General features: G+C 41.6%; 50 protein-coding genes (2 of these 50 running past the window's edge). 29 read left to right on the top strand and 21 right to left on the bottom strand.

Going from position 1 to position 57,671, the window contains the following annotated elements; genetic code table 11:
* Both J2X69_RS14260 and J2X69_RS14255 read right to left on the bottom strand, forming a co-directional pair.
* A protein-coding gene (locus J2X69_RS14260) for an FAD-dependent protein (protein ID WP_310104480.1) crosses the window boundary here: on the bottom strand, positions 1-779 show its 5' end (the start). 805 nt of this gene lie to the left of the window's left edge; 779 of the gene's 1,584 nt are visible here — the first part of the coding sequence; it begins with the start codon at positions 777-779; its stop codon lies off the left edge, out of view.
* Between the two features lie 107 nt (positions 780-886).
* Positions 887-1,588: a sugar transferase gene (locus J2X69_RS14255; protein WP_310104477.1), complete on the bottom strand. Its 702-nt coding sequence runs from the start codon at positions 1,586-1,588 to the stop codon at positions 887-889.
* Positions 1,589-1,954: 366 nt separating this feature from the next.
* Between J2X69_RS14255 and J2X69_RS14250 the strand changes: the two genes are divergently transcribed.
* From J2X69_RS14250 to J2X69_RS14240, 3 genes are all read left to right on the top strand, one after another.
* Entirely contained in the window at positions 1,955-3,094 is a 1,140-nt protein-coding gene (locus J2X69_RS14250; RefSeq protein WP_310104475.1) for a DegT/DnrJ/EryC1/StrS family aminotransferase, read from the top strand.
* A gap of 27 nt (positions 3,095-3,121) precedes the next feature.
* Complete coding sequence (locus J2X69_RS14245) at positions 3,122-3,709, top strand: sugar transferase (RefSeq protein WP_310104472.1); 588 nt, start codon at positions 3,122-3,124, stop codon at positions 3,707-3,709.
* A gap of 381 nt (positions 3,710-4,090) precedes the next feature.
* Positions 4,091-6,001 (top strand): nucleoside-diphosphate sugar epimerase/dehydratase, encoded by a 1,911-nt coding sequence (locus J2X69_RS14240; RefSeq protein WP_310104470.1) that lies wholly within the window; start codon positions 4,091-4,093, stop codon positions 5,999-6,001.
* A gap of 20 nt (positions 6,002-6,021) precedes the next feature.
* Here J2X69_RS14240 and J2X69_RS14235 read toward each other — a convergent pair whose 3' ends face one another.
* Positions 6,022-7,131, bottom strand: coding sequence for an ATP-binding protein (locus J2X69_RS14235; RefSeq protein WP_310104467.1), 1,110 nt, complete (start codon positions 7,129-7,131; stop codon positions 6,022-6,024).
* A gap of 385 nt (positions 7,132-7,516) precedes the next feature.
* On the opposite strand from J2X69_RS14235, the gene J2X69_RS14230 reads away from it, so the two are divergent.
* The 3 genes from J2X69_RS14230 (at position 7,517) to J2X69_RS14220 (ending at position 11,327) form a co-directional block, all read left to right on the top strand.
* Positions 7,517-8,734 (top strand): hypothetical protein, encoded by a 1,218-nt coding sequence (locus J2X69_RS14230; RefSeq protein WP_310104464.1) that lies wholly within the window; start codon positions 7,517-7,519, stop codon positions 8,732-8,734.
* Positions 8,735-8,907: 173 nt separating this feature from the next.
* On the top strand, positions 8,908-9,879 hold the full coding sequence (locus J2X69_RS14225) for a polysaccharide deacetylase family protein (RefSeq protein WP_310104462.1): 972 nt from the start codon (positions 8,908-8,910) through the stop codon (positions 9,877-9,879).
* A gap of 209 nt (positions 9,880-10,088) precedes the next feature.
* Positions 10,089-11,327, top strand: a complete 1,239-nt coding sequence (locus J2X69_RS14220; RefSeq protein ID WP_310104459.1) for a glycosyltransferase — start codon at positions 10,089-10,091, stop codon at positions 11,325-11,327.
* 372 nt (positions 11,328-11,699) lie between these two features.
* On the opposite strand, the gene J2X69_RS14215 is transcribed toward J2X69_RS14220, so the two are convergent.
* Together J2X69_RS14215 and J2X69_RS14210 are read right to left on the bottom strand one after the other, a co-directional pair.
* On the bottom strand, positions 11,700-13,289 hold the full coding sequence (locus J2X69_RS14215) for a RagB/SusD family nutrient uptake outer membrane protein (protein ID WP_310104457.1): 1,590 nt from the start codon (positions 13,287-13,289) through the stop codon (positions 11,700-11,702).
* 12 nt (positions 13,290-13,301) lie between these two features.
* A complete protein-coding gene (locus tag J2X69_RS14210) occupies positions 13,302-16,319 on the bottom strand; it encodes a TonB-dependent receptor (RefSeq protein ID WP_310104454.1) in 3,018 nt (1,005 codons plus the stop codon).
* A gap of 317 nt (positions 16,320-16,636) precedes the next feature.
* Between J2X69_RS14210 and J2X69_RS14205 the strand changes: the two genes are divergently transcribed.
* Together J2X69_RS14205 and J2X69_RS14200 are read left to right on the top strand one after the other, a co-directional pair.
* Positions 16,637-17,119: a DCC1-like thiol-disulfide oxidoreductase family protein gene (locus tag J2X69_RS14205; RefSeq protein WP_310104452.1), complete on the top strand. Its 483-nt coding sequence runs from the start codon at positions 16,637-16,639 to the stop codon at positions 17,117-17,119.
* Between the two features lie 44 nt (positions 17,120-17,163).
* A complete protein-coding gene (locus tag J2X69_RS14200) occupies positions 17,164-17,997 on the top strand; it encodes an alpha/beta hydrolase (RefSeq protein ID WP_310104449.1) in 834 nt (277 codons plus the stop codon).
* A 405-nt stretch (positions 17,998-18,402) separates the two neighbouring features.
* Here J2X69_RS14200 and J2X69_RS14195 read toward each other — a convergent pair whose 3' ends face one another.
* Positions 18,403-18,969: a hypothetical protein gene (locus tag J2X69_RS14195; RefSeq protein ID WP_310104445.1), complete on the bottom strand. Its 567-nt coding sequence runs from the start codon at positions 18,967-18,969 to the stop codon at positions 18,403-18,405.
* A gap of 149 nt (positions 18,970-19,118) precedes the next feature.
* On the opposite strand from J2X69_RS14195, the gene J2X69_RS14190 reads away from it, so the two are divergent.
* The gene (locus J2X69_RS14190) at positions 19,119-19,565 is read left to right on the top strand and encodes a nuclear transport factor 2 family protein (protein ID WP_310104441.1); all 447 of its coding nucleotides are present in this window, start codon (positions 19,119-19,121) and stop codon (positions 19,563-19,565) included.
* A gap of 246 nt (positions 19,566-19,811) precedes the next feature.
* Here the strand turns inward: J2X69_RS14190 and J2X69_RS14185 are convergent, their stop codons facing one another.
* Both J2X69_RS14185 and J2X69_RS14180 read right to left on the bottom strand, forming a co-directional pair.
* Complete coding sequence (locus tag J2X69_RS14185; RefSeq protein ID WP_310104438.1) at positions 19,812-21,281, bottom strand: serine hydrolase domain-containing protein; 1,470 nt, start codon at positions 21,279-21,281, stop codon at positions 19,812-19,814.
* Positions 21,282-21,379: 98 nt separating this feature from the next.
* Positions 21,380-21,784 (bottom strand): hypothetical protein, encoded by a 405-nt coding sequence (locus tag J2X69_RS14180; protein ID WP_310104435.1) that lies wholly within the window; start codon positions 21,782-21,784, stop codon positions 21,380-21,382.
* 220 nt (positions 21,785-22,004) lie between these two features.
* Between J2X69_RS14180 and J2X69_RS14175 the strand changes: the two genes are divergently transcribed.
* The 5 genes from J2X69_RS14175 (at position 22,005) to creD (ending at position 26,164) form a co-directional block, all read left to right on the top strand.
* Complete coding sequence (locus tag J2X69_RS14175; protein WP_310104432.1) at positions 22,005-23,087, top strand: histidine kinase; 1,083 nt, start codon at positions 22,005-22,007, stop codon at positions 23,085-23,087.
* Positions 23,084-23,779: a LytTR family DNA-binding domain-containing protein gene (locus tag J2X69_RS14170; protein WP_310104429.1), complete on the top strand. Its 696-nt coding sequence runs from the start codon at positions 23,084-23,086 to the stop codon at positions 23,777-23,779. Before J2X69_RS14175 ends, J2X69_RS14170 begins: the two co-directional genes overlap by 4 nt.
* A 93-nt stretch (positions 23,780-23,872) precedes the next feature.
* The gene (locus J2X69_RS14165; protein ID WP_310104426.1) at positions 23,873-24,487 is read left to right on the top strand and encodes a hypothetical protein; all 615 of its coding nucleotides are present in this window, start codon (positions 23,873-23,875) and stop codon (positions 24,485-24,487) included.
* A 1-nt stretch (position 24,488) separates the two neighbouring features.
* On the top strand, positions 24,489-24,782 hold the full coding sequence (locus tag J2X69_RS14160; RefSeq protein WP_310104423.1) for a transcriptional regulator: 294 nt from the start codon (positions 24,489-24,491) through the stop codon (positions 24,780-24,782).
* A gap of 50 nt (positions 24,783-24,832) precedes the next feature.
* On the top strand, positions 24,833-26,164 hold the full coding sequence (gene creD / locus J2X69_RS14155; RefSeq protein WP_310104420.1) for a cell envelope integrity protein CreD: 1,332 nt from the start codon (positions 24,833-24,835) through the stop codon (positions 26,162-26,164).
* A gap of 347 nt (positions 26,165-26,511) precedes the next feature.
* Here the strand turns inward: creD and J2X69_RS14150 are convergent, their stop codons facing one another.
* The 3 genes from J2X69_RS14150 to J2X69_RS14140 all read right to left on the bottom strand — a co-directional run bounded on the left by J2X69_RS14150 (position 26,512) and on the right by J2X69_RS14140 (position 29,320).
* Positions 26,512-27,324, bottom strand: coding sequence for a DUF2306 domain-containing protein (locus J2X69_RS14150; RefSeq protein WP_310104417.1), 813 nt, complete (start codon positions 27,322-27,324; stop codon positions 26,512-26,514).
* A 73-nt stretch (positions 27,325-27,397) separates the two neighbouring features.
* On the bottom strand, positions 27,398-27,979 hold the full coding sequence (locus tag J2X69_RS14145; protein WP_310104414.1) for a Crp/Fnr family transcriptional regulator: 582 nt from the start codon (positions 27,977-27,979) through the stop codon (positions 27,398-27,400).
* Positions 27,980-28,222: 243 nt separating this feature from the next.
* Positions 28,223-29,320 carry a serine hydrolase gene (locus J2X69_RS14140; protein ID WP_310104412.1) on the bottom strand — a complete coding sequence of 366 codons (1,098 nt, stop codon included), beginning with the start codon at positions 29,318-29,320 and terminating at the stop codon, positions 28,223-28,225.
* Positions 29,321-29,446: 126 nt separating this feature from the next.
* Here J2X69_RS14140 and J2X69_RS14135 point away from each other — a divergent pair, with 126 nt between their 5' ends.
* Positions 29,447-30,433 (top strand): helix-turn-helix domain-containing protein, encoded by a 987-nt coding sequence (locus tag J2X69_RS14135; RefSeq protein ID WP_310104409.1) that lies wholly within the window; start codon positions 29,447-29,449, stop codon positions 30,431-30,433.
* Positions 30,434-30,707: 274 nt separating this feature from the next.
* Entirely contained in the window at positions 30,708-31,610 is a 903-nt protein-coding gene (locus tag J2X69_RS14130; protein WP_310104407.1) for a sugar phosphate isomerase/epimerase, read from the top strand.
* Between the two features lie 413 nt (positions 31,611-32,023).
* Here the strand turns inward: J2X69_RS14130 and J2X69_RS14125 are convergent, their stop codons facing one another.
* Both J2X69_RS14125 and fahA read right to left on the bottom strand, forming a co-directional pair.
* Positions 32,024-33,526 (bottom strand): hypothetical protein, encoded by a 1,503-nt coding sequence (locus J2X69_RS14125; protein WP_310104405.1) that lies wholly within the window; start codon positions 33,524-33,526, stop codon positions 32,024-32,026.
* A 268-nt stretch (positions 33,527-33,794) separates the two neighbouring features.
* The gene (gene fahA / locus J2X69_RS14120) at positions 33,795-35,063 is read right to left on the bottom strand and encodes a fumarylacetoacetase (RefSeq protein ID WP_310104402.1); all 1,269 of its coding nucleotides are present in this window, start codon (positions 35,061-35,063) and stop codon (positions 33,795-33,797) included.
* Positions 35,064-35,300: 237 nt separating this feature from the next.
* Here fahA and J2X69_RS14115 point away from each other — a divergent pair, with 237 nt between their 5' ends.
* The 5 genes from J2X69_RS14115 (at position 35,301) to J2X69_RS14095 (ending at position 39,982) form a co-directional block, all read left to right on the top strand.
* Positions 35,301-37,190 carry a CocE/NonD family hydrolase gene (locus J2X69_RS14115; RefSeq protein WP_310104399.1) on the top strand — a complete coding sequence of 630 codons (1,890 nt, stop codon included), beginning with the start codon at positions 35,301-35,303 and terminating at the stop codon, positions 37,188-37,190.
* 358 nt (positions 37,191-37,548) lie between these two features.
* Positions 37,549-37,905: a hypothetical protein gene (locus J2X69_RS14110; protein ID WP_310104396.1), complete on the top strand. Its 357-nt coding sequence runs from the start codon at positions 37,549-37,551 to the stop codon at positions 37,903-37,905.
* Positions 37,902-37,982: a hypothetical protein gene (locus J2X69_RS14105; protein WP_310104521.1), complete on the top strand. Its 81-nt coding sequence runs from the start codon at positions 37,902-37,904 to the stop codon at positions 37,980-37,982. Before J2X69_RS14110 ends, J2X69_RS14105 begins: the two co-directional genes overlap by 4 nt.
* Before the next feature lie 106 nt (positions 37,983-38,088).
* Positions 38,089-39,234, top strand: coding sequence for an ATP-binding protein (locus J2X69_RS14100; protein WP_310104393.1), 1,146 nt, complete (start codon positions 38,089-38,091; stop codon positions 39,232-39,234).
* Positions 39,235-39,346: 112 nt separating this feature from the next.
* Complete coding sequence (locus J2X69_RS14095) at positions 39,347-39,982, top strand: hypothetical protein (RefSeq protein ID WP_310104390.1); 636 nt, start codon at positions 39,347-39,349, stop codon at positions 39,980-39,982.
* 59 nt (positions 39,983-40,041) lie between these two features.
* Here J2X69_RS14095 and J2X69_RS14090 read toward each other — a convergent pair whose 3' ends face one another.
* The gene (locus tag J2X69_RS14090) at positions 40,042-41,013 is read right to left on the bottom strand and encodes a helix-turn-helix domain-containing protein (protein ID WP_310104388.1); all 972 of its coding nucleotides are present in this window, start codon (positions 41,011-41,013) and stop codon (positions 40,042-40,044) included.
* A gap of 137 nt (positions 41,014-41,150) precedes the next feature.
* On the opposite strand from J2X69_RS14090, the gene J2X69_RS14085 reads away from it, so the two are divergent.
* The 5 genes from J2X69_RS14085 to J2X69_RS14065 all read left to right on the top strand — a co-directional run bounded on the left by J2X69_RS14085 (position 41,151) and on the right by J2X69_RS14065 (position 43,982).
* Positions 41,151-41,576, top strand: a complete 426-nt coding sequence (locus tag J2X69_RS14085) for an MFS transporter (protein ID WP_310104386.1) — start codon at positions 41,151-41,153, stop codon at positions 41,574-41,576.
* 93 nt (positions 41,577-41,669) lie between these two features.
* Positions 41,670-42,086 (top strand): VOC family protein, encoded by a 417-nt coding sequence (locus J2X69_RS14080; protein ID WP_310104381.1) that lies wholly within the window; start codon positions 41,670-41,672, stop codon positions 42,084-42,086.
* Positions 42,087-42,127: 41 nt separating this feature from the next.
* Positions 42,128-42,577 (top strand): SRPBCC domain-containing protein, encoded by a 450-nt coding sequence (locus J2X69_RS14075; RefSeq protein ID WP_310104377.1) that lies wholly within the window; start codon positions 42,128-42,130, stop codon positions 42,575-42,577.
* Positions 42,578-42,607: 30 nt separating this feature from the next.
* A complete protein-coding gene (locus J2X69_RS14070) occupies positions 42,608-43,174 on the top strand; it encodes a Crp/Fnr family transcriptional regulator (RefSeq protein WP_310104373.1) in 567 nt (188 codons plus the stop codon).
* Between the two features lie 100 nt (positions 43,175-43,274).
* The gene (locus J2X69_RS14065; RefSeq protein ID WP_310104371.1) at positions 43,275-43,982 is read left to right on the top strand and encodes a methyltransferase domain-containing protein; all 708 of its coding nucleotides are present in this window, start codon (positions 43,275-43,277) and stop codon (positions 43,980-43,982) included.
* A 304-nt stretch (positions 43,983-44,286) separates the two neighbouring features.
* Here J2X69_RS14065 and J2X69_RS14060 read toward each other — a convergent pair whose 3' ends face one another.
* From J2X69_RS14060 to J2X69_RS14030, 7 genes are all read right to left on the bottom strand, one after another.
* Positions 44,287-45,117 (bottom strand): alpha/beta hydrolase, encoded by an 831-nt coding sequence (locus J2X69_RS14060; RefSeq protein ID WP_310104367.1) that lies wholly within the window; start codon positions 45,115-45,117, stop codon positions 44,287-44,289.
* 481 nt (positions 45,118-45,598) lie between these two features.
* Complete coding sequence (locus J2X69_RS14055; RefSeq protein ID WP_310104364.1) at positions 45,599-47,290, bottom strand: SusD/RagB family nutrient-binding outer membrane lipoprotein; 1,692 nt, start codon at positions 47,288-47,290, stop codon at positions 45,599-45,601.
* A gap of 4 nt (positions 47,291-47,294) precedes the next feature.
* Positions 47,295-47,420: a hypothetical protein gene (locus J2X69_RS14050; protein ID WP_310104361.1), complete on the bottom strand. Its 126-nt coding sequence runs from the start codon at positions 47,418-47,420 to the stop codon at positions 47,295-47,297.
* A 3-nt stretch (positions 47,421-47,423) separates the two neighbouring features.
* Positions 47,424-50,819 (bottom strand): SusC/RagA family TonB-linked outer membrane protein, encoded by a 3,396-nt coding sequence (locus J2X69_RS14045; RefSeq protein ID WP_310104359.1) that lies wholly within the window; start codon positions 50,817-50,819, stop codon positions 47,424-47,426.
* A 30-nt stretch (positions 50,820-50,849) separates the two neighbouring features.
* Complete coding sequence (locus J2X69_RS14040) at positions 50,850-51,044, bottom strand: hypothetical protein (RefSeq protein ID WP_310104355.1); 195 nt, start codon at positions 51,042-51,044, stop codon at positions 50,850-50,852.
* Positions 51,045-51,716: 672 nt separating this feature from the next.
* Positions 51,717-52,931, bottom strand: a complete 1,215-nt coding sequence (locus J2X69_RS14035; protein ID WP_310104352.1) for a DNA-binding transcriptional regulator — start codon at positions 52,929-52,931, stop codon at positions 51,717-51,719.
* A gap of 4 nt (positions 52,932-52,935) precedes the next feature.
* Positions 52,936-54,213 carry an MFS transporter gene (locus J2X69_RS14030; protein ID WP_310104349.1) on the bottom strand — a complete coding sequence of 426 codons (1,278 nt, stop codon included), beginning with the start codon at positions 54,211-54,213 and terminating at the stop codon, positions 52,936-52,938.
* Between the two features lie 161 nt (positions 54,214-54,374).
* On the opposite strand from J2X69_RS14030, the gene J2X69_RS14025 reads away from it, so the two are divergent.
* The 3 genes in view from J2X69_RS14025 to J2X69_RS14015 are tightly spaced (at most 2 nt apart) and all read left to right on the top strand, a layout consistent with a single transcriptional unit that may run on beyond the window.
* Entirely contained in the window at positions 54,375-55,445 is a 1,071-nt protein-coding gene (locus tag J2X69_RS14025) for a polysaccharide deacetylase family protein (protein ID WP_310104345.1), read from the top strand.
* A complete protein-coding gene (locus J2X69_RS14020) occupies positions 55,445-56,641 on the top strand; it encodes a sialidase family protein (RefSeq protein WP_310104342.1) in 1,197 nt (398 codons plus the stop codon). The genes J2X69_RS14025 and J2X69_RS14020 overlap by 1 nt, the downstream gene beginning before the upstream one ends.
* A 2-nt stretch (positions 56,642-56,643) precedes the next feature.
* A protein-coding gene (locus tag J2X69_RS14015) for a hypothetical protein (protein WP_310104339.1) crosses the window boundary here: on the top strand, positions 56,644-57,671 show its 5' end (the start). It continues 1,183 nt past the right edge of the window; the window shows 1,028 of its 2,211 coding nt (coding positions 1-1,028); its start codon is at positions 56,644-56,646; its stop codon lies off the right edge, out of view.

Below are 57,671 nucleotides of genomic sequence, written 5' to 3'. Positions count from 1 at the left end.
TGCAGCAATTGGAAGATATCCCGTGCAGAATGTCCTGTGGCCAGTATTACTCCTATTCCTGTGATTTTGTCTCCGGCTTGTGTCACCACACCTCTCATCTCATTTCCCTCAAGAATAAAATCTTCCACACGGGTTTCAAAAAGAACTTCACCGCCAAATTGGCGGATACTCTCCCTTAGATCCTCCACAAGTTTAGGAAGTTTGTTGGTACCGATATGGGGATGTGCATCCACTAGAATTTCCTCCGTAGCACCATGCGCGACGAGGATTTCCATAATCCTTCTGATATCCCCGCGCTTTTTGGACCGGGTGTATAGCTTTCCGTCTGAATAAGTACCTGCTCCTCCCTCGCCAAAACAATAATTTGAATCGGGATTCACACTATGTTCTTTATTGATGGCTGCCAGATCACGCCTACGGGATTTGACATCTTTTCCACGCTCTATTACAATGGGTTTCACTCCCAGCTCTATCGCACGAAGTGCTGCGAACAGTCCTGCAGGCCCTGCTCCTACAATAATGAGAGGATCTTCCCTACTTACATTTTTATACTCCGGCCGGTGATCCAAAAGTGGCGGAGGAGTTTCCTTGAAAAACAGCTCTGCCTGCACATTCACTTTTACATTTCTGCCTCTTGCATCAATTGAACGTTTTACCTGTCGGGCAACAGCATCATTTGTATCTGCCGGAAGGCCCGCCTTTCTGCGTACTACTTCCTGAAAAACGGCCGGGTCATAAGCCTCCTCCGGGCTCAACTGTAAGTTGAATTCTTTCTTCATCGTGTAAGGTGTTTATCCTTAAAAAGGGGCTGCAAAGATATAACAAAAAGAGGGAAGCAGCTGCTTCCCTCTTTTTGTTATATCTTATACTGTTAATCTGAGCTTAATCAATATGCATTTTCATGACCGGTAATCATCGATTTCGCTGTCTCCCAGATAATGTTTAAATCAAGCATGGGACTCCAAGTCTTAATGTAGTACATATCCAGCTTATATCTGAAATAGATGGAATTCGACGCATTAGTTTCTCCTCTATATCCTCTGGATTGAGCTAGACCGGTGATTCCAGGCTTTACCAAATGTCTATTTTTATATCCTTCTATTTCCTGGGCATGCAAGTTATTCTGGGCTAAAATATGCGGTCTGGGTCCTACCAGAGACATGTTGCCATAAATTACATTTAATACCTGAGGCAATTCATCCAAGCTGGACTTTCGAAGAAATTTCCCTATCCGAGTCACCCGGGGATCATTTTTGGTTGCCATCTTAATATCCGCATCCTTATTCACTACCATGGATCGGAATTTATAGCATCTGAATGTGGAGTTATAAATACCCTCCCTTTCCTGCTTGAAAAATATCGGCCCCGGGGAATCCAACTTGATCAGGATCGCAATGATTGGAAACAGCCACCAACCAATTACCAGCATTAATCCAATCGAACAAAATAAATCAATGAATCTCTTAAGAGTAAGATTTACCCAGTTCAATCTGTTTGAGACTATGGACTCATTTCCCTCTTGGAGTTGATCTGGGGAATTGACATAAAGCTCGAAATTCCCAATCTTGTTTCGTAAATAGTTGGTCATATGTTGGTTGGTTTCCTCATTAAAAAATAGCATTAGACTATTTTGGAACAGATAAAGGTCTCAATTATTAATGATTTCACAAAATATCGGGGTGATTATTTGTGAATACTTAAAATTGTAATTTTCCATGCCCTTATATGTAGAAATTAATTTTGTGGTTTTTTTTAAGAAAATTTTGGAACATTAACCTTGCCGGAAGTTGCAGCTATCCCATAGACATCAGCTTTACTGTTAATCTTTAATCCTTAGTCTATAACTCTTACCCATCAACGATGTACTCCTAATTCTTTAAAACCATTCCATTCGGCATTCTTTGAATTTTGCCGTATAAAGCGTATGTTTAGATAATTACAGCAAAATATTCAGATGGATTTTCAGATTCCTTTGTCATTCCCCGTATTTGGTGGCAACGAAAATTCGTACACCCAAGAGGTGATTAACTCCGGATGTCTCGCCACCAAAGGGAAATTTTTAGATAGATTAGAAATTGCGCTTGCAGAAAAATTGGTTCCTCATCAGGCTATAGGATTAAATTCGGGGACTTCTGCTTTGCATCTGGCTATGCGGCTTCTCGGAATCGGACCCGGAGATGAAGTTGTATGCCAATCCTTTACTTTTTGTGCTTCAGCCAATCCCATACTTTATTTGGGAGCCACTCCTATTTTTGTTGACAGCGAGCAATATAGCTGGAATATTTGCCCGGAATTACTGGAGGATGCCATACTGAGCAGGATGGCAAAGGGCGTAAAGCCCAAAGCGATCGTAGTAGTTCATTTATTTGGAATGCCGGCTAGAATGAAGGAAATATTGGATGTTTCAAAAAAATATGAAATTCCCGTTTTGGAAGATGCTGCAGAAGCCGTCGGCAGTTCATACATGGGGACAGCCTGTGGGACTTTGGGACAAATTGGTGTTTTTTCCTTCAATGGAAATAAGATAATTACCGGCGGAGGTGGAGGTGCGTTGATCTCCCAAGACAGCTCCGTTCTTCGGCGTGCCAAGCATCTGTCCACCCAAGCCAGAGAAGATGTCCACTATTACCTCCATAAGGAGATTGGCCATAATTATCGGATGAACAATATCTCCGCTGCGATTATTCTGGCTCAGTTAGAGCAACTGGATGTGTTTGTAGCCAAAAGAAGAGCTGTAAATCTGAGGTATCGAAATTTACTAAAAGATATTCCCGGAATTGAATTTCAAAGTGATTCGGAAGAAACCGCCTCAAATTTTTGGCTTACGGCTATTTTAATCGATAATGAGAAAACCGGATTTTCCAATGAAGAGTTGATGCTGGGGCTTCGCTCACGGCGTATAGAAAGCAGATTTCTTTGGAAGCCTTTGCATACTCAGCCGGTGTTTAATTCCTGCCGGTACTATGGGCGGGGAGTTGCTACCGGATTATTTGCGAGAGGGCTATGTCTTCCGAGTTCCGTGAATCTTACTTTAGAAGACCAAGAGGTGATTGTGGAGATTATTCAAGAGAAGTTAACGAAAACATTTACTTAAGTGTATAAGAATCTGGCAAAACGAAGCATGGACATAATTTTGGCTTCGCTTATGTTTGCAGTTTTATCTCCTGTTTTTTTGACCCTATGTCTATGCCTTAGCATTCATCATAAGGGATCTCCCTTCTACTATCAAGCACGTCCGGGTAGAGGGAGTGTCGTTTTTCTTATCATAAAGTTCAAGACAATGTCCGATCGAACCGATCCCGAGGGAAGATTGCTGTCAGATTCTGAGCGCATTACCGGATTTGGGAGATGGGTACGCAGAACTTCCCTTGATGAGATTCCCCAATTAATCAATGTGATCAAGGGAGACATGAGTTTGGTGGGCCCTAGGCCTCTTTTGGAGGATTATTTGTCCCTTTATTCAAAACATCAATCCAGAAGGCATGAAGTGCGTCCCGGGGTGACTGGATGGGCTCAGGTGAATGGAAGAAATGCCATTTCATGGGAAAAGAAATTTGAGCTGGACATTTGGTACATTGACAATATGAATTTCTCACTCGACTTGCGCATACTTTTTCAGACACTTTTTAATGTATTACTGGGGAAAGGAATTACTCAGCAAGGCCATGTAAGTATGGGGAAGTTTGAAGGTAGTCTGGATAAAAATTAGTTCGCTGAGACCACACCCAGCTGTCAGGTGCGTAACAATCCCCTTCTCTATCCTACTTCCATTTCTGCCTGAGATTTCACTTCTCTGATTTCAAAATGTTGGAAAGTCTTATTCCTTGGATATAAAATAGCAAAAGGCCAAATTCCACACCGTCATCAAAACAGGAGACAGATTATCCACAACTATATATAAGTCCACCAATTATTTTAATCAGGCCAATTAATAATTAGTTAAATTAAATACATGTATCATCATTTCATATGCTTATATGTGTAAGATGTGATTTGTTTGGTAAAGAAGAAGTATAAATAAACTTTCAGATACTGTTAATTTATTAACTAAAAAATTTTATACCGTCGATAATTTGGATATATTACTGGTATGAGTGTTTTTGCTAAACTTTCAATACGTCCAAGATGGGTGATTACTGTCATTGACGGGCTGATTTTGTTTTTTTCAGCCCTTTTCGCTTTTATGGTTAGATTTAACTTTGAGTGGCAGGAGATTAAGTTTGGCGATTGCGTTTCAGGAAGTGCTGTTTTTATGTTTGTGGGCATCTTGGTCCTTCAGATCACAAAGAGCCAAGAAGGAATAGTTCGACATACCGGTTATAGAGATGGTGTGAATATATTAAAATCTATTTTCATCAACTTTGCAGTTTTTTTTATTTTGATTTTATTCCGTGGGAATGCATTATATGAACATTTGGTTTTGCCCACCTCAGTATTGATTATTGCAAGTGCATTTTCACTCGTATTATTGATTTTTTACAGATTGCTGATTAAGGAGTTGTTCACTTATTTCAAAAAAGTAGATATTGCCAAATCATCTGCCAACGGTGTCATCTTTGGTGCCGGGGATGCCGGAATTATAGCAAGGGAAGCAATCAAACAAGACAGCAAAAGTCGCTTTAACACAATAGCTTTCTTGGATGACGATCCGAACAAAGAAGGCAAGCACATTCTTGGGCACCGTATCTACAGGGGACTGGCGGATCTGGAGAAGCTGGCAAAGCAGTTTGGAGTCACCGAATTAATCATCGCTGTCAGGGACATCTCGGTAACCCGAAAAAATGAAATCATTGATGAATGTTTACGTCTGAAAATTTCTGTTTCCATAGTTCCTGCGGTAGATCAATGGATAAAGGGAGGTTTGACAGCAGGAGCAATTAGAGAAGTTAAAATTGAAGATTTGCTTAGCCGTGAGCAGATTATACTGGATAACCCCAGAATACATCAAGACCTACAGGGGAAAGTGATTATTGTGACGGGAGCTGCAGGTTCTATTGGTTCTGAACTGTGCAGGCAGATTAGTCATTATGAGCCCAAACTTCTGATTTTATTTGATATTGCCGAATCTGCTCTGTATGATGTAGAGCAGGAGTTTAAGGAGAAATACCCGTTCTGTCCAATAAAAGTTGTACTTGGGGACTTAAGGAGTAAAAAGAAGGTAATGGAGGTTTTCAATGCCTTCAAGCCTCAGGTAGTATTTCACGCAGCAGCCTACAAACACGTACCTATGATGGAAAATTATCCTGAAGAAGCCATTCAGTCCAACATCCTCGGCACCAAAATATTGGCGGATATTTCTGTTTTGGCTAAGGTGGACAAATTTGTTTTTGTATCAACAGATAAGGCTGTCAATCCCACAAATGTGATGGGAGCGAGTAAAAGAGCAGCAGAAATGTACGTTCAGGCACTCAATGAATACTTGGACAAAAATCATAAAAACTATTACACTAAATTCATCACCACACGTTTTGGCAATGTACTTGGATCGAGCGGATCGGTGATTCCCCTATTCCAAAAGCAGATAGCCAACGGGGGGCCGATAACGGTGACCCATCCGGAAATTACCCGCTATTTTATGACCATTCCTGAAGCTTGCCAGTTGGTGCTGGAAGCCGGGATCATGGGGGAAGGCGGAGAGATATACGTATTCGATATGGGTGAGCCAATAAAAATCCTTGATCTCGCCCATAAAATGATACAGCTTTCCGGAAAAAAGGTAGATGAAGATATTAATGTGATTTTTACAGGATTGAGAGATGGGGAAAAGCTCTATGAAGAACTGCTGAATGACTTTGAAACTGTTAAAATCACCCATCATCCGAAAATCAAAATCATGCAGGTACTGCCTTCTTGCTATCACAAAATCAATGGTCAAATAGAATTATTTATGGAATTGTCCACCAAAAATTGTGAGAAAGAATTGGTTTCTCACCTGAAAGCAATAGTTCCTGAATTTATTTCCAATTCATCCAGATTTGGAGTACTTGACAGGCTAAATTGATTGGTAAGTCGTGAATACAACTAGAAAAAAATATTAAACGTAGTGCCTTGCCCGGGCTCAGTTTGTACACTTATCATTCCCTTATGGTTTTCTACGATCCTTTTGCAAAGGGCCAACCCTATGCCTGTCCCGCTAAACTCTGAAGAAAACCTCCTAAATGGCTCAAAGGCCAGATCGGCATTTCTCTGATCAAAACCTACCCCATTATCAGCAATGGTAACAAGATGTGCATAACTCAGCTGGGGGAAATCCTGTTCATTCACCAATGTATAAGATATAATGACATGAGGCTCTCCATGATTGAATTTCAGTGCATTACTAATCAGATTGCTGAATAATTGATAAATCTGAACAGGAACACCTTTGATTATAGGCAGGTTTGACACTTCTGTTTTTGCCCGTTTTTCAGCTATCAGTACTTCGTATTCTGACAATACTTCCGCTACAATGGAATTCAAGTCAACATCGGAGAATTCGACGTGGTCATGCGAAATCTTGGAAAAAGCAAGAATATCCTTAATAAGCTGAATCATCTTTTCGGCAGTGCTGTCTATTTTCTCCAAACACCACTCCAGATCCTCCCTATTGTCAATTTCTATTCTGGCAAGATCTACAAATGCCTGGATTTTCCGGATTGGTTCCTGCAAATCATGAGAGGTAACATACGCAAATTCTTCCAGCTGCTTATTTTGCAATGCCATGCTTTTGGCATCACTCTCTTTTTGCTCTTCAGCCAGCTTCCACTCGGTAAGATCGCATGTCACTTTGGTGAAGCCTATTACCTTATCATGCCTATCATGCAGAGCTGTAATTACTATATTCCCCCAAAAAACACTTCCATCCTTACGCACTCGCCAACCTTCCTGACGTGCCCTTCCATTTACTCTGGCTTCTCCAATTAATTGGGATGGTAGGCCTTCCTCGCGGTCTACAGGAAGGTAGAATACGCTGAAGTTTTGGCCCAAGATTTCATTTTCCAAGTAGCCTTTAATCTTCTCAGCACCTTTGTTCCAATTTTGGATATTACCTTCCGTATCCAATAAAATTATAGCATAATCCTGCACCTCATCGATCATCCGCTGAGAACGGTACTCATTCAGGGATGCTTGGGTATTGGAATAATCCTTCATAATTAGCTGGATTCAGTACAACCGACAGTGCATTAAAAAAAAATCAATTTAGTAATAGTATTAAGCAATATCTCTATTCTATGATTTTTTGTGTAATACAAGAGGCTCAAAAACAGATTAAACCACTATATACCAGATAAGTAAGGCATTAAAAAAAAGATAATATGGATACCGAAATGATGGACTTCTCAGAATTATAACCGGTTTTAGTTATGGAAAATCCTCCACGACAATGCATAGGTTCTACTTAAAATATGCCCGGGTTGACCTTACACAACTTGCTGATATTGACAAGTTCAGGTCTTTATTTCCCGTACTCTAGCTTTTCTTCTAATTTTTGCCAATACTGCCTATCTTCAATATCTTTAACAAAACCCCGATCCCCTTGTTAGGAGCAGTTATCCTTATTTTAGTACTTTTTGCCGTGAGCCAGCCAATCCTGGGCCGACTCCAAAAGGAACATAAGTGGATCAAGGCCGGCATGCTCAACCAGCTGTACTGGTACCATATGCTCTTTGGATTGATCTATTGGCTCTATGCCCACTTCAATCGATCCGACTCCGTCAATTACTTCAATAGCTACCATCGCTACAAAGATTGGTCAAGTGCTTTTAAGCCGGGTACATTATTCATCGAATGGGTGAACTATCCCTTTGCCAAGTGGCTGGGCTTCAACTACGATATGATGATGTTTTTCAGTGCTTGGATAGGATTCTGGGGCTTTGTCTATTTCTACTGTTTTTTCAAAGAAAACCTCCGCTTCAATGCCAAGTTTGAAGGATGGGATGCGATCACCATCTTTATGTTTCTTCCCAACATGCACTTCTGGACTGCATCCCTTGGCAAAGGTGCCTACATATTTGCAGGATTGGGAATGCTGACATACGGACTTTCCTGGCCTGGAAAAAGAATACCCTATATCCTCTTAGGTGGATTTATGTGCTATATGATACGTCCTCATATCCTTTTTGCCGTGCTGGTGGGGATGGGTGTAGGTTTTGTTTTGGGAAAGGAAAAAGTACCTGTTTACCAGAAATATCTGGTAGCTATAGGCGCTATACTGGTCAGCATATATGTGTATAAGGATTTATTGACATTTCTGGGTTATGACCCGACCAATGTACTGGCTAGCTTCGAAGAGGAAACCGGTCTTAATGCCCAGCGATTGCAATCAGCAGGTTCAGGGGTAGCGATGAATTCCTATAGCCTTCCTATGAAATTGTTTACTTTTTGGTTCAGACCCTTGTTTATAGATTCTCCCAATTTGCTGGGAATAGCAATCTCCTTTGAGAATGCGCTCTACATTTACATGTTTAGCAAGATCCTCACCATGGACTTTGTCAAGTATATAAAAGAAGCGCCTGCCATGGTGAAAATGTCAGCGGTGGTATTTATCTCCATTTCTATATCCATGACTTTTGTAATGTCCAACCTTGGGATTATCATCCGTCAAAAATCCCAGATCATGTACTATATGCTATTTGTAATCGCCGCATTTTTGGACTGGCAAAAGACGAACAGGATCCGCAAGCGGGCGCAAATTTATAATAGGATCGTGGAAGAAGAAAGAAGAAGGACTGAGGGTTTGGAGGTTACAGATTAGAGTTTGGTCAATAAATTTTAGGGGCAGGAAGTGTCTCATGTGATTTTTTTGGATTAACTTCTAAATTGACGGAAAATGGAAAAATCAGAGGCTTTGGAAGGTTAAAGGAAAGCACCCCTTCTCTAAATCTCTGTCTTCCGTTTTCTACATTGCCTTACCCAACTCCATTATCCATGTCCCACGGCATTTTTACAATCAGCCTTGATTTCGAACTCCTCTGGGGAATTTTTGATAAAGTGGGTACCGGTTATGATCCGGCATATTTCAGGTACACAAGGGAAATTATACCTGATATGCTTGAGGTATTTGCAAGAAATGAAATCAAGGCCACCTGGGCGACTGTAGGAATGCTTTTCGCAGAAAATGAGGAAGAATGGAGGCACTACTCCCCTATTCAAGTTCCCAGCTATAGAGACCCCAAGTTATCCGCCTATGAGTTTGTGAAAAAAGCAGGACTTAATCCGGCGGTACATTTTGCTCCTGAATTGGTCAAAGCAATAATTGACACTCCCGGACAAGAACTTGCATCACATACATTTGCCCATTACTATACGTTAATGCGTGGCCAAAGCCCGGAGCAATTTCGCCGGGACTTACAGGCTGCTCAGCGAATCTCCCGGGAAAAATTCGGGGTTTCATTAAAGTCTCTGGTCTTTCCGAGAAACCATATCAATGAATTGTACCTACCTATCTGTCTGGAGGAAGGATTTACACAGGTGAGAAGCAATCCCGGCAACTGGTACTGGCAAGAGACGCAACACGAAGATCTTAGCAAAAAGTGGTTTAGATCAGCCGACTGTTTTTTCCCGATTGGAAAAAAAACCGCCTATCCCAAGACACAACTAATGCGTTTGGATAATGAACCCCTACTGATTCCTGCATCAAGGATTCTGCGTCCTATTTCCAAAAGCAATAAACTCTTCAATTCAGTAAGACTAAATCGGATAAAGAAGGAAATGTTTGCTGCCGCTAAAACAAATGAGATCTATCATCTCTGGTGGCATCCTCATAATTTCGCAACTGATCCTTTAGCGGCTATGTCGGAATTGAATGAAATCATAACCCACTTCGGGTATTTGAGATCTGAATTAGGGATGGAGAGTACGAATATGGAGGGGATTAGAAGACTGGTGGAAGGTGAATAATTGTCCTTTGGAGGAATTTAAAATGGATACATTGAAGCGACTCCCTTTATAAAAGGGCTAAGGGACTTCCCCCTTAGTACATGAATTTTTATTCAGAGCCGCACGCAGTGCTGTTATAAAAAGGCGGATTCGGATCTGACTTTCCAAAGAAGTTTGTGATACTCACCCCGTGGCAAAATAGATAGAGGATTAAGGATGAATACTATAAAATGAGCGATAAAGAATTCCAAGCTGTTGAGAAAAAAATCAAGGTGCTTCACCTTATAAAAAGTCTTGGACGGGGCGGAGCGGAAAAATTAATACCTGAGACCGCCTTGGTACATAATCAGAACCGATTTGAATTCCATTGCCTATACTTTTACCATCAGGAGAACAATATCACAGACGAGTTGGAAAAAGCCGGAATCATAGTCCACCTTATTCCATCGGGTAATCTGGGTCTTTTTTTTCATGTAAAAAAAGTGCGTGACTTTATCCTATCCAATGAAATTGACATTATTCACGCCCACCTACCCTGGGCAGGGATTATGGCAAGGTCTGTCGGAAATACGCTAAGCATCCCCATAGTCTATACCGAGCACAACACTTGGGAACGATACAATAAATTTTCCTATTGGGGCAATCGACTCAGCTTCAAAAAACAGGACGTAGCCATAGCGGTATCCAATGAAGTAGCTCTTTCTATGCGGTTAAATTCTATTTGGGATCCTTATCAGCGAGGAGGAAGAATGAAGCTGAAAGTGATACAAAATGGGGTCAATACAGATATTTTCAGAAGAGCCGGGATACAAGAGTCAATAGTCGAGACTAAACAAGGTACAATTGAAAAGAAAGTAACAAGAAGCAAGTGTCAGGTGGGCAGCATCGAAATTGATAGAACTCTCAGAATTAACCTTAACATTCCGGACAATGCACCTGTTATCGGAATTGTTGCCGTCTTCAGATCTCAAAAACGATTATGGCTATGGGTGGATGTTGCATTGAAGATATTGGAGCAATATCCCCACACACATTTTATGCTGGTAGGTGGTGGAGAATGGAGAGAGAGAATAGAGGCACAGATTAAAAGATCAGGAAAATCTGCCAATTTTCATTTAGTAGGTGTGCAAAAGAATGTCATTCCATATCTATCCCTGATGGATATTTATCTGAGTACCTCCGAATTCGAAGGCTTGCCTATCGCCATGCTTGAGGCTATGTCATGCGAAGTTCCCGTGGTAGCCACCAGTGCCGGAGGAATCGGTGAAGTGATCCAACAGGGTGTTCAGGGCTACCTTGCAGAGATTGGGTCCTGGGACAAATTAAGTGGGTATTGCTGTGATTTGATCCAAAAACCGGATCTGCATGATAGGATGAGGCTGGCTGCCAGGGAGCGGGTTATTGAGCAGTTTAGCGTGAAAAGAATGGTAAGCGAGTTGGAGCAGGTATACTTGGATGTGATTGCTTAACTACTCTGGCTAGAGACCTGAATGCTGGTGTTTTCCAAACCCTATAACGCCTTTTACCGCTTTTCTACCACTTAAGAAATTAAAGCATCAAAGGATTTGGTGAACTTTATCATTTAGGTCACTTCTGCCTGCCTGTCTGCCTGCCGGCAAAGGCAGGTCTTCTGTCACTCGTGCTGAGCGTAGTCGAAGTATCGGTCTTCCGTCCAATAAATCAAAGAAAATATAGCTACTGGCATCATTTCGGATATAAATATCTCCTTTTAATGATTATTCACAAAGCATTTTACATTCAAAAACAATATCCCATCCCATAAAAAAGCAGCCATGTTAAACTATGACATGGCTGCTTTGTCAAGTCTCAATCAAAAGTTGTCAATAACCCGGATTTTGTGAGAGGTTGGGGTTGTTGTTCAACTCACCCTCAGGAATTGGGAAGATGATCTTGCTTTCAGCCTGGGGATGAGGACGGTGATTGAACCAACTCTTGGTCTGGAACACTCCAAAACGGATTAGATCCTGCCTTCTATGCGCTTCAGCGGCAAACTCCCAGCCGAGTTCGTCCAAGAACCCTCCATAAGGTATAACCCCTGAATCCGGCACTATACTACCATCAGGATTCTGATAACCATATTGATATCTGCTGTTTCCTTCCAGTACTGCAGCAGTTACAGTTGCTTTCTGCGGGTTTGTGCCGGCAAATGCTCTTGCACGTACTTCAGAGACCAAGCTTGCAGCTTCCGCTCCATTTCCCGTTCTGAGTAAGGCTTCTGCTTTCATCATCAAAACATCCGCATACCTGAAGAAGGGGAAGTCATTGTCCAAGCTCCCTGTAGCTCCGGGTTTAATTTGGTATTTGCCTATTCTGTAGCCTTCGTTGGATGCTGTGGCAGCGATGCCCGGTACCGCCTTGGTATAATTGATCACCACCTCTCCGGTATTGGCATGGATTTGTGGTCCCATGATCCAAGTGTCGTAAAGTCTGCCATCTTCTTGGTCATAGCTATCAATAAACTGAGGCACAGCACAATTACCTCCCCACGGCCCTGCCTGCATTCCATAGACAAACCTGCTGAGCGGATCCAAGGTCTTCATATGAACGGTATTTCCCTGACCAAAAATCTCATCGTAAGGGATAGCAAAGATGATTTCCTGATTTTTCTGGTTCTCCCAATGGAATATTTTCGAATATACAGGATCCAAAGAATAAGCTCCACCCGCTATGATTTCATCACAAACTTCTATGACTTTTTGCCATTGAGGGGTCCCGGTATAGACTTCCGCATTTAGGTAAATCTTTGCCAACAACGTTTTTGCAGCCCAATAGTTCATTTGTCCGTAAGTTGCATCGGCATCCTTACTCAAAGATGGTGCGACCTCATTCATCTGCTCTATTATAAAATTGTAAAGACTTACTCTGTCACTTTGCTCAGGCAGGCTCCCATCTCTAAAATCAGTCACAATGGGTACATTGCCATGGTTGTCCAACAAGAGGTAGTAGGCAAAAGCACGGACAGCTTTCAACTCGGCGATTACCTCTTCCCTTCCTTCCACAATTGCTATCTCCTCATCTTCTATCTGGGCAATCACCCGATTTGCTGTAGTGATGCTCCTATAAGAACTCTGCCACAAATTGGTCGGTTGCCACTGCAATGGTGTCCAGGTGTGTTGATGCATCCTAACATACGTACCTCCATCATACCAGCCATTGGGCCGGGCTGGAGTAACAATGACATCAGCTGATTCTTCCTGCACATCAAAATGTCCCTGCCATCCCATCATCAATCCCCTCAAGGATCCATATACCGGGGCAATAATGGACGGAATATCCCGTTCTCCAGGTTGAAAATTTTCTGATAACACCTCCGAAAACACCTCTTCGTCAAGGTTAAGACAAGACTGTAAAGTGAAGCTTACACCTATCATTAAGGCTGAGCCTACTAGTAGTTTATTTATTTTTTGCATGATTAGATTCTTTTAGAATGACACATTTAGTCCCAGAGTGAATGTTCTTGTCGTAGGGTATTTATCCCTTTCATCATTTCCCGGAGCAAAACCCAAAATATTAACACCTTCCGGATCGATCCCTTGATATTTTGTGAGAACAAACAGATTGAGTCCGGATGCATATACCCGAGCATTTTTCATAATCCCTTTACCCTGTAGATTGTATCCGACGGTCAGGTTATCTAATTTCAAATAATCCCCTTTTTCAATGTAATGACTCACATAGACCAAGTCTGAATTGAGGCGCTGTCCATAAACCGGATCATAAGCCGTATTCAACATATTGTAGGCAGTATTTTTGGGATTTTCGTAAAACATCCGCTGGAAATTCAGAATATCATGCCCAAAAGCCCCTCTGATATTCACTTCCAAATCGAACCTTTTATAGCTGAATGTATTATTGAAACCCAAGATATGCTTGGGAATCCCATTGCCATAAAACTGTCTGTCTTCGGGAACAGCATCTGTAATGGGAACTACTTCACCCTCACGATTTTCGATCAACCAAAGCCCGTCATCATTCACCCCAACAGATTTCCAAACAAAGAATCTTCCAATAGCTCCTCCTACTTCTACCCTATGCGTGTAATCCTGAATAGGCTCTCCTGTACCACCAGCTGTGAAAAACTCCCTTGAAACATCAAATTGCTCATTGGAAAGGTTAACAAGCTTGTTTCTGTTGGTGGAATAGGTAAGGTTGGAATTCCATACAAAATCTCCCTTTGAGATAGGTGTAAAGTTTATCAGCACTTCCATACCATCACTCTGCATGTTGCCTGCGTTGATCATCATCGAACCGGTCAAATATGGAGGCTGTGGTACCGGGAAATCATACAAAAGGTCGTTGATATTTCTGCGATAAAAATCTATTGAACCGCTTAGTTTATCCCTGAAAAAACTAAAATCAACCCCGGCATTATACTCCACTTTTCTCTCCCATCTCAAGTCAGGATTGAAGTTTCTGGCAGGAATAAAACCCTGCACCCACTGACCTCCTACATACGCTCCTTGTCCCCTTTCGAACCTGTAACTGATCTGGGAGAGGTAAGGATCTCCTGCAATGGTCCCCGTCACTCCTACACCGGCCCTAAGCTTGATATCATCTATATTTTTGACTCCTTTGAGAAATGGTTCATTGCTAATCCTCCATCCAATAGACCCGGCTGGAAAAGTCCCCCACTGGTAATTGGCTCCAAACCTGGACGAGCCTTCTCTCCTAACGCTGGCCATCACTAGGTATTTATCATCGAAACTATAGGTAAATCTTCCAAAGAAGCCTGCCAGTTGCCACTTATTTTTGTTACTGCTCATACCCGCCTGTCCATTTGCTAAGGCTGCACCTGCCCCCAGATTATTCCATGTATATAGATCAGTCGGAAAATCCCAGTTACTTGCACTAAAAGCCTCGAAAACAGCATCCTGCCAGCTATAACCTCCAAGAACTGTAAAAAAGTGTTTGCCAATAGATTTATGATAATTTGCCGTGAGTTCCAGTAGGTTTTCATTATAGGTACTGTCTGATCTAGAAGCAGTACCATTTCTGTTGTTGAGCCATGTTTCGGTATGGTTGAAAGTGGTGGCACCACCGAATGTTTTGTTGTTCTGAACATTGGATACCAAGAGCTTCAAATCCAGATTGTCGATGGGATTGTAATTCAAGGAACCACTCATCCTCATTTCATTGAATCTGGATTCGGAAGAGTACTCATGGATTCTGGATATGGGATTTTCATAAAAATATCCATCTCGCTCCTGCCAGTTACCCTGCTCATCTTTTACCCTATCAGTCGGGTTTCTGATCATGGCCTGTCTAAATGCATACCCATCTGCACCGCCTCTCTCATCCTTTACCACCCTATTGATCACCTGGATATTGGCTCTAAGTTTATCATCAAACATGCTGTGGTTCAGATCTGCCCTGACTGTCAGCCTTTCCTGACCGGTTCTCAGGAAAATACCATCCCAGTTTCTATAGTTGATTGATCCGGTAAAATTGGTAGTACTGTTACCACCGAAAAATGACAGGTTATGATTATGACTTATGGGTGTCTGCAGCATTTCACCTATCCAATCTGTATTCCCGCCATAATCCGTATAGCCAATCCCCTCTTCGGCAATCAATCTTCGGTAATCGTCTCCCGTCAAAAGATTAGGTCTTCTTTGGATCGTCTGTACACTCACGTAACTGTTGTAGTTGACCGTATTTCTTCCTGCTGAGTTTTTCCTCGTAGTGATCAAAATTACGCCTCCTGTAGCCCTGGTACCATAGATCGCGGCAGCTGAACCGTCTTTCAATACATCTATGGACTCTATATCCTCAGGAGCAACGGTATTCATGTCACCCGGAATCCCATCGATCAGTATTAAAGGTTGATTCGTTCCTCTCATTGAATTCACTCCACGTAGGTTGATTTGTGTCCCCGCTGCTGGATCTCCACTGGGCGTGGTCACACGGAGACCTGCTACTTTCCCCTGAATCAGCTGTGCGGCATCACGGACTGCCCCTTTGACAAAATCCTCTTCCTTCACTCCACCGATAGAACTGGTCACATCTCCCTTTCGCATCGTGCCATAGCCTACTACCACTACTTCGTTCATTGAGGTAATGTCGGGCTTCAGCCGGACTTCAATCGTAGACTGGTTGGTAATCACTACTTCATGGGTTTCATAGCCGATAAAGCTAAACACCAACACAGCCCCTTCATCGGGTACATCCAGCGTAAACCCGCCATCTATATCAGTAGCCGTACCTCTGGTAGTACCTTTCAGTACCACACTTACGCCGGGCAGAGGCAGCCCGTCTTCTGTAGAATAGACTGTGCCTTTGATAGCCTTTTCCATGGCACTAAAGGCCCCTACTTTAGATCCTTTTTCCGTAGTTAAAGGTCTTTCCAACATGATTGAACCATAGGTGCTGACTCCTCCACATTGAAGAATAAGCATCACCCCCATGGCTACGATACTTCGCAACTTTGTAAAGTTTTCCATACTATTATTGGGTTGATATTTAAGACAATATGTCTCTAATTATGAGATCAATACCTTTCAGAAAGACTCACGAGACAAGCGTAAATTTACCGGACCCACCTGTAGAAAAATTCAGCCAAAGTAACCTATACCAACACTATATTAGCTTATTCAATGATTAAGCAGAATAAACACTCAATCCAATATCTCTTCACGGTCAATTCGATGGTTTATCCCATAAAATCGACCAAAGAAGCTCTTTTGCTTAGGACTTTAATTTTCAAAGAATCATTTATGCTTCAAGAACGTAACACTTATTAGAGTCTTCCTCTCACCTTATGTTCACAAAAATCCAACATACTCAATTCCCTCCCGACCAACCCTTGTTTCTGTGGGATGGGGAATGTGGTTTTTGCAAATACTGGATCATTGTATGGAAGAGCAAAACAGAAGGTTTGACCTATACTACTTTTCAGGAGGCAGCTTCTGACTTCCCTGATATTCCACTCAAAGAGTTTAAAAAAGCATCCAGATTAATCGAGACTGACGGATCTGTTTTCAGTGGACCGGATTCCGCTTACCGGACTTTTTACTATTTCCGAAAACCAAAAAAACGCTGGCACAGACTCTATCAAAAGTCCGGGTTCTTTCAAAAATTCAGCGATCACACCTATAATTGGATAGCAAAGAATCGACCGCTGATGATGAACCTTACAAAGGCTTTTTGGGGTAAAAACCCAATCAGGCGTAAGCCCTATTGGATGATCTACTTATTAGGCTTGCTGGGGATTATCGCAATTTTACTATACCTTCTTCATTGAAAGAAGTCTTTTTAACTAAAAAAACAAGTTTACAAACATACCATATGATTAAAATCCATATAAAAGGATCTTTTCTGATGACTATTGCAGTGGTTTGCACTTTAGGTCTAGTTGGATGTAAGAATCAAAGAGAAGCGGGGTTTCAGAAAATCCTGCTTTATGGTAAACCCCAACATGTTTTTATAGCAGGCGAAGGCGCGCCTACGGTAGTGTTTATCACCGGAGCAGGAAGTGACCTTGAGGATTTCAGACGGGTTCAAGAGGAAATTTCAAAAGTGACAAGAACATTTTCCTATGACAAACCCGGGATTGGGAAATCTGAAATGGTCGATGAATCTCGAACGATTGAAAACATGACCTCGGAACTTTTGACATTGCTGGATAAGACAGGTACCACTGAGAAGCTGCTCCTGGTAGGTCACTCACTCGGTGGATTTGTAGCAAGGGATTTTGTTGTCAAACATCCTGAAAAAGTAATTGGAATGGTCCTGGTAGACCCCGGCAATGAATACCTTACGGAAAGGGCTCTTCTTACTTTCCCTGAAGAAGACCGTGGCAGGTTAGACAGTTTAATCCATACCCCTGATCCAACTTCATCCATAGGATTTCAAGCTGAAATAGCCAGCCGAAGATCATGGGATGGTTATATGAGGAAAAACGACAGGATATTCTCAATTCCGGTGGTGCTTATAGAATCAGCACGGCTAAATGAAGAAGGTTTACTGACGGAGGAAATAATCCAAATCAAGCAGGAACTAAACCGTAATCTTGAAAGCCAATTTCCCAAGCTTAAAGTAATCACCACAACAGAAAGTGGACATTTTATACAGCTTGATGAACCGGAGCTGGTGATCAGTGCTATTTTAGAACTACTGTGAAGAGGCCAGGCCGCCAATGTAATGCCGAAGGTAGCCCGTATAATAATACTGTAAATCATACTTCGTAAATCCAAAATCAGAAAAGATTGCTTCGTCAAAAACAATTCCCTTTGGTCTTTGTTTTTCCTCGCAATGACGGACAAAGCAATGAATCCCGAGAATGAACCACGCATTATCGGTTACCCGTCATTGCGATCCGCCTAAGGCGGAGAAGCAATCTTATTGTATTTACGAAATGCGAATGAGGATTTACGGGATCCTTGAGTAAGTGTACTTTTTTCGGAGTACTTGACGGCATGAGCGTCTGTCAGTGCCAGAAATCCACAAGCTAGTTGTCAATCCTCATCGGTATCCGCCTGAGGCGGAGAAGCGATCCCGTAGTAATGAGCACATTCATGCCCCACTCTATAATTTCTCCGGAGCCAATGAGCTTTCTGTTATTCTCCACCGCTCTCCATAGACTGAAGTATAAATCAACTCAAAGGTTAGCCCCTCCTTATAAAAAGAGTTCATTATTTTATGAAGGTTTTCAGTATCAACTATAGAGTTGGCTACTTCAAATATTGCAATATAAGAACCGGCAGGAATAAGCATTCCGGGAAAAACATTGGAATGAAAGACCTGATCTAAATTTTTAAATTCGTCGGAATTCTGAATGAAAAAAGCTGCAAGATCATGGACATCAGAAACTTTACCCTTATAAGTAATTTTGACATCCTCAATGAATGCAGGTCCGATACCTTGATTACTTAGTACATATCTGAAATGGGGTGTATTGGATCCTTCATTGCCAAGGGAAAGAAAAGGAAGAGCAGACAACAATTGCTGTTCACGCATTAGAAATGTTTGGTAAGCTATCAAAAGACATGCTGCAAGGCTGACAACTACAGCGCTCAGGCCGATAATCTTATCTACATTCCAGACAGTTTTTTGTTTTAGAGGCTGTTCTGATGAAGGCTCTTGTTCTTCCATTTTTAGTCATGTTTATACCGCCAAAATAGTCAGGAGGAGAATTCCTTCCTAATGTTTATTTGGATGAATTGATCGAAAACATATTTTCCCTATTTAAAAAATCCTTTGGAAATCAATATCTTGATCCCTTAACAAACAACCTCGACAACTTGAGACACCTAATTATACTATCGGCCTTTTTGATGATGGCTTTTACTGTTTCTTCTCAGCAAAAATGCATTACAGAAGCTTCCATCATAGCCCTAGATGCCCAGTGGGAAGAAAATAACCTAGATCCAAATCCTGAATTCTTTAGAAATGTCTTGGCCGAAGATTTCATTTGGGTGCATAACCATGCTTCGATGATAGACACCAAAGAAGCTGTGGTAAAGCGAGCAGAAGATCAGGCAGCAAAAGGCACAAGTGATACCCAGTCCAGAACTCAAAGCGATGTGAAAGTGGCGATCACAGGAAACACGGCCATCGTCACCGGGTTCACTATTGTAGATCGGGGCCCCACTCCTACCAAATATCATTTTATGCGGACTTATGTGGAGATGGAGGGGAAATGCCTTCTAGTCGGCAACCATACGATGGCCATTCCGGAGGAGGGGTAGCAGTTTTCACCTTTCTGACTTTCACACTGTATCCCTAAGCTTTTAATTACTACACTTCCCTTTTTCTACTGATGAACATCGAGGAGCCAACAATAATCAAATACCCTATTATTTGTCAAATTTGTAATTGCAGTAGGCTTATCAAATGCTACAACTCTTTCCAACCGACTAAAATCGATTTATGCAGAAGTTGTGTTTACTAAGTTTATCCATCCTTTGTACAACCTCTGATTGGTGGTCACATCGTTAATCAATTTTATCAAATTGGAAAAAATCATAATATAAAAATGAGTATGAATTATTCTCATCACTCTGCTGAAATGTAATTACTTGGCCTCCATCCAATTCAGTGAATTCCAATATACCGGTTTGTGCAAGGCGAGTGTTGAAATAGCCATTTTTATCAATCATTTTTAATCCTTCATTTTCCATTTTAACTTCTACTACAAATTCCCCTTCTATAGCTTGAACAGCTCCCCCTTCGCCATTATATCTATATTTACCAGCCAGTTTTTTCAATTGTTCAGTGTCAGATTGCTTGAGCTCTATCATTACAGGACTATCTAATTTCCATCCATAGTAATTTGAAATGGACAGAACGATTTCATTTATCAGGGGACGTCCATTATCGGCGTTTGTCATAATGATTACACCATCTCCTTTGTAGGCGAAAGCAATCATTTCAGTTGTAAACCCCTCATTTTTACCGCCATGTCCAAACATCAAAGAATCATTATCCCCTTTTAACGAAGGTCCTAACCCCCAGTTGTTCATACTTTTTGTTAGCATCATTTCAATGGTTGCTTTGGATAAGATCCCATGCTCTTTACCTGCAAGGATAGCTTGGATTTCAATACAATATTTTGCCAGTTCTGTCGGAGTTGTCCATAGTCCCGCAGCTGCCTGTTCAGGATAATTATTCCACTTACCATCAAGTATTTCACCTTTTCTATCGAAGGCAGCACTAGCTGATAACGCTAGCACCTCTGGTAGAGGCTGTTCATAGGTACTTTTAGTCATTCCTAGCGGCTTCAGGATCTTATCATCCATTACTTTTTCAAAATTCAAACCGCTAACATCTTCAACAATTTTTTCCATAAGAGTATATCCACCTCCTGAATACCTCCACATACTACCCGGTATGGTATCTAAAATTATCGGAGGTGTATTACCTCCACCATTCAGAATCTGAATCAGGGAAGGAAGAGATTCATCACGCTGATAGCCAGGAAAGCCATGTCCTGACAATCCGGAAGTATGGGAAAGTAGTCTCTTAAGCGTTACTTTTTGTTCTTTGGTGAAGTCGTTGTATGGTATCTCCCAATTCTTTAGATAAGAATTAACATCTTCATCAAGATCAAGAATACCATCTTCAACTAGTTTTAAAACTGATAGTGCGGCCAATGGTTTACTGATAGAACCCGCCTGAAAAAGTGTATTGGTATTAACCTCAATTTTATCATTAGCTAGTCCATATGCTTTAGCCCAGTGTAATTTCCGATCTTTTATAACAGCTATACTTAAGCCTGGCACATTGTAATGATCCATCCGATCTAATAAAGTGTGTTTTTCAAACGGTACACCTTCAATTTGAATAGTCGTTATTAGGCTCTTTTCGATTTCTTCAATTTCAGAATTTATTGAATCCTTAGCCCCATAGTTACAGGACGTAAAAAAAAATGCAGCCGATAAAATTGCATTAAAAATAGTCTTCATTTCATGTTTTGATTAAATACAACTATGAGAGAGGTTTAACTCTCCTCATTCTATTCACGTAAAGATTTAGAATAATGGGAAGGTCTAAATATAACTTCCTACTGAGCATCCGCATTTCTCATCCAACTTAGGACGAACGTTGCTGTGTGGCCAAGAATAAATACGAGCAAGCCGAAAAGAGGAGAAAGCAGGGTGATTTTCAAACCTCCGGCGATGATCCCCGGATCAGCTGCCCCAGATGCCTCAAGTGCATCAAATCCCTGAATCAATCCGAATAGACTGTTGGCAAAAGAAATCACCAAACCAAGAAGCACCACTTGGTTAATCATTTTTTTATACTTCAAAAAGGTGGCAGCATCCCTTTTCAGGCTAGCAAAGGCTTTGACTGTAAAAAATATCGCCAATAGCAAACTTGCTAAAATCAGTAGCATACCATTCAATCCACCTTCTACAAACCTTTCGGTCAGGGTGCCAATAAATGTTTGTCCTAATACAGTTCCCATTAAATTCATGTGTTTTAGTTTTTGATTACGGAACAAGTGTACCCAGAATAAATTTCCGCTCTTAAATTTTGCGATCAATGACCGGTAAAACGAAGATTTCGACCAAAACTACCCCTGTTTAGGGCTTTAATCTAAAAACCGGGTTAACCACCCTCCAAAACCGGTCATCCATCGCATTTTCTTGGCAAATAAGATTTTTTGAATGACCTTGACTATTTCAATGACAAAGAAGAAGCTACTTATAGAACTCTCCAAAAAATTGTTGATGCAGCTTTCGATCTGTATAGGAGCCCTTCTTTTCTTTACTTTTTACTTTGGCATCACCCTATCCGATTTGGGTCCTGCGTTTACATTTGGTGTTTTTTTGCTTCCTGCCACACTTGGTATGGTCAATGTTTTTAGTTTTCACCTTATCCCTGAATACCTATTCAGACAAAGGTATTTTTGGTTTGCCTTATATACAGCGTATACCCTTGTCATCTCCATTTTCCTGATTGCAATGTCCTCCTTTTATGGAGTCATTTTTATTAATTCGTGGGAAAGTATGGATACAGGTTTCATGCTAAGCAAAAACCTGTACCTGATCATTATAGGTGTGTATATCGTGGTTTTATTTACTTCACTTTTTTCTTCCTTTCGGGAAAGCCATAAAATGCATCTGCACAATCAGAAACTTCAATATGCCCTGCTAAACGGTGAACTGCAGCTTAAGCAGCAGGAACTATCCTACCTTAAAATGCAAATTCAGCCACACTTCCTATTCAATACACTGAATACCATTTATGGATCAGCAATTGCAAATCGTGTAGAAACACCCGAGTTGATTCTCAAACTTTCTAGCCTATTGGATTACCTTTTATACCAAACCCAAAAAACGCTGGTACCTCTTGAAGACGAAATGGATCATTTAAAAGACTACCTGGCATTGGAAAAGATGAGGCATGGAAATAAATTAAAGGTGACCTCAACTTTCCCTCAGAAATCCGGTAATCATATGATTGCTCCCATGCTTTTTCTTCCCTTGGTAGAAAACAGCTTCAAACATGGTAAATCCCTGGGGAGGGATGCTTTTGTAGAATTAAGAATTTTGGCTTATGCAGATAAAGTCGAGTTTTTTCTGAGAAACTCTTATGATGATTCAGTAGCGAAAGGAAACTTGGCCTCCTCCGGAATAGGACTTCAAAATATTAAAAAACGGCTGCAGCTTTTATATCCTGATTCTCATACATTGACTATTCATAAATCGGACGGTTATTTCGAAGTGGAGCTACAGATATTTACTACCCAACCTAAGGAATCATGAATTGCATCATTGTGGACGACGAACCAATCGCTCAGGAAATCCTTAGAGATTATATCGCCAAGTTGGATTTCTTGGACTTGGTGGCTTGCTGTAGCAATGCAAATGAGGCGTTTAATGTAGTTCAGCAACAGGAAATAGATTTAGCGTTTTTGGATATTAACATGCCTGGAATTGATGGTTTGGCATTCGCCAAAATCATCCCTAAAGAAGTTCATGTAGTATTCACCACCGCCCATAGGGAATATGCTTTAGAAGGCTTCAATCTGGAAGCGACGGATTACTTGCTGAAGCCTATTCCATATAGTAGATTCTTAAAATCTGTCACGAAAGTCAGAGAATCTCTTGACCACAACAGGCAAACCGCGATTCCTGAAAAGCCTGAATTCCTGTTTGTGCGCCAAGATCGAAAAATGGAGAAAATTGCACTGAAAGATATTCTGTATATAGAAAGCTATGCAGATTATATCAAGATACACACAAATGCACGCAGCCTAGTAGTTCGGGAAAGCATTTCAAATTTCGAAAACAAACTTCCTGAAAATCAATTTATCCGATTTCACAGATCTTTCATCGCCAGCATCTCAGCGATAAACTCCTACACCCATGAATATCTGGACATAGGAGGAAAAACCCTAACTATTAGCAGATCCTATAAGGAAGAAGTGTTTAAGAGACTTTCCCAGTTTGAATAAGAGTAACCGATAAAAATATCGGGATATTTTTTTTCAAGAATAGTGAAATATAAATTATTTAAATTTACTTTGTAACTCAAAGTACTTTTACATATGAGAAAGCCCGAACAAGAACTTGCCGAAATCAAATCCATGATGGAGCGGAGCACCCGCTTTCTGTCCCTCAGCGGACTTTCCGGAATATTGGCCGGCACCTATGCCCTGATCGCCGCGGGCATGGCTTATGCTTGGATCTATTATCCAAACTCTCCCTTTGGCTATAGATTTTCATACATCACCGAAGAAGCTATTCTCTTCAAATTACTTGCTACAGCACTTGTCGTGCTAGTACTCTCTATTGGTACTGCATGGATACTCAGCCAACAAAAAAGCAAACGAAGTGCAGGCAAATTTTGGACTTCGGCAAGCAAACGGTTTGTAATGGCATTGGCCATTCCTTTAATCATGGGAGGGTTATTCTGTCTTGCTTTATTCACAAGGGGCTATGTCATTATTATTGCCCCAGCCACCTTAATTTTCTATGGCTTAGCCTTAGTCAATGCCTCTCACTTCACATTAAGCGATATCAAATACTTAGGATTCTGCCAATTGGGATTGGGAGTTTTATCAGCTTTCTTTCCGGGTTACGGGCTTGTTTTTTGGGCCTTGGGATTTGGTGTGCTGCACATCATCTATGGATTGATAATGTACTACAAATACGACCGATAACGTGAAGGGGACTTACGATAAGGCTTTTGAGAATGTGGTTAGACTCCGTGTGATGTCCATCTTGATGGTCAATACCGAGTATGACTTTAACTCCTTCAAGGAAATCCTGGAGGTCACGGACGGGAATCTGGCTTCTCACCTGAGAAATCTGGAGAAGCAGGAATACATTTCAGTGAGCAAATCCTTTGTCGGAAGAAAGCCTATGACCAACTATTCGGCAACCGAAGCGGGCAAGCAGGCTTTCCTAGAACATCTGAAATTCCTCGAAAATTTAATTAAAGAGAACAAAAGCTAAAAAAATTTATTCAATCACTTTGAATTTCAAAGTACTTTAACAACCACACTATGGAAACAAACACAAATCTTTCGCTACTTGACAAATTTCAAAACTGGATCTCCAGATCAACTAGCCTAAAACTACTAATCATCGGATTTATCATTCTTATTTTACTGATTCCCCAAGCGCTGACCACTGATCTTATCAATGAAAGACAGGCCCGGCTGGAAGAAACTGAAAATGAAGTAACAGGTAAATGGTCCAGGTCCCAAACTGTCATCGGCCCCTATTTGGCACTGCCCTATCACCACTACATAGAAGTACAGAGTAATGGAGAGAATAAAATAATCAAGGAGCTAAGAACTGCCTATTTCTTGCCGGATCTATTGGATATCACGGGAGATCTTCAGGCAGAATCACTTCATCGGGGGATTTTCGATGTGGCGGTCTATCAAAGTGACATTCAGCTCAAAGCGGATTTTGGTGCCATTGCGCTGGAAAAACTGGATATCTCTGCCGAACATGTTCTTTGGGACCAGGCATCTTTATTGATTTCTGTCAGTGATCTTAGAGGAATAGGTGAAAATCCGGATGTGACGCTCAACAATATCCCGCTTGTTTCAGAGCCATTTACTGATACTCAAACTAATCTAAAGGGATTTCAATTCCCTGTATCACTTGATTCCACATCAAAGGATTTCACATTTTCAGGCAAAATCAAGCTCAAAGGAAGTAAAGATTTCCACTTTGTTCCTTTAGGTAAAACCACCAAACTAAAACTGACCGGCAACTGGCCCAACCCGAGCTTTCAGGGGGATTTTTTGCCTGAAGATAGAGTGCTGAACAAGGATGGTTTTGAAAGCACCTGGAAGATTCTTCATTTCAACAGGCCATTTGGTCAGGAATTCACCAACACGTTGCCAAATTTTCGGGAAAGTTCCTTTGGCCTAAGTCTCAAAATGCCGGTGGATCAATATCAACAGAGTATTAGAACTTCCAAGTATGCGGTACTGATCATCACGTTGAGTTTTCTCGCATTATTCCTAATGGAAACCTTTACCAAGCAAAGAATCCACCCTCTTCAATATACTTTGGTAGGGTTCGGGTTGGTTTTGTACTATACCTTGTTAATCGCACTTTCCGAGCATTTAGGCTTTTCGACTGCCTATCTGATTGCCAGTGTAGCCACGGTGGGACTTCTGTCTTTGTATTCCAAAAGTATTTTCCCTCTGCTTAAAACAACCGGAATTTTCACGGGAATACTGGCGCTATTTTACATTTTCATATTCGTAATCATCAAGCAGCAAGACTACGCTTTGTTGATCGGAAGTATTGGATTGTTTGTGGCACTTGCAGCAACGATGTTTATTTCAAGAAAAATCGATTGGTATAAAAGTTAATATGAATATCCGAAGTGATGCCGGCAGCCTCCTTTTCTTTGGTATAGTGGCAGGGAGACGGAAGATGGAAGACGGGAGACGGGAGAATCAGAAGACTTGCTGAGCTTACCTGATTTTATGTCGTTTTAGACTTAATGGCATAATAGCGATACTCTAATAATCCATTTCAACTACGAATCCCAAGAAAAAACGAGGGCAGGTACCATGGAACCGGGTGCCTGCCCTTTATGATGCTACGAAATCGAGGTGATTTCGCTACGGGTATCATATTCAAATTTTATCTCCTCCAACATTATACAGGGATAGACTATCAGCCTTTTATTAAAAAGTGCTTTAAGAAAACAGCCTTAAATCACCGGTAACCACATTCCCATCGTAGCTGCAGCTATTCCTACTACAATCCCCAAAGTAAGTACTCCTAAAAATAGCGACGTGACAAATTTCAAGCTAGGTATAGTAGATGCCTTGGTGATAAAATAAATTTCGGCTAAAACTTGAGGTAAAATATAAACAAAAACATACAGAAAATTTAAAAACGGTCCTTCAAAAGTCTCCACATCAAAACCTACAGGTGCCTGATGAATTACCAGCCAAAGCATCAAAAACACCCTGAAGAACCAAACTCCACTCATCGCCAAAAACAAACGAATTGCCCATCTGTAATGCTTATCCAATTGTCTTTGAAGGGCAAATCTCAGTGTAAAAAAAACACAAATCAAGATGATCAAACCATTGATAGAAATGAAAACAGAACCTATCAAACCACCAGCCGCTCCCCTAACCCAAGCCAAGTAAAAGCCAGCCAAACTGATCAAAAATGCTGATCCAAGGTAAATTCTCCCAGAAAATCTATGGAAAAGAGGAAATAATTTCCTGATTCTAGCAATTAGCTGCAAAGGCCCCAATAACGTAATAACCGCAGCAAAAAATACATGTACCCCAAAGAACACATTACCCATCAAATCCTTAGCTATATACCCGTGAGTGGTCTGCGCATTCCACCGTTCGAAATTGAGTTGCAGTCCGGATTCTCCATAAAGCCTGATGATGTAATAAGCAAAAATCAATTGGCCCATAAACACCACGATGAACCAAGTTCGGATCGAAAATTGAAAAACCTGATTTGGTAGAGATTGGGATAAGGCTTTTGTGGAACTCACAGGAATTATATTTTGACGTGATCTTTTTTTTATAAACCTAGCGCAAGATCAGTCCATTTCCACCTAACAATTGTTAAGTAATTTCCTTTCTGATTCTACTTAAGCTCTCCGGCTTGATTCCCAAGTAGGATGAGATATACTTCAAAGGCACATGTCGAATAATATTAGGTTGGTTCCTAATGAGCTTCAGGTATCTCTGTTCGGCAGTCAGATTCCCCATATCATTGATTCTCTCTTTATCCTGCTCCATCTTTTGCTGAAGCACTTTAATGGTATAATCTTTTTGCGTTTTGCCCATGGCTGCTGAGCGATCTACGTCCTCACGGGAAATTCTAAGCAATTCACAATCTGTGAGACACTGTAAATTTTCATTGGTAACAGAACCATTCATAAAATGAAAAAATGAGGTAAAAAACCGTGGCCCATCATTGAGATCTACAGTCACTTCATTCCCTTTTTCATCAAGATGGAAATTTCGCATAAACCCTGAAACAATAAAATTATGGTACATGGGTACCTTACCTGCAGGCTCCAAAATCGTATCTTTCTTCACCTGGATTGGTTTAAAGAATAAACGGCATACCATTTTGTCCCCTTCCGGGATATCCCAGATTTGGTTGATATAGGCAAACATTATATCGAAGTAGCGGTCCATTTTCTTTACCTGTTTATTCTTGTTTAAGTATAAGAAAACAATTCAACATTCGCCTAAAAGCTAAAGCTAAGCCTTGAAAAAATTATGAGTATCAGCTGATATACACCTAATATACTAATTCTAAGCTCAAACGCTTGGTGTTTGCTTTTTTCGGTAGCCCACCAAAGAAGGCATATATTGATGGAAGGAATTTTAATCATTTTGCTTCTTCGTCACCTAAAAAAAGCCATCCTTTACCCACTTCTATTTCTCCAATGCAGGATAAACAAAATCTGTCAACAATTGAAATGACCCTTTTTCAAGATCCCAGATATTATAATTCCCCGCAGTTGTTACCACTACCAGTTGTTTTGACTTGTCTAGGTAAATACGTTGGTCACCGTTTCCTACTGCCGTCACAAGTTTGTTCGGTTCTTTTCCATCGGGAGATTGGTCTACCCAGAATTGATATCCATAACCACCGTTCTTTCCGCGCTTTACATGAGAGGTAAAGGATTCTTCTATCCATTGCTTGTTTAATAGCTCTTCTCCTTTGTAATAACCATCCTGTAATAAAACCACACCTATTTTCAGTATATCCGCAGGAAGCATTCTTAAACCGGATGCAGCTATAGGATGCTCTTGTCCAGGCGCTTTTGTCCAATAATAAGTAGCTATTTCCAATGGTTTAAACAGATACTCAACAGCAAATTCTTCTATATTCAATCCGGTAGCTTTATGCAAAATGACAGAAAGCAATTCAGTAGTGCCCCCGTTGTAGTTCCACACACTACCGGGCGATTCTTGCAAAGGCCTACTCAGAACATAGCGAATAGGGTCATCACTCATCACCATGGCAGTTTCCGAGTTTTTCGGATTGGTATAAGGGAGGTCTTCATTCCACTCCAACCCTGAAGTCATTGTCAGGAGATGCTTTAAGGTAATCTCCTGATGAAGGCCAATATTGAGGTCCCCATATTCAGGAAAATAGGTAAATACCTTTTCTTCTACATTTTCTATAAACCCATTTTGAATGGCAAGTCCAAAGCAAATAGATACGATACTTTTGGTCAGACTTCTTAAATCATGTAGGGTGTTTTCACCATGTTCAACCACTCCCAAGTCTGTGCCCCAAGACTCATCTTTGCCTGAGAAATATTTCTCAAAAACCAAGTCTCCTTTGTAATGTATCAATACACTATGAACGTTGGGATAGGTTTGATTTTCTATGGCAACCGTCATTTTTTTCAACATTTCTGTATTGATAAGGTTTGGTTGTCCGTTTGAACTGCCCGTTTGGCCAAAAGCAGAGAAGCCAACCAAAAAAAGTAATAGGAGCATGATGAAGTGTGCCTTTTTCATAGGGAATTAATTATATGCCGGTTATTTATTTCAAAAGTAACACGTTCCCTGCAAAACAAAGTAGGCAAAAACGACGAACTTACCTTCCAATAATGCCACCCCTGCTTTTTTTATAACTTTGGTCTTATGAAGCATATCTCCATACTGGTCACGAATAAAGCCCTGATTGCCGCAATAGGCAACACACGGTATATGTTCAGTAGCGTGAATGATTTCCTGAAAGAGGCCGGGATACCCCCTTTGTTTGATGTGCAACTTGTCGGACTTTCCAAGGAAGTGGAACTTGACAATGGGATCTATACCATCCAACTTGACACCACCATTTATGAGCTTGGGAAAACCGATCTGATCCTAATTCCCCCGGTAAGCGGGGATGTTTGTGAAAGTATAGCCCTCAATAAGGATTTTATCCCCTGGATCAAGCAACAATACCAAAACGGTGCTCAGGTGGCCAGCCTTTGCGTGGGTGCATTTCTACTGGCAGAAACCGGCCTTTTGGATGACAGATGGTGTTCTACCCATTGGAAATCCATTAACGAATTTCGGGAAACCTACCCCAAGGTTCGACTTGTCAATCAAGTGATCACTGATGACAGGGGTTTGTATACCAGCGGAGGGGCTAATTCCTATTGGAATCTGTTAATCTATCTGGTGGGTAAATTTTCAAATCACGAAATTGCCATACGGACAAGTAAATATTTTGAGGTGGACATGGACAGGGAGAGTCAAAGCCCTTATGCCGCTTTCGAAGGCAGTAGGTTTCACAATGACGACGCTATCCATAAGGTTCAGGAATACGTTGAGCGTCATTACCAAGATCAGCTAAACCTGGAAATGCTGGCAGATATAGCCAATTTGGGACATCGTACTTTTCAGCGAAGATTCAAAAACGCAACACATCATACAGTGATAGTCTATATCCAAAAAATAAGGGTGGAGGCGGCCAAAAAATTTCTGGAACAGGAAACCTTAACCGTCAGTGAAATTATGTATGAAGTAGGATATACAGACCCGGAAGCTTTCCGGAAAATTTTCAAAAGGGAAACCGACTTATCCCCCATGCAATACCGAACCAAATATCAGGAAAGAAAAGTAACTCCTCTACCCGCCTAAGAGATGGGATGATTGCAGCTTAAGGCACTTGATCCTTCTTAGCAAGCTCTACCTAACAGTATATCATGACAGACATTTAATATTAACGTGATTTAGCTAACTTGAACTCGATAAAAACCTAACAAGAAATCGATTCTGCCTAAGGCAGATAGGCATGACCTTTTAAAACAAATTATAAACACATGAAATCGAGCATGACTCAAGAGTCACACGGAGGAATGATTATTCACCGAACGAGATTCCATGTGCCCATTGAAAAACAAATTATAAACACATGAAAAAACACTTAGACCTTAGTATCAGCTTTCTTCTGGCACTATCGCTTGGCTTCACAGCCTGTGACAGTAAAACAGCAACGGAAGAAACAACAGCAACAACAACAGTAGAAAGCACAAGTTTCGGCGGATTGGCCCTTTATACAGTCCGTGACTCCATGGCTCTCAATCCAAAAAACACGCTACAGGCTGTAGCCGATGCCGGTTACGCTTATGTAGAGTCAGCAAACTATGAAGATGGAAAATTCTACGGCATGGCTCCTACAGAGTTCAAATCTTACGTGGAATCACTCGGCATGACTGTCAAGAGCGCCCACATGGGAATGGTAAACATGGAAAACGCAGATCAGTTGATTGCTGACGTAAAAGCAGCAGGAATTGAATATTTTGTTATTCCTGTACCTCCGATGGGCATGTTTACTTTTGGTCCTGAAGGCATGGGTATGAAAGGTACTCCCGATGAATTGGTTACTATCATGAATACCCTGGGCGAAAAATGTACTCAAGCCGGAATTAAACTCCTTTACCATAACCACGACTTTGAATTCAAGGCGATGGAAGATGGAACAATCATCGAAGACCTACTTTTGGAAAAATGTGATCCCAAATTTGTCAACTTCCAGATGGATCTTTTCTGGGTAACCAAAGCAGAGGTAGATCCTTTGGACTACTTCGAAAAATACCCAGGTCGCTTCAAAGCTTGGCATGTGAAAGACATGAATGAGGAAGGAAAGTTCGCTCCTGTAGGTACAGGTTCGATTGATTTCAAAAGAATTTTGGCAGAAAAAGATAAATCAGGAATGGAATTTTACCTAGTAGAACAAGATCAGACGTTCGGTTTGGATCCTATGGAAGCCATCAAAATCAGTCATAAAGGTCTGGAAGAAATCGGATTCAAATAAGATTTTGCCCATTACCTTCAATACAAAAGCCATCCTAAACGATGGCTTTTTGCTTTTTGGATAGTAAATATTAGAAGACCATACTTTTAAAATCATGTCTGACACCCTCATCTACATTATTATCGGAATTGTCATTGCCCATTTTGTGGTTGGAATCGGTTTTTTGATCTATAAACTATCCGGAGGAAGCTCTTCCAAGAAAAAATAACCATGAATTAGGACTTCCCATCTAACGGAGAGACGAGCTATATCCACGGCAGTCGGACAGCCGGAAAATTATTTCTAAACTGCGTCCTCTGCGAAATCCTTGGTTGGTGAGCTTGCCGAACTACTGTGCCCACTGTGGTAAAGCAACTTCCATAAAAAAACCACTCCCTACCGGAAGTGGCTTTCGATTATAGACCATTTATTCTTTAACCTATTAAAAGAGTCAGATTGCGATGGGTACTATTATAACCCACCCAAGAATAGCCATTAGTTGTTCTAGCCGAAACAGACAACACAAAACTATACGCACAAGATTGTGGGGGTCTCCAGTTCCCGGATGCAGGAATTAGTTTGTTGACAAATCCGGCCCAGTTACCCTTTGCAGGAGTATAACCTTCGCTATAGATAGAGGCAGAAAGGCCAGCTCCATAAGTTGCATAAAAATTAACTGAACGAAGATTCCCTTCCGGATCATTGGCAGTAATTCGGAAATTCAACCCATCAGGAGCTGCTCCGATAGTTTCTATCGCGCAGGCAGACACTTCACCACTGCCATGTTTCACACTTTCTATAATGGAAGAGGGCACATGGTTATCGATAAACAACCGCAATTCCTGTTCCGCTGCCACAGTAGTGGTACTGGCTCCCACAAAGAATGTCACTTTGATTCTATATAGTCCGGGCAATAGCGCCGTAGTAGGAAATTGAACCAATAAGTCATCTATCGAGTAATCCGTCCCGGGATTGGCCATCTGGTAGTACCCGTTTGCCGAGGGGGCAAATGATTCCAACGCATAAGTTGATCCTGTCCAGCGATAATTTGACCAGTTACTGATCAGTTTGACGAACGAACCACCGGGAGCGGCTATTTCCACTTTGTATTTCCTGTTTTCCGCTGTCCAGAGTTGCTGAAGTTTCGTACGGTTACCTATCAGATTCAACGTACCTCCAAATGCCGCATTCTCTACAAAATGGTAATATCCAGAATCAGTTGTTGCCCGGCCCGATGCAGAGATTTTAGTCGTCGGTATCAATCCCACACTTCCTACCAATGGTCCCAAGTCTTTAGAAGGTATTGTGGGTTTCCTGCTCAGAACCAATTGACGAAGTTTTGTGAAGTCCTTAAAAAAATCTCCCGGAAAGTCAGTCGTAAACCCGGGATTGCTGGATTTCACCCTAAACCCAAAATAGGTATAAGGAGTACTCAATGGCCAGGAAAGCGCCACATTGATCTCACTGAGTTCTATCCTGAATTTCCAGATTCTGTGAGATACATCAGAATTGGGGCTGGGTCCAAACTCCTGAACTACAGCAGAATTGGATGGATCCGCAAGCAGTCCCGTCCATTGCCCTGGTCCAAGGTACTTCTGTCTGCCCAGTTTGTTTGGTTGGCCCGGATACAAGCCATAGTTTACATCTACACCCGAAGTGATCGCACGGTCGCGGTTATTGTCAAACGTCAACCAAAAGTAATCGTTCGTACCTGCATCATTTCCTGTATCAGACACTACATCCAGCGTGAGGTAGAGAAAATTAGCGTCATTTTTGGCCATTACATAACCACGTGTGAATTTGAGGCTACCCGACCCGTCCCAATCACCGGCCATAATAGGCTTATTGATGTCAACAGGGTTCACTGCCCACTCGCTGCGCAGAGGCATGGCAAAAATAATAGGAGTTGTAATAGATAAATTTCTAAGCTTAGCCATTTGTTTTGATAAATTAAGAAAGTTTGTAAGGAAAAATTGTCTCTAAAAAAGTGAGACAGACATGAAAATCACAATCCCGATTTACACATGAGAAGACATACAATCATCGGGAACCTACGGACATCTACACATGAGAAAAATAACTCAACAACCTGATATCCAATACTTAGCAAAGCTATCAACTAAATGAAAAAACAGTATGGAAATGAGCATAAAAAAACCCTGACTTTTACTAAAGTCAGGGTTTTAATTTAGTATTTTTTGCAAATCACTTCGCGGGAAGAATCGTGGCTTTTACTTCTCCAAATCCCACCCTAATACCGTCTTTCTCCGAAAATCCTCTCATAATCACCGTATCTCCATCTTCTATAAACTTCCTTTCTGTGCCCGATTCAAGCTTTACGGGCTCTTTCCCATTCCAGGAAAGTTCCAGCATAGAGCCGTAGGAATCCGGTTCCTCGCCGGAGATCGTACCGGAAGCCATCATGTCCCCTACGTTGATATTGCAGCCATTCACCGTATGGTGCGCCAATTGCTGGGCTACATTCCAGTACATGTATTTGAAATTAGAAGCGCAAACTCTGCTGCTCTTCTCACCCTCAGGCTGAATATATGTTTCTAATTGTATATCAAAACTGTGGGATTTTTCACATTTCAAATAATCCAAAACTTCAGGTTCCTGTACGGGACCTTCTACTTTGAATTGCTCCAAAGCTTCCAAGGTCACCACCCAAGGCGAAATAGAAGAAGCAAAACTTTTTCCCAAAAACGGTCCCAAAGGTACGTACTCCCAAGCCTGTATATCACGCGCAGACCAGTCATTGAAAAGAACAAAGCCAAAAATATAATCCTCTGCATCAGCAGTGGAAACCGAATCTCCCAGCTTGGTGGATTTACCGGTGATAAATGCCAACTCTGCTTCGAAATCCAGTTTTTTGCTTGGCCCAAATACAGGCAAATCAGATTCAGGATCCTTTATTTGGCCTTTGGGACGGGTCACCGGTACTCCTGAAGGAATAATAGAAGATGCCCTTCCATGATAGCCTACGGGAAGATGCTTCCAGTTTGGCAAAAGTGCGTGCTCAGGATCACGAAATAGTTTACCCACATTGGTAGCATGCTCCATGCTGCTATAAAAGTCCGTGTAATCACCGATTTTCACAGGCAAGAGCATGGTCGCTTCCTTTCGGTTTACCATCACCTTTCCTCTTGCAGAATGATCTCTCAGTTTTTCATTGTCTGCCAACAGGAGGTCCTGCACACGCTCCCTGATTTTTTTTGTGATGACTTTACCCAATCCGATCAGATCGTTCAATGATTTGCTCAGAAATACTCCTTCAGGCAAAAACATATCAGAAAAAAAGCCTTCCTGATCCAGAATACTCAAGTCCACTATCTTATCGCCGATTGCAATTCCAACACGTGGACTAAGTCTTTTGTTTTCAAAAATCCCAAAAGGGAGATTGTAAATCGTGAAATCAGAATTTTTTGATACTTCCACCCAGGTAATCAGGGTGTTGGTCGGGCTGTCGCTCATTAGGTAAAAATCGTTGTGACCGCAAATTTAGCCTTTATGTATGAAATGAAAAGTTTAAAAACCAAAGAGAGGGGCTTTCACAATTAAATCCATCACATAAGTCTTTGGCTAGTTGGACTTTGGCATAATAGATTTAAATTTCAATTAATTCTCACCCATTAAATCTACCAATCATCATTTTCCTTACCATCTAAGTGATCTCTTCCCTAACTTAGATTGAAATTGATATCTCATCATATGAAAAATCTTTACAACATCTTCCTGACTCTCCTGCTGGTCATGGTCGTTACTGTTTCTTTTTCTCAGGAAAAAAGCATCATCGATCGGCTGGATGAAGTAGCTATTGTAGATCAAAAAGTCATGATGCCCATGCGGGATGGCGTACGACTGGCCACGGATATTTACCGTCCCAAGGGCGAAGGGAAATACCCCATTGTTTTTTCCCGAACCCCCTACAATTTCAATACCTGGGGGAATGGAGAAATGAATACCCGCACCATGGAAACCGCACTTACCTGGGTGGAAAAAGGCTATGCTTACGTAGTCCAGAATGAGCGCGGAAGATACTTCTCAGAAGGAGATTGGGATATTCTCGGAGTGCCTTTGACTGACGGATCAGATGCCTTTGATTGGATGTCCAAACAAGACTGGAGCAATGGAAAAGTAGGACTCTTGGGCTGCTCGTCCACCGCAGAATGGCAAATGGCTGTCGCATCCCTGGATCATCCTGCTTTGGCGGCACTGGTTCCACAGGGCTACGGCGCAGGTGTAGGTAAAGTTGGTGAGTTCTATGAGCAAGGAAACTGGTACCGTGGCGGTGCAGGGCAAATGCTTTTCACCAACTGGCTTTATGGCGTACAGCATGACCCTATGGCTCCAAAATTACCTAAAGACATCGGCCAAAAAGATCTATTGAGACTTCAACGCTTCTACGACATGTCTCCCGAGTATCCGAGAATCGATTCCAAAGAAGCACTGAAACACCTTCCGATTCAGGACATTATCAAGAATCAGCATGGCCCAATGGGAATCTATGAAGAAATGATCACCCGTAAGCCGGATGACCCGAAGTGGTTTGAAGGCGGATTGTACCATGATGATATGCCATTTGACAAGCCCAGCTTCTGGTTTGTTTCCTGGTTTGATGTCTCTGCCGGGCCAAACATTGCCCTTTTCAATCACGCCAGAGAAAATGCTGTTTCCCAACTGGCGAGAGACAATCAGTACCTTGTCATCGCTCCCGTGCTTCATTGCTCCTATACCCGAGCATCGGAAAACACCATGATAGGTGATCTGAACGTAGGTGATGCGCGATTGAATTACGACGAGATCATCACCGCATGGTTTGATCGGTGGTTGAAAGATGAAAAATCTGAAACTATGGCAGAAATGCCAAGAATTCAATACTATACCATGGGTTCCAATAAGTGGCAAACTTCCGAGGTGTGGCCCCCGGCTGAAGCTGTAATGACCACGATGTATCTGGATTCTGAAGGAAAAGCAAATACACTAAATGGAGACGGGAAGCTTTCTGTCAAAAAACCAAGAAAAGATACTCCTGACACCTTCCAATACGATCCGATGAATCCGGTGACCTCCTATGGAGGAAACGTCTGCTGTACCGGAAATGCCATCGATGGAAACGGCGGTTCTTATGACCAAAGTGAAATGGAATTGCGGGAAGATATTTTGGTATACACATCAGATGTATTGGAAGAAGGAATTGAGGTTTCCGGCTTTATAGAGTCCTACCTCTACCTCTCCTCTGATGCCAAAGACACTGATGTGACCATTAAACTGATCGATGTTTACCCTGACGGAAAGGCTTTCAATCTCGATGAGACAATCCAGAGAGTTCGCTACAGAGAAGGCTATGACAAGGAAGTCCGGATGGAAGAGGGAAGCGTATATGAAGTGAAAATGACCCCGATGAGCACTTCCAACTACTTTGACAAGGGTCACCGAATTCGCATCGAAGTCAGCAGCTCCAACTTCCCGCGCTTCGACAGAAACATGAATACCGGTGGGAATACCTACGATGAAACTGAAGGCGTTATTGCTACCAACTCTATTCACCATGGCGGAAAAAGCTTGAGTAGGATTGTATTGCCGATAGTGAAAAAGTAAGGTTAAGATTTAATAGGTTAGAGGGGAGCTTAACGGCTCCCCTTTTTTCATTTTTAAACTTTTATAGAAATGCCGAAACTTAAAATCAGCTATCTTCATCCAGAATAATTTCAGTGAGAAAAAGTAAAACTGGATTTTCAACATAATTCCAATTAGCTGATATTTAGGCATAACTTCCACCACAAATCTACTTTTTAAAGAAAGTCAAACCATATGAAATCGAGCCTGCCTTCCGCCTTTAGGCAGGCATGACCCAAAGTCACACGGAGGAATGATCATTCGTGATGCGAAATTCTCCCGATCCGCCGCGGCGGACGGGACAGGCTATCTGACCATTAAAAAAACAACTTATAAACAGATGAAAGCTATATTTTTTGAGAAGTACGGAAAACCTGAAGAGGTACTGAAATTGAAAGAATTGGCTATGCCTATTCCTAAGGAAAATGAGGTTTTGATTAAAATCCATGCCACTGCTATTAATGATTATGATTGGAGTATGGTCAGAGACAAGCCTTTTTTGTATAGACTTTTGTTCGGACTTCTCAAGCCCAAGCATCCAATCGCCAAATGCTTTACCTTTTTGGAAGACCGGGTTTTCACCCACTTGTCCATGACAGCAGAAGAACGGTATTTGCATTTCTTTGGGTACAATAAGGAGCTTTTCAACCAAGTCCCACTCCAATACTATTCGCTCACATTTCCTTTGATAGAATGATGGGCTATGGCTTGAAATTCAACAACAGCTTTCACCATACGCATCTTGGAGGGATTGGAAAAACCGAGAGTGATTAGGATTAACACAAAGAAATAAAAGATCAAACCACTCATTTTCAATGAAATTATTTTCACAACTGTATTTATTATGTATTTTTGGAATACAATTCCTAATTTACATAAAATGGAGTATTTTGATCGGCATATTAAAGAAAAGGCTTTGTCGCTTTTGAACAAATTCCCCCTAATAGCCATTACAGGACCCCGCCAATCCGGGAAAACCACCTTTGCCAGAAGGTTGAAACCAGATTACACCTATGTAAATCTGGAGCTGCCAGAAGCAAGGAATTTTGCCAAAACTGACCCATTAGCTTTTCTTAGGGCATACCAAAATGGAGTTATTCTAGATGAAGTCCAGTGGGTTCCCGAGTTATTCTCCTATTTACAGGTATTAACTGACGAGAGAAATATTCCTGGCGAATATATTCTGACTGGATCCCAAAACTTTCTTCTATCTAAACAAATCACCCAATCCCTAGCGGGTAGGGTTGCTATGTTAAATTTACTCCCATTTTCAAAGGCAGAACTATCCGAGCATATCCCAATCCAATCTTGGGAAACTCTGACCGTAAATGGTGGCTATCCAAGAAAATATCAGTTTGACATCGCGCCTAACGACTACTATCCCAATTACATTCAAACTTACATCGAGCGTGACGTGAGACAGATCCTGAATGTGATGGATTTGGGGAATTTCCAAAAATTCCTCCAATTGTTAGCAGGAAGAGTTGGTCAAATCTTCAATCAAAGCAATTTTTCAAATGAACTCGGAATCGATCAAAAAACCGTAAATGCGTGGCTTTCCGTACTGGAAACATCCTTTATAGCATTTAGACTTCCTTCCTATTATCGCAATTTCAATAAGCGAATTTTGAAGTCACCGAAAGTGTATTTTTACGATACAGGTGTACTATGTAGTTTATTGGGAATCAAACGTCCAGACGATTTGAATGTGCATTTTGCACGCGGTCCCTTGTTCGAAAACCTAGTGATTTTAGAACTTATGAAAAAAGGGTTTAACGCAGGAAATACTCTGTCCATATTTTATTGGAGGGACAGCAATCAAAACGAAGTGGATCTTTTGCAAGAAGCAGACGGGAAATTGACGGCCATAGAAATAAAATCGTCGGAAACCTATCATTCAGATTTTCTCAAAGGCTTGAAATACTTCCAAAAAACAGCTCCTGAAAGTGCTGCAAAACTCATCTACGCAGGAAATCTAAATCATGAACGAGAAGGAATACAGATCAGTAATTTTCGAAATTTATAAGTCCATTACTTAACATTTAGATTAAGTCCAGCTTCTGGAGAAGCAGGACAACAAGGATAATTGGAGAATATATGCACTTGCGTATATAATAGATGTACACAATATGAATACAATGAAGCATTTACGACTAGCTTTTATTTTGACTCTTACCATAGTGCTTGTTCAAGCTTGTAAGACATCAAAAAGGACTAATGGAAACAAAAAAAACACCAAAAATGGATTGATTATTTTTCAAAATGGCGTAGAAACTTCTGTGAACAATCTTTCGGAAACGATAGAAATTGACAAGAAAGAATTCTCATTGAGATTTTACAACAAGAAATATAACCCCGAAAAGAATAAATTTTATTCGGCTCAAATCGCAGCTTTTGTTGACAAATCTGAATTTGATAAAGTAAAAGTCGGCCTAGCAAAGATTGATCTACCCTGTTTTGAACCTGGATCAGGCATGGCTCCCGACAAAAGCGGAAAATATGAAACTTTGATTTTCAATAATAACGGACACCATTACACGATTTATGAAAACCCGGAAAGTGAAAGACTCAACCTTTTAGAAGACTCGGGGAAATTTTTGAAGCTTGAATTCGAAGTAAACTCCTTATACTATGATACAATGGAAGTTATGATGACAGACACCAAATTGAAAGAGTTCTACATTGCTTTTTTGATTGACAGAAATCTAAATGGAACTATTGACAAAGGAGAGTTGAAAAAACTGACATTTAAAGTAAAGGAGATAGACGAGTAGACAAGCATGAAAAAAATAGGCTCACAGACTGTCCCCTCCCGACTAGGTGAGAGTCATTCCTAGTTAATCCTAGCATAACGCTTCTGGTATGCAGATGGGGTGAGCCCTACAATCTTAAGAAATACCTTTCTAAAAGCTGTTGCATCGGTATAGCCAACGCTGTACATGACCTCGCTGATATTCAAGTAGTTCTTTTCAAACATTTTTTTAGCCGCTTCTACTCTCACCCGTTGTAAGTATTCTATCACTGTATTATTGATTGCTTTTGAAAATCTACGCTCAAAAGTTCTACGGCCTATACTAAACTTTGCACATAGCTCACTTACGGTTATGTTTTCGCTGTAATTATGCTCTATATATAACTGTACCTTCTGCATCAATTCATCATCATGATTTTTTTGGGTATTAAAAATGATAAATGGCGACTGACTGTGACGGTCAATGTCTATTTCAAAAATTTTTGACTGCCTGACAGCCATTTCACGTCCTATGAATTTTTCGATTAAATATAAATTGAGATTGAGTGAGGAATAGGCTCCTCCACTGGTATAAATCCCATTTTCATCGGTAATTATTTTATCGTCCTGTAAATTCACCAAGGGAAACATAGACTTAAACTCTTCGGCAGCCATCCAATGCGTCGTGCAACCCCTTCCATCCAGCAAACCCGAACTGGCCAATATAAAGGCACCAATACATAAGCTGGCAATTTCTGCTCCTTTTCGATATTGGTCGACCAGCCATGGAACCAAGTTTTTGTTAGAATCAACTACATTTTCGTATGGCCCGTGTACGGCAGGAATAATAATCAAATCCGTCTTTTTGAGATTCTGTATAGTAATATCAGCTTTAATATCAAATATGTTATTGCTTGATTTCTTCTCTCGATTTACTGCTACCAATTGTACTACAAATTTTGGGACATTATCCGATTGCGTCAGTGCATCATTTGCCATGGTAAACATCTTATAGGTCGCTTCTAAATTGCTTACGCTAATGTTGCCTTCTGGCAGTAGAATGGAAATATGCATCGCTTTACTTTTGAGTAAGCCCAAAGATAATCAAGCCTCCTGTCGCATTCAACACCCTATATTGTCAAAATAGCACTAACTGACTGTTTCGGACACGCTTTACCTTTATACCATATTTAGAAAAAGAGATAGACACTATGTACCAAACGAATCAATCAGAAAAATCAAACCCATGGTGGGTACTGACATTACTTTGCACATCCTTTTTCATGGTAGTCACGGATTCTACCAGTGTTTATTCCGCGCTGCCCTCCATTGAGGAAGAACTTGAGCTTTCTTTAGGCGGATCCGAATGGGCAATTATTATGTATATGTTGATTTTTGCAGGGTTGGTATTATTAGGCGGTCGCATCTCCGATTATTTTGGGCGAAGGCGAATATTTACAATAGGGGTAGTCCTTTTTACTCTGTCAGCTGTATTCTGTGGTTTTTCATGGACCGATGAAGTGCTTATTTTTGCCAGGCTTCTTGAAGGTATTTCAGCAGCGTTAATGACACCCGCCGCTTTGTCTATTGTCATCAATAATTATTTTAGAAATTACCTCCAGATGAAGATGTTTTAGAAAAATAACTAGTTGTGACCTTACTGAAATAAGGCACCGAAGGATAATTAAGCAGAAACATAAACTCAATAAGTTAACCGTAACAAATACGCTATGACACCAAAACAAATCTGGGCAAACTTAGGGGTAGAGAATATCGAAAGGACAAAAGAATTTTACCTCGCACTGGGGTTTAAGCTAAATGGTCATCCTACCAAGGAGCTTGTGAGTTTCTTTTTTGGTGCTGATGAGTTCGTTATTCATTTCTTCGAAAAGGAAAAATTGAAAACGAGTTTGGAGGGGGAATTATCTGACCTAAGTCAGGGAAATGAAATTATGTTTACCCTCTCTGCAGGCAGTAAAGGTGAATTTGATCAATGGATAGAGGAAATAGAAAATGCGGGAGGAACGGTTTTCTTCGACTCCAATAAGGACAGGAAGGCTTACTACGATGAAAATGGATTTCACGTTTGTGTATTTGCAGATCCTGACGGTCACAAGTTCAACCTTTTATACAGCAACAGCATGTAACTCCCTAGAATAGAAGAAATTACCACATGCAAACAAGAAAGATGAATACCACACTTATAGTTAACAAAGAAAAATTGATACCTAGTACTCCTCATGAAATTTGGGAAGTACTCACTACTCCTAACTATTTTGATCAATGGATGTTTGTTCCGGGAAAAGTTAAAGACAATAGATCTTTTGGTTTAGGAAGCAAAATCGAATGGATTAATGAGAAAAATACTGTTTATCTCACAGGAGAAGTGATAGCTTTTGTTCCTAACCAAAAATTGGTGATTTCCTTGCAGGACATAAGCTGGAAAGCAGAAATACCAAAGGGAACTGTTACCTACGAGTTTCACTTAATTGAAACAGCTAAAGGCACAAAAGTGAAATTTCATTTAGGCGACTTGTCTATTGATCCGGAAGGACAACTTTGGTTTGACGCTTACAGTAAAAGCGATGAAATAGGAGCTATAGAAAAATTAATTGAAAAGGTTTTTCTTAGAGAGTAATTGTGTATTCAGAAGTAAACAAAATATTTAATGGACAGATTAATAGCACTATTTGAATCGATTTTGCCAATTTCAGATTCTGACAAAGTTTTGATCATCCAAAATACTTACAAAGAGACAGTAGAAAAGGGAGAAAAATACTGTGAGCAGGGACAAACTTGCAAAAAAATGGGCTTTGTGCTGGAAGGTGTTTTTAAGGTGGTAAGGACCAATGCCAATGGGGATGATTTTATCCAGTATTTTACGAATGAAGGACATTTTGCAGTTGCTTTGGAAAGTTTCACAAACAAGACACCTTCGGAGGAATATATAGAAGCATTGACCAAATGCACGCTGATCACATTGACAATCGGCAAGTATGAATTGCTGGAAAAAGCAGTTCCAAATTTCCCCAAAATCATAAGCCGGATAAAAGAAAAAGCACTGCTCGAAAAATACTTGCTTAAAAGTGAAATGTTTGTCGATGATGCCCAAACCAAATATAACAAATTGGTTCAAAGACAACCTTCGATCATACAGCGTATTCCCCAAAGTCAAATTGCTTCTTTTCTTGGGATCACCCCATATACTTTGAGTAGAATCAGAAGAGTGAAATAGTCTTGTTTTTTGCCTTATGGCAAAAAACGGAGTTACGGCCAACCCTAGTTTTGTGGCAAACAAAAAATCAGGGAAATGAACTTATTAAATTAAAAGACAAATGAAAAAATCAACGATAGAAGAGATCAAAGAGCGGTTTGACAAGGATGTGGAGCGATTTTCAAATTTGGATACAGGGCAGGTTGCGACGATAGATGCAAAAATCTCCTTGGAGCTAATAACCGAAGCGGCAAAGCGAATTGTACCAAATGCCCAAAATTTATTGGACGTGGGCTGTGGTGCCGGGAATTATTCACTGATGATGCTGACAAAAACCCCCGACCTAAACTGCACCTTGGTAGATTTGAGTAAACCCATGCTTGACAGGGCATTTGAAAGAGTATCCGAAATGACAAAGGGCGATGTCACAATTTTGCAGGGTGACATTCGGGAAGTTGGGTTAAGAGAAAACCATTATGACATTATTTTGGCAGGCGCTGTTTTGCATCATTTAAGGGATGATGCGGATTGGGAAAGGACCTTCGAAAAGCTGTTCAAATTACTCAAACCGGGTGGCTGTCTGATGATTTCAGATTTGATCAGACAAGACACTGAATTGTTGAACGACTATATTTGGGAGCGATATGGGGACTATTTGGAAGGTTTGGGAGGAAAAATATACCGTCAGAATGTCCTAGACTATGTTGAAAAGGAGGACTCCCCGAGATCCATGAATTATCAATTGGATCTTATGAAACAAGTCGGCTTCAAAAAAGTAGAAATCCTACACAAAAACATGTGTTTTGGGGCATTTGGGGGGATTAAGTAAGATCAGACTTTGGGTAAGGGGACAAAGCTGATTTTGGGACTAAAAATCCCGAAAAGCACAATTCTACCCCATCTTGTACTAAATCCGGCTTCTGTAAAAGTGGAAGAACAATCTCTTCAGGTTTCGGAGTGGACTAACGGACTAACTCAAGTTAAAAAATCTCATTATTGATCTCTAAAAACCCAACGGTCAAAGAGAAAATATAGTGCTAGTATTTAATTTCTGTGACAGCGGTTAAGAAATTTCATAGAAAAACCGGGGATCTCATTCAGATATCCGGCTTTTTAGATGACAAGTGTATCCCTTACTTTTTCAGAAAATCCAACAAAAGAGTATTTAATTCATCCCCATGTGTGAGATTCAAGCCATGTGGAGCTCCTTTGATTAGATGATAGGTATTGTCGGCAATTCCTTTTGCCGCCTGTTCTCCGGAAGTCCTGTAAGGAACAATATTGTCCTTATCTCCATGAACAATCAGGGTAGGGACTTTCACATTTTCCAATTCGGATCTGAAATCCGTCCCCGCCCAAGCCTCCGCAGCCTTGATTGTAGCAACAGAAGATGCATGAGAAGCTACTCCAAAGTCAAAGTCTAGATTTGCTTCACTTACTCCCTTCGCACCTTTCTCGTAATTATAGAAATTGGTATGAAATCCCTTTAAAAACCCTACCCGATCAGTCTTAAGAGCATCCAAAATCTCTTCCAGCACCTTTTGTGGCACGCCCTCAGGATTGTCTTCTTTCTGCGCTACGAGCGGGATAATCGAGGCGATCAAAGCAGCTTTTGAAATACGGTCAGTTCCGAATTCAGTAAAATACCTGACCACTTCTCCTCCACCCATACTAAATCCTACCAAAGTCACATCGTTAAGATCAAGGTGAAGAATCAATTCGTGCAAGTCTCCTGCTAACGTAGTGTAATCATAATCTCCCCACGGTTGGGAGGATTTGCCAAATCCTCTTCTATCGTAAGCAATCACCCGAAATCCCTCTTCAACCAATGTCCGTATCTGACCTTCCCAACTCTGATGGCTCAATGGCCAGCCATGAATCAGAATGACCGGCTTTCCTTTTCCATAATCCTGATAGAAAATCTCTACCGCTTCTTTTCCTTTATTGTTTTTCAAAAATGGCATAACTAAATAATTTAAGTTAGTGGTTTATAAATTCCGGCAGAACAAAAAACATCCTACCCTAGTAGTATAAGACTGGGAGAAGCAACTTTTTGTTGCCTGGCTGGAAAGTTTCTTCCGCGCTTTCACTCTGATAAAGTGGCTCTCAAGATCACGAAAAGCCCCCGTTACCTATTAGCTTGTGTCTTGATACTTGCTTCTTGATACTTGCATCTTGATACTATTATTCTGAAGGTTTAAAGATTAAAGGTTAAGAGGTTAAAGATTAAAACGGAAATATGCCGTGACTACAAATTATTTCTGACTCTGTCCATGTTCTTTGTCTCTTGGTTCTTGCTTCTTGATACTTGGCTCTAAAACCTTGATACTTATATCTTGCTACTTGTTTCTTGCTACATTTAGCCTCGGTGATCTAAGCCGTTAAAAAAAACTCCATGCCTTGTAATAGACATGGAGTTTCTTAAATCTAAAGTAAGTCAGAATCTTACCAAGGAATGGTAGTGCCCTGATACAACCAGGATCTGGACCATTGGCTGTCCTTGCCAAATCCGCCCGAATAATCTGTCAACTGCAATCTGTCCAATGCGGCGGCAATGCTTATTGCATTGTTGTTGTACTCGTCCTCGCCATACTGAAATCTCAGGGCAATTTTTGGCTGTGGAGACTGTGGACCTGTCTGCAATCTAGGGTAGCCGGTACGTCTGTAATCCGCAAAAGCTTCTGCTGCTGCAGTCCAGCTTGCCACCCATTTTTGCTCCATCACCTGCTCCAAAGTATTGTTAAAAGTGATTCCTTCTTCGGCAATAAAACGCTCATATTCGGCAACTTTTCCCCATACCATCAATGACTTTTCTATACCATCGTAATAATGCTCCTCAGCAGATCCTACATTCCAGCCCTTCAAAGCAGCTTCGGCAAAAATAAAGCTCACTTCTGCTGAAGAGATCAACCTAGCCTTGAGAATATCTCCCGGAGAGCCTGCTGACTGGTAGATATCCGCCAACTGCGAAACATGTTGGTTTTGAGTACCCTGACCCGGTGAAGGATTTCCATTATAGGATTCCGGTATCATGAGTGCGGGAGGCAATCCTACATATTCAGCTTCATTATAACTCACCATATCAGGATTATACCTTCTGGTAAAGTTCTCACCGGCATAGTTGTTTACAAAGTCATCAAAGGGATAGGTGACTACCCCTAAAGGCTCACCGTTATTCCTGATGAAAGCCTCAGCCGCAACATCCAAAGATTCGTCCGGCACCCATTGTACTCTGACAGGTGCAAACCAGACCGGAAGTCTTGGATCACTCGTTCCCATCAGTTGGTCAATAAAGGTCTGGCAGGCCTGGTACCTCTGGAAATCATTCGGATTCAAAGCAACATGGCGTGTGATCCAAATGTCACTGGCCCCTCCGGTATAATCCAATACGGCGTCTTGAGAGGTGCTTTGGATATAATCCCCGGAGGCATAAATTGCCTCAATGCCTGCTTTGGCTACATCGGGCTTCTGGCTGGAAATTCTCAGGTAGTAACGAAGTAAAAGGGAATTGGCAAATCTCTTCCAAGCAGCTGCATCTCCTCCATAATACAGGTCATTGGCAGCGGTCACTCCACCGGTATTGGCTGAATTAAATAGTGTAACGGCTGTCTGCAGATCTGCTATAATCCCGTCGTAGATCACCTCCTGACTGTCAAATTTCGGGAATTGAAACTCTGCAGCCAATTCATCCCCTTTCAGCGCATCGGTATAGGGTGCGTCTCCCCAAAGGTCTGTGATGTTTCCAAAAACAAAAGACTTCATGGTCATAGATACCCCTTGAAAAAAGGCATGATCCATCTCTACAGCTCTTTTATAAAGCAAATTATTGTTCCTTAGGATAGCATACCAACCTGCCCAACTCTCACTTTCCCAGCTGTAATTGTTATGACCACCATACCAGCCATTTTTCTGTGTATGTTGGACCGCTCCGGCCATGTTATTCACGCCCAAATCCACGTAGCTCTGGGCAGCTGATGCCAAAATTGAAGGCATCAATAAATTGGGATTTACTTCCGCAGGGTCAATTCCGTACGGATTGATGTTCATTTCATCAAGCTTATCATCGCAGCCTGTGAATCCCACCCCGCAAATCAATGCCATCAATAATCCCCGATATAGTTTAGATGTAATTTTCATGTGTTTATAATTGTTTTTCAATGGTCACATGGAATCTCGCATGGTTTACCATCATCCCTCTCCCGAAGCAAGTTCGGGACAAGTTGTGTGTTCCCGTAGGTACGGGATCATGCTCGATTTCATAATTCATTGATTAGAGATTAAAGTTCAATTTGAAACCTATAGGGAAGCTCCATGGCATCACATTCTGGCGCTCAATTCCCTGACGGAACTGAGAGGAGGTATTTCCCTGGGTTCCGCCATTTGCCCAGAAAGCGCGTTCAGGATCGATTCCTATATCCGCTTTGGTCCAGATCATCAGGTTTCTGGTGTAGACAGAGATTGTTGCATTTCTGAATCTTCCCATCGTGGGAATTCTATAACCTATGCTCAATTCTCTCAATTTGATAAAAGAGGCATCAAAGGTCACCTGCTCATTGAAACTCCATGGAAAGGTATTGGTAATCGGATAGATATTGGTGCCCTCTCCGCCCAGATGCTCTACATATACATCATCACTGAAATCATCCGGAGTATCTGCACCTGCTGTCTGAATCACTCCCGGAATAAAAACTCCGTCGTTTCCATTTTCATCTACATAATATCCTCCTGATGCCGCAGTATGGCCCCCTACCCTTGGATAGTTACCCGGTCTTGGGATAATGTATTGCTCAGGATTAGCTTTCATCATAGCGATCAACTCATCAGTCGCATATAGGCTGCCCGGAATTAAATTATCCAATTGTCTCTGAGATTTCCAGTCGGACTCTCCATATCTGTAGGTAAAGGACATAAATTCTCCACCATGTCTCCAGTCAAAGCTGGCTCCGACTACAAAGCGTTTGAAATTCAAAGTGGTCTGCAAACCCATTTGAAAATCGGGGTTAAAATTGCCTACTTTCTTGAGGTTTTCGGTACCGGAAAGCTCCTGCCATGACCCTGCATTGGAAAGAACAGGCCATCTATAATAAGGTGAGTTCGGGTCTTTTACCTCAGCATAGCTACTACTGTACATATTTCCGATTTGCTCTCCCACAAAAGTGATAGCCCCCCCACTATTCTCTGACCAAAGGGTGATTCTATCCAAACCTTCTGTAAGCTCTACCACCGTAGTCCGGTTTCTACTCCAGTTCAGATCTACATCCCACGTAATGTCCTTCTTTCTGAGGACTGTTCCTCCCAGGGATAGTTCTACACCACGGCTTCGGATCAGACCGGCATTGATCAGTCGACCTGAGTAGCCGGAGGAGGAAGGGAGATTTACAGAGAAAATCTGGTTTCTATTATCAATCTGATAAATCGTTCCTGCAAATCGAAGCCTATTGCTAAACATGTTCAAGTCAATACCGCCTTCATAAGAGGTTGCTTGCTCAGGCTTCAGGTCCGGATTTAACAGACTGGAAGGCATACTGGCTGTGTTGATGGAATTGTATAACCCTGTTGAAAGGTTTGGAAGAAGGTTGTATGGCCCTGTATCATTTCCTACCTGTGCCCAGCCAAATCTCAGTTTCAACAAGTCTATTTTATCAGACATGCCCAGAGTATAGTTTGTCAACCAGCTAAGGGAAGCGGAAGGGTAGAAATAGGATCTGTTTTCGCGTGGTAAGGTAGAAGACCAATCATTTCTGGCTGTCAAGTCTAGATAAAGCTGATCAGCATATCCAAAGGATGCCAGTCCATAGATGGAATAAATCCCTCTTTCAGAGAAACCATTTGCCATAGATCTGTTATCGGCAGGAATATTCTGAACATTGTATATCCCTGGAATAACCAAACCGTTGTTTCGGTCTCCCCCTACTCCCACATCGGTACTTTTGCCAAATCTGTTCATGATATTTCCTCCAATGGAAGCGTTGATATCCAATTTTCCAAAATCATCATTCCATGAAGCCAAAAAGTCTGTATTGGATTCTTGGGTCAAAATATCAGCGGTATAATATCCTCCACGGGCCATTCTACTGTAACTGTAAGGTATTTTGGTTTCCTGATTCTCATCAGACCGATCCAGGGAATACCTTACTTGAATGGCAAAGGATTCAGAAAACTTATAATCCAAGGACACATTTCCATAAATTCTGTCCCGGACAAAAGAATTCTGCATTTCATAGGCGATAAAGTAAGGGTTGTCACCTGAAGCAGTTCTGACTTGCTGAACACCTTCCTGCCCCGGCACCCAGATATCCCTCATCAAGTTGTAATCCACATAAGGAGAAGAATACACTGCTTCCAAAGGATTGGCTCTTCTATCCCCTGTACTTGGACGATCGTTGGATTTGCTGTTGGTATAGTTGAAATTGGAAGTAAAAGTAAGCTTCTCTGTAATCTTATGGCTCAGTGACGTTGAATAGCTGTTTCTGAACAGATCAGAGTTGGGGATCATCCCGCGATGCAGCATATTGGAGTAGGAAATCCTGTAGGTAGTCTGTTCGCTTCCCCCATCCACGGCAATATTATTGGTGGAAGTGATTCCGGTCTGCATGAAATCTTTCATCGCATTCGGATAGGCAATTAGTTCCGTCGGAATAGGATCTCCGTTGGCATCCAGCGGACTATTCCACTGAACAGCTGTGTTGCCGGCATTCAGCTCCGGGCCTCCCCAATAGGCTGAACCTTCATTGAATACTCCTGTGCGATTGCCATTGGCATATTTGTAATGAAAATCCAACAATCGGGTCGGTCTTTCGAACACATTGCTTGTGCTAAAAGAAATCCCCATAGTCTTACCGGCTTTGCCGGACTTGGTGGTAATGATCACCACCCCATTTCCTGCCCTGGTCCCGTACAAGGCCGCAGCACTGGGTCCCTTCAGTACTGAAATACTTTCGATATCGTCCGGATTGATATCGGAAATGGCATTTCCATAATCCACCTGGTTCCCATCTCCGTTTTCCCTTACGTTGTTCAGGGAATTGGACATAGGCACACCATCCACCACAAATAATGGTTGGTTATCAGTAGTCAAAGAAGTAGCACCCCGAATGACCATGCTCATGGAAGATCCAGGCCCGCTTGTTTGGTTGATGGTCACTCCCGGCATTCTACCGGAAAGGGAACTCAGTACATTTTCTTGGGACACTTGGGTAAGTTCCTCTCCTTTTACACTGGAGACGTCGTATCCCAGAGAACGTTGATCCCGCTTAATTCCCAAGGCTGTCACCACTACCTCAGACATATCTGTGGCAGTTTCATTCATACCAATATTAATGATAGATTGGTTTCCTACTGTGATTTCCTGTGAATCAAACCCCACAAAAGAGAAAACCAATAAAGAACCTGGACCTGCAACATTAAGAGAGTAGGTTCCATCTATCTCAGAGACAGTTCCATTGCCTGTACCTTTCTCAAGCACCGTAACGCCCGGAATTGGAGTCCCGTCCACACTGGAGACTATTTTACCCTGAACCCGGTGAACCTGAAAGACATCTTCAATCAGATTGGGAAGTGGAGAAGCCATGGCTGCCCCCCCAAGCAGCGGGAACAGCACCAATCCAAAAATCATGGGGAGCCCCCACTTAATTTTTGGCTTTTTGTTTTTGGAAAATTGTTTCATACGCATAATCATTTTTTGGGTTAGTCTTAGTTACTTTTTTGGTTTTTGGTTTGAGCATTCATTTTCCGGTGGAGCCAATCCTTCAAAAAATTCCAAAAAGGCCTGATCCAGTTGGTTTGTTCCTTTCTCCTTTTTTAGCTTTTCGAGAAAAAGATCAAACTCATCCCGGGATAGCTCTCCTTTTGACAATTTTTCGAGTAATTCCTTGATAGTTGGATTTTCCATAGGCTGTACCTTCAGCTTTACTACCTTCCCATTTGAAAAATGGACTACCTAACTACTGATTACCAGTTTGTTAATTTGACAGTTGAAAAAAATCGAATTCCGTAACAATTAGAAAATATGGAGTGTGGGGTGTCGGATGACGGAAAAAGTCGTGATCGATGATAGAGATTAGAGGTGAGATGTGGGATATCAGAGGTTGATATCAAGTGTAGGGAACAGCAGGAATTATAGATCAGGCTGGCATACGGCATTATTGTCAAAACTATTCGATATGAGTTCCAGAGGAACGATTCATCCTCTTGCCAGAGGTTTATAACCTCTATAATAATTGATGACAATATGGTCTGGGAAAGTCCCAGAGAGACGGACAATATCTATTCATCCTCCTACAGACGCATTTATGAAATTGACGGGGTGTCGGATGACGGGTGTCCACGTGGTGAAGGTTAAGGATTAAAAAGTCAAATTGGCTCTTGTTTCTGGGCTCTAAACTCTTGATACTTACCTCTTACTACCATAGAACGTTAAGGATCAAATAATTAAGAGTTTAAAAATTAAGGGTTAAAAAGTTAAATTGAAAATTGGATCTTAACTCTTGGATCTTGATACTTATGTCTTGCTACTTGTCTCTTGTTACTTGTCTCTTGTTACTTGCTACCTATGTCTTGATACTTATGTCTTGCTACTTGTTTCTAGACTCTTGCCTCTTGTTACCCCTACTTCCCACAAAGAATTGGCACCAAAGCGCTTCCTATACTCAGCCGGGGCATAGCCCATCAATTGCTTGAATTGCCTGGCGATATTATTACTGTCTTGGAAGCCCAAATCCACTGCTATTTCAAAAATACTCTGGTCTGAACTCAAAAGTTTCTGAGCCAATTTCTCCATTCTTACCTTGGTGATGTACTTATATACCGGAAGCCCGGTAATCTGCAAAAAACGCTTCTCCAAGGCTCTACGGGAAAGGGGTACTTCCTTGACCACCTGATCCACCAGAATGTTTCTATCAATGTTCCTATGAATGAAAGTTAGAGCTTCCGCGACGTAAGCATCTGAGGAGGCAAACATATCAGTAGAGGATCGGGTGATTACTTTCAGCGGAGGAACAATCACATCTCTGTAGTTATTCTCGCCGGTTATAATCATTTCATGCAGAACCTGCGCAGCCTCAAAGCCCCCCCTTTCTATATCCAGCACAATACTCGATAATGGAGGGTCGGCAAGTTCACAGAATGTCACATCGTTGTCCACTCCCAACACAGCCACTTCCTGAGGCACCCTAATCTTATTGTGATTACAAGCCTCCAAGATATGTACCCCCTGATTATCATCGCATGCCATCAAGGCAACTGGTTTGGGCAAGTTCTTCAACCATTTACTAAGAGATTTGCTTTTGTAATACCAGATATCCGTGGAGCGGGCTTTTTTATGCTCAAAATAATTGACCTGATATCCTGCTTTTTTGACTGCGGATTCAAATCCCTCTGCGCGTTCTCTGGACCAGACAATAGTATTGAACCCATAAAACGCGAAATTATAATACCCTTTCTTCAGAAAATACTCGGCTCCCATCACGCCTGTCTGCCGGTATGAACCTGTGATATTGGAGATTTTGGAAAACCGTTCTTTAAAATCCTGAGCTATAACAGGAATACCACCCTCTATAAATTCCTCCTCCATTTCATTATACAGTTGACCAATGATCCCATCAGCCCTCCATTCCTTTGCCCATTTGAGGATGCCTTTAACCCCCATCATTTCCCGATAGTACAAAGGCATGCGGCAAAAAGTCCATTGCCCGTTTTTACCGGAATAGGTACTGATTCCCTTTAGCAATGATTTGCTATACTCTTCAGCAAAATCCAACAATAATATTATCCGTTGCATCAGATTAGCTAAATAGCTCCTTTAGTGATTGGACTCGGGAGTTGCTGACCAGAGGCTTGGCCCAAATCCCAATAAACAAAATGTAACTCAGTGGAATGAACAGGAAGAACATAGCAGCCTGCAACCCGATAAAGTCTGCCAAACCACCAACTACCAAAGGGACAACGGCTCCTCCTACAATACCCGAGCAGAGTAATCCTGCGAAAGTCCCATGTGCAAAATCAACAGAATTCAATGCCAGGGAAATCAAGATAGACCACATTACGGAAAGGCAAAATCCTGAGAAAGCAAATGCTATCAAGACCGGATTTCCCTGAGCCAACAATCCGGTCAATAAGGAAAGAATAGCCCCGCAGGTGAATAAAATCAGAACCAACTTGCTATCCATAAACTTCAGCAGAACCAATCCCAACAGACAACCAAGAGTCAACAATCCCCAGAAATAGGAAATAACCCTAGCCCCTCCTATACTGGGATCCACTCCATGATAATCCTGCAAGAACTGGCTGACCCAATTGGCAATGCCCTGCTCTGTCCCGACATAGGAAAATATTCCAAGAAAATACAACCAGACCATTCGCTTACTTAGAAGCTTTTTCAAGGTTTGACCCAATTCTACTTTCTCATCTTCTTTCAATTTCACTTTAGGGAAATTCGTAATACCGATCAAAAGCAGCATCAATCCGGCAAGCACTGCAAATACGAAATAGACGGAAACCCATTTCATATCCGCGGGAACCCACACTTCCAACAGGCTGATCCACGCAGGTGCCTCAGGCGTAAACAGGGAATGATCCATGTAGCTGTACAACATGGGACTAAGGAATGAGGCAGCTCCAAAAGCCAATTGCCCCAAAACAGAATTGAACGCAAAGTGCTCTTCTCCTCCGGTAACTCTCAAAAGGGGATTGATGACTACCTGGAGCATCGCCATTCCCATCCCAATAATAAACAGGGAGCCCAAAGCAGGACCAAAGCTGGGATTGAAACCAAACAACAAGGCACCTAAGGCTGCCAAGCTAAACGCCAACAAAAGTACGGGCTTTTCCCGCCAGCGCTCCACCAATAATCCCGAAGGCAGAGACATAACCCCATAAGCCACAAAAAATGCAAATGGCAAAAATCCTGCTAAGCCGTAGCTTAAAGAAAAACTTTCGATGATCCCCGGAATGATGGGGCCAAGAATATTGGACATCAGAGATATGACAAAGAATATTAAGAAAATAAGTAAGAGGATTTTCTTTTGCTTATTCCTTTGGGTATATACTTCGAGTGAAGGCATGTATTTTAGATTTTAATTCAATTCTAAAGAGAAAAACAATAGAAACTAACCTGTTAACAGTTTCTTAAAATAAAAAATAAAATCAGACAGTTAGTCCATTTCTAAAATAACAAGGTAACACCCGTATATCAAGCAACTCAAAAGACCACTGATAAATTGAGATGAATTTCAACTACAAACAACCTTTTATATTAATTCTGTGGATACTCTCCACCTCGCTTTCAATAGCCCAATCCGATGTAAACCTGAGTTATGCCGAGAAACTGGGATACCCAAAAGGAAAAAGGGTGGTGATATTCCATGTAGATGATGCTGGTATGTCCTTTGAATCCAATCAGGGGACCTTTCAAGCCATGCAGGAAGGTGTGGCAACTTCCTGTAGCGTCATGATGCCCTGTCCTTGGGCGGGCACATTTTTGAGATTAAGCAAAGAAATACCGGGGATGGATATAGGCTTGCACCTGGTACTGACCTCCGAATGGAAAACGTATCGGTGGGAGCCTCTGGCCGGAAGGACTTTGGTTCCCGGATTATTGGATCCTGAAGGATCCTTTTGGCCCAGCGTAGAAGAAGTCGTAGCACATGCGGCTGCGGAGGAGGTGTATTTGGAATTGAAAGCGCAGGTAGATCGTGCCTTGCAAAATGGCATTCAGCCAAGCCATTTGGATTCTCATATGGGGACACTTTTTGCGAGCCCGAACTTTTTAGAAACCTATCTGAAGGTAGGATTGGAATATCAGATCCCTATCATGTTTCCGGGAGGCAACAATAAACTTATCACTGAAAGTTTTCAACAACCTATTATTGAGCAATTAAAGAAAGAAGGCAACTACAAAAAAGGCATGGAGCTACCTATTCCGGATATTCTGATTGGGGCTCAGGCTATGGGAGAAAAAATCTGGAACTCAGGCTTCCCGGTGCTGGATGACCTTCACAAGGACAGCGGAGGATGGAGACCTGAGGAGAAGCCTTTCACCCAAGGAGAGCTGACCCAATATAAAATCATGAAATTCAAGGAAATACTTGAGAAGATGGAGCCCGGGCTGGCCATGATCATTGTCCATTGCAGTCAAAACACAGAAAACTTCGGACGATTTTCAGGCTCTGGGGCTTCCAGACAGGCTGATCTGGAAGCCATGCTGTCCCCTGAATTGAAAACCTATATTGAAGAGGAAGAAATCATCCTGACTACCTGGAGAGAAGTCATGGAGCGTAGAAAAAATATCAACTAATGATGCTAAAAAGCCTTTTCAAACAAGTAACATTCTTGTGGATGGGAATGGTGGTGGTGCCGGACTGCCTACTTGCCCAATCCCAACTTGTCCCCTCATTGATCAATGAGTCTATATTCCCTCTGCAGGCAAAACACACCCATGCCAGCAGTATAGTGGCACTTCCCGGAGGAGACTTGCTTACCGTATGGTTTGAAGGCTCGGGAGAAAGAAATTCTGATGATGTCCTGCTGATGGGAGCAAGAAAAAAACAAGGACAAACTACTTGGTCAAAACCCTTTGAGATGGCAGATACTCCGGGCATACCGGACTGCAATCCCGTTCTTTTTCTCAATCAAAGAGAAGAGCTGTTCTTGGTGTGGATTGCCGTAAATGCCAACGAATGGGAAAATTCTATTCTCCGAGTGAGGAGAAGTACTTCTTTTGATACCGATGGAGCACCTACATGGAACTGGCAGGACGATATTTTTCTTAAACCCGGGGATGAATTTGCTGAGGAAGTGGCCAGAAAATTCAGGGATCTGCCTCCTTCCCATTTGGGATGGTCTTCTTATGCACCTGAATACGAGAAGCTGATTATTGAAGCGTCCCTGGACTCCAAAAAAACAAGCATGGGATGGATGACACGGATCAAGCCTCTCGTCACCGGTAACAGAATACTTCTACCGCTTTATTCGGATGGTTTCAATTTTTCCCTAATGGCTATTTCGGATGATATGGGAGAAAGTTGGAGGCCAAGCTTACCGCTGGTGGGCAAGGGGCCTATCCAGCCAGCATTGATTCAAAAGGAAAATGGAGATATCCTAGCCATGCTTCGGGATGCAGGAGATGCTCCTTCGATGATCCAACAAAGTATTTCAAATGATCAGGGCGAAAGCTGGACGGTCGCAAAAAAAACAGAATTCCCCAATACAGCCAGTTTGGAACTGCTAAAACTTAACGATGGACGATGGTGTATGGTAGGCAATGATATCCATAATGGCAGGTATCAATTGGCACTTTGGATTTCATCGGATGAGGGAAATGTATGGAGTAAGCCTCAATACCTTGAACTCGACTCCACCCATCAAGGGAAATTCTCTTATCCGGCCTTGATTCAGGATAAGGAAGGTCTCGTTCATCTCACTTATTCCAAACATCTAAACGGGGGTAAAACCATCCAATATCGCCTATTGGATCCCAACCAAATTCACTGATTATGCAAAAAACTTTTTACAGATTGACCCTACTCCTTCTATCCCTGATTCAGACTGCGGTAGTAGGACAATCAGGAACAGGAGGGACTTATCAGGACATTCCTTTTGTACAGGAATACGCCATTATCAATTCCAAAGCACTTCAGAATCTTTCTACACAAAGTCTGGCCAGTGATCAAACAGGGAATGTCCAAATTCTGGAAAACATGCAGCTATTGCGACCGGCGGCGGGTCAGTTTCAGGTCTGGGGAACGTTGGCACAAGATCAATCCTACCTGCCTATGGCTGCAAAAAAAGTGAAGGCAATCGACAGTTATCAAGGTGAGCTAGTATATCTGGACGACCTAGCCGTATTCAGCAATGCCTGGGCAGGCAGCTTATATTTGAGGCATCAGCTACCGGAAGCACATAGATTCGAAGGAGGAGGCCAATTTGATTTTCTGATCAGTGACGGAAAGCAAATACAATACTTGGAATCAAGCATTGATAAACCGATCATTCTTCCATCCCCTCAGGAAGTTGTGGATATTCAATATGATCCCACCCAAGAAACATTCTGGGTAATGAGCCCGGAAAAAGTCTATCAGTTTGATCCAAAATCTCACAAATTGAAAGAAGAATTATCAGGCAAAGGGCTGAAATCCATGGCTTACCATGCGTCCAAAAATCAATTGGTGCTGGGAAGTGACGCAGGATATTTCACCTATGACATTCTATCCAAAACCAAATCCCCGCTACTTACAACAATTCCTTGGACAGACATTCTTGTCGTGGAGACCAAAGAGGATGAAATCTGGTTTGGGACAAGCAAAGGAGCCTTCGTACTATTTCCCAATGGGGAAATCAATTACTATTATTTAGAGAGATGGATTCCTGGAGAGCAGGTTTTTGACATTGCCTTTGGTAAGAATGAAATCTATCTCCTCACCAATCAGGGTCTGTCAACTATATTTCGGAAAGAGATGACCTTGGCCGAAAAAGCGGAGTATTTCGATGAATATACCCGCAAAAATCATCTTAGACATGGATT

Origin of the sequence: Algoriphagus sp. 4150, assembly GCF_031457395.1 — a bacterium.
Taxonomy (GTDB): Bacteria; Bacteroidota; Bacteroidia; order Cytophagales; family Cyclobacteriaceae; genus Algoriphagus.
This window is presented reverse-complemented; position numbering and strand designations above follow the sequence as displayed.

Bases quoted from the DNA above. Each gene is read 5' to 3' on its own strand.
- J2X69_RS14020 (WP_310104342.1), top strand. From the start codon at position 55,445: ATGATGCTAAAAAGCCTTTTCAAACAAGTAACATTCTTGTGGATGGGA.
- J2X69_RS14180 (WP_310104435.1), bottom strand. From the start codon at position 21,784: ATGGGAACTGTATTAGGACAAACATTTATTGGCACCCTGACCGAAAGG.
- J2X69_RS14210 (WP_310104454.1), bottom strand. From the start codon at position 16,319: ATGGAAAACTTTACAAAGTTGCGAAGTATCGTAGCCATGGGGGTGATG.
- J2X69_RS14200 (WP_310104449.1), top strand. From the start codon at position 17,164: ATGATTAAAATCCATATAAAAGGATCTTTTCTGATGACTATTGCAGTG.
- J2X69_RS14095 (WP_310104390.1), top strand. From the start codon at position 39,347: ATGAAGCATTTACGACTAGCTTTTATTTTGACTCTTACCATAGTGCTT.
- J2X69_RS14175 (WP_310104432.1), top strand. From the start codon at position 22,005: ATGACAAAGAAGAAGCTACTTATAGAACTCTCCAAAAAATTGTTGATG.
- J2X69_RS14140 (WP_310104412.1), bottom strand. From the start codon at position 29,320: ATGAAAAAGGCACACTTCATCATGCTCCTATTACTTTTTTTGGTTGGC.
- J2X69_RS14165 (WP_310104426.1), top strand. From the start codon at position 23,873: ATGAGAAAGCCCGAACAAGAACTTGCCGAAATCAAATCCATGATGGAG.
- J2X69_RS14195 (WP_310104445.1), bottom strand. From the start codon at position 18,969: ATGGAAGAACAAGAGCCTTCATCAGAACAGCCTCTAAAACAAAAAACT.
- J2X69_RS14130 (WP_310104407.1), top strand. From the start codon at position 30,708: ATGAAAAAACACTTAGACCTTAGTATCAGCTTTCTTCTGGCACTATCG.
- J2X69_RS14030 (WP_310104349.1), bottom strand. From the start codon at position 54,213: ATGCCTTCACTCGAAGTATATACCCAAAGGAATAAGCAAAAGAAAATC.
- J2X69_RS14225 (WP_310104462.1), top strand. From the start codon at position 8,908: ATGTCCCACGGCATTTTTACAATCAGCCTTGATTTCGAACTCCTCTGG.
- J2X69_RS14185 (WP_310104438.1), bottom strand. From the start codon at position 21,281: ATGAAGACTATTTTTAATGCAATTTTATCGGCTGCATTTTTTTTTACG.
- fahA (WP_310104402.1), bottom strand. From the start codon at position 35,063: ATGAGCGACAGCCCGACCAACACCCTGATTACCTGGGTGGAAGTATCA.
- J2X69_RS14135 (WP_310104409.1), top strand. From the start codon at position 29,447: ATGAAGCATATCTCCATACTGGTCACGAATAAAGCCCTGATTGCCGCA.
- J2X69_RS14235 (WP_310104467.1), bottom strand. From the start codon at position 7,131: ATGAAGGATTATTCCAATACCCAAGCATCCCTGAATGAGTACCGTTCT.
- J2X69_RS14090 (WP_310104388.1), bottom strand. From the start codon at position 41,013: ATGCATATTTCCATTCTACTGCCAGAAGGCAACATTAGCGTAAGCAAT.
- J2X69_RS14070 (WP_310104373.1), top strand. From the start codon at position 42,608: ATGGACAGATTAATAGCACTATTTGAATCGATTTTGCCAATTTCAGAT.
- J2X69_RS14045 (WP_310104359.1), bottom strand. From the start codon at position 50,819: ATGAAACAATTTTCCAAAAACAAAAAGCCAAAAATTAAGTGGGGGCTC.
- J2X69_RS14220 (WP_310104459.1), top strand. From the start codon at position 10,089: ATGAGCGATAAAGAATTCCAAGCTGTTGAGAAAAAAATCAAGGTGCTT.
- J2X69_RS14040 (WP_310104355.1), bottom strand. From the start codon at position 51,044: ATGGAAAATCCAACTATCAAGGAATTACTCGAAAAATTGTCAAAAGGA.
- J2X69_RS14145 (WP_310104414.1), bottom strand. From the start codon at position 27,979: ATGGACCGCTACTTCGATATAATGTTTGCCTATATCAACCAAATCTGG.
- J2X69_RS14115 (WP_310104399.1), top strand. From the start codon at position 35,301: ATGAAAAATCTTTACAACATCTTCCTGACTCTCCTGCTGGTCATGGTC.
- J2X69_RS14245 (WP_310104472.1), top strand. From the start codon at position 3,122: ATGGACATAATTTTGGCTTCGCTTATGTTTGCAGTTTTATCTCCTGTT.
- J2X69_RS14035 (WP_310104352.1), bottom strand. From the start codon at position 52,931: ATGCAACGGATAATATTATTGTTGGATTTTGCTGAAGAGTATAGCAAA.
- J2X69_RS14050 (WP_310104361.1), bottom strand. From the start codon at position 47,420: ATGAATTATGAAATCGAGCATGATCCCGTACCTACGGGAACACACAAC.
- J2X69_RS14250 (WP_310104475.1), top strand. From the start codon at position 1,955: ATGGATTTTCAGATTCCTTTGTCATTCCCCGTATTTGGTGGCAACGAA.
- J2X69_RS14060 (WP_310104367.1), bottom strand. From the start codon at position 45,117: ATGCCATTTTTGAAAAACAATAAAGGAAAAGAAGCGGTAGAGATTTTC.
- J2X69_RS14080 (WP_310104381.1), top strand. From the start codon at position 41,670: ATGACACCAAAACAAATCTGGGCAAACTTAGGGGTAGAGAATATCGAA.
- J2X69_RS14075 (WP_310104377.1), top strand. From the start codon at position 42,128: ATGAATACCACACTTATAGTTAACAAAGAAAAATTGATACCTAGTACT.
- J2X69_RS14085 (WP_310104386.1), top strand. From the start codon at position 41,151: ATGTACCAAACGAATCAATCAGAAAAATCAAACCCATGGTGGGTACTG.
- J2X69_RS14110 (WP_310104396.1), top strand. From the start codon at position 37,549: ATGAAAGCTATATTTTTTGAGAAGTACGGAAAACCTGAAGAGGTACTG.
- J2X69_RS14065 (WP_310104371.1), top strand. From the start codon at position 43,275: ATGAAAAAATCAACGATAGAAGAGATCAAAGAGCGGTTTGACAAGGAT.
- creD (WP_310104420.1), top strand. From the start codon at position 24,833: ATGGAAACAAACACAAATCTTTCGCTACTTGACAAATTTCAAAACTGG.
- J2X69_RS14215 (WP_310104457.1), bottom strand. From the start codon at position 13,289: ATGCAAAAAATAAATAAACTACTAGTAGGCTCAGCCTTAATGATAGGT.
- J2X69_RS14055 (WP_310104364.1), bottom strand. From the start codon at position 47,290: ATGAAAATTACATCTAAACTATATCGGGGATTATTGATGGCATTGATT.
- J2X69_RS14105 (WP_310104521.1), top strand. From the start codon at position 37,902: ATGATGGGCTATGGCTTGAAATTCAACAACAGCTTTCACCATACGCAT.
- J2X69_RS14025 (WP_310104345.1), top strand. From the start codon at position 54,375: ATGAATTTCAACTACAAACAACCTTTTATATTAATTCTGTGGATACTC.
- J2X69_RS14205 (WP_310104452.1), top strand. From the start codon at position 16,637: ATGTTCACAAAAATCCAACATACTCAATTCCCTCCCGACCAACCCTTG.
- J2X69_RS14100 (WP_310104393.1), top strand. From the start codon at position 38,089: ATGGAGTATTTTGATCGGCATATTAAAGAAAAGGCTTTGTCGCTTTTG.
- J2X69_RS14240 (WP_310104470.1), top strand. From the start codon at position 4,091: ATGAGTGTTTTTGCTAAACTTTCAATACGTCCAAGATGGGTGATTACT.
- J2X69_RS14170 (WP_310104429.1), top strand. From the start codon at position 23,084: ATGAATTGCATCATTGTGGACGACGAACCAATCGCTCAGGAAATCCTT.
- J2X69_RS14125 (WP_310104405.1), bottom strand. From the start codon at position 33,526: ATGGCTAAGCTTAGAAATTTATCTATTACAACTCCTATTATTTTTGCC.
- J2X69_RS14255 (WP_310104477.1), bottom strand. From the start codon at position 1,588: ATGACCAACTATTTACGAAACAAGATTGGGAATTTCGAGCTTTATGTC.